We start from the raw sequence: 57,671 nt of genomic DNA on the forward strand, positions 1-57,671 counted from the left end.
TCTTTCCAGTGCTGTAGAATTTTATGACTTTTCTAATTTTACTCATGTCTGTTATTTTATTTGCCATAGTCCGCTTTTTTTAACGAATGTATGACGCTAACATCATGAAAAAATCAAGTCGTTTTTATCTCAAATTTAACCCAGATAAGAGGTGGTCATTTTGAACCGGAAAGTGGTGGTCACTTTGCTCCGAAATCAGTGGTCAATTTACTCCGAAATTAGGTGGTCAATTTGACCGTCTTTTCCAATCTTAGAACAATTCATGTAATTTATGATGATGGAGATATTTGTCAATTACAAATTGTCATGTACGATAAAAAAGCCATTCATATTAATATTATACAGCATATGATTGCAGATTTAAAAGCTGACACAGAAAATAATTCAATCGTATAAAAAATAATCTTGAACACTTTTTATTTCACGGTATAAAAAACAAAACCGCTCCAAATCGGAAGCGGTTAATTTTAAAAAACTATTGATGAAATCTCAAATAATAAATAAAATATTAATTATTCTTATTATAAAAGATCATCGTTTTTTGAGATTTAGCTTATCGGGTTTAAGGTTCCGTAGCTTCGCGCAATAGCGGCAATCTACCGCTTAGTTGTAAAGATATGTAAATTTCCTTTTGAGTAATTTCCGGCTAAAGAAAAATAAAACCAGCTATTGCGCGAAACCCTTGTTGTATCTGCAGGCTCTTTTATTTTGTTATTTCATCAATAAAACTATGTAATTTTTTCAATTCAACGCGTCCTCTATTTTTTTCTCCAAGAAGACAAGTTGCAACAATTACCATTTTTAAATCAGGCACAATACAAATAATTTGTCCACCATAACCAACAGCAACAATAGCTTGATGTCCATTTGTTTTTCTTCTCCACCAATAATATCCATATCCGTTTGCATTTTGCAAAACGTCCCAAGAATCTAGTTTTACTTGTTCTGCAGTAGATTCCTCAATCCATTTTTCTGAAACAATTTGTTTATTTCCTATTTTTCCTTTGTTTAAGATTAGAGTTCCAAATTTTAGCATATCATGTGGTTTCATAAAAAGTTCAGAACCTGCTAAATTTGTATTCAAAACATCAGTATCCCATCTGTCAATTTTTAAAGATAATGGTTCAAATAGATTTTTATCAGCAAAGTCCTTTAAGCTAGATTTTACTATTCGAGAAAGTGATGCTCCAAAAACATAAGTTTCTCCAGAACTATAATTAAATGTATCTCCAGGATACTCTTCAAATGGTAATTCCAACATAAATTTTACGGGGTCAGAAGAAAACCCCATTGCAGTAGAGATTTGGCTATTTTCCGTATAATTAAAACCTCCCTGCATTGTCATTAAATGCCTTAATGTAACAGTTTTTCTGATGGAGTCATTTTGCATTTTTCCTTCAATATTAGAAATATTTTTGAATTTACTTCTTGGAATATCATATTCAGGAAGTATTTTCAAAACAGGTGTTTTTAAATCAGGAAGCATTCCCTTGTCTCTTGCAATTCCTGCTAAAACAGAAGTTACACTTTTGGTAACAGACTTTACATTAAAAATAGTTTCTTTATTCGCTCCGTGAAAATATTGCTCATAAATAACATTCCCATTTTTTGAAACGATAAAAGAACCAATACTTGGAATAGAATCATTTATTTTTTTAGTAAATTCTTGAAAAAAAGATTTTGATAATTCTTTACTTTGAGTTGTTTGAGATTTCAGATTTGCAGAAAATAAAGTCATAGAAGTTATGACAGAAATTTTATAAAATAACTTGATATTCATTGTATTTATACACGATTTTTAATGAGCTTGCAGATAACGTTTGGCCTGTAACCGTCAGTCGCGGATCAAAGCAAACTGAGTTCTCTCTGCTAAGATAGAATTTCTTCGTGAAAACAAAACGTCAATTTACCGAAAACTCCGCGATTGCGGTTACAGGCGGTTATGTGTAGTGCTATTGTTTTTTAATTCTATTTCCAGATTCAATAAAAAGGTTAAAGCAATCGTGAATTAGAATATTGAACCAACTACAAACTTCTTCACAAATTAATATTTCGTCATCAGAGATAATCATGTCTTTTTCGTTTTTAGGATGTGTTATCCTATTTCTTACATTTTTAGCGATTATTAACTTTTCCCAATTTGTACTGCCAACACCGAAGTCTAAATTTCCGTTGAAAAGTTTGTTTATTGTCTTAAACGTAAATTTGATGTTGTCCAAGATATTAATTGCCTTTGAGCCAGTTTTTATATCGCCATTTCCTTTTAATTCATATGATTCCTCTGTAAGAATTGAATACTCGGAAATATTTATTTTTCTTTGTATTCCGTCTATTGATTTTGCTTTGAGACAAACTTGTTTCATGACCCAAATACTTCCTTCAACATAAGCAAATAGACTTCTTATGTAAACACGACGATAAAATTGAGAATTTCTATTTTTGGATAATAATTCTTCACTTTCAAATGCGTCATCCAATAAAGGTTCAAGTCCTTTTTTAATATCTCCAACTTTCATATTTTTTGTTTAGTTGATCTCAAAGTTTCCGGGATGCTTAAGCATTACACATAACTTGTATACACACGCTATATTATAGCGTATATCTATCCAAATTCGACTGGATATGCGGTAAAATACATGCTTTTATCTTTTTTCAGTTTATATAAAGTAACCAAAGATAATTATTATAATCTGTTAACAATTGTGGGTTACCATAAATTAAAAAATAAATTACAAATTCCATTTCTTGTGTTAACTGAAGGTAATTTCTTTTTGAATAAGATGATTCTATTTCTTAATTCCCATATTCTTTATTTCTTCATCCGTATGATTATCAAGAATCTTGGCATATCGGTAAAATGTAGCCCTTGTCAGTCCAAATGGCTTATAAATATCTTCTGGACGTCTTGTTATATCCTTATATATATTACGTAGCAGTAAAAGTTTAGAAATTGTTTCTTTAGTATAACCTTTAGGCCTTCCTCCCAATCTACCTCTTGCTCTTGCAGATTGTAAACCTGCATTTGTTCTTTCTCTTATTAATTCTCTTTCATATTCAGCTAAGGAAGCCATGAGATTTAAAAATAGACGACCATTAATAGTTGAAGTATCAACACCATCTACAAGTCCTTTTATTATAATTCCTTTGTCACTTAAACTTAAAACAAGATCAATAATATTTTTTAAGCTTCTCCCTAACCGATCTAATCTCCAAACATAAAGTTCATCACCTTCTCTGAACTGTTCAATCATTTTATCAAGTTCGGGGCGATTCTTTGTTGCACCCGAAATTTTCTCCTGATAAATTTTCTCACAACCGGCTTTTTCTAAAGCTTCAATTTGCAAATCCAAATTTTGATCTTTGGTTGAAACACGGGCATATCCTATTTTTATATTTTGTTACATTAAACTCATACTTCGTAAATTTATGAAACTTTGTTTAATGATATGAGATTTTGAGAAAGTTTATTGAAAAAATAAGATTTCAAAACTTAAATTTTTTAAAATCTCAAAATACAACCTTTTTTGTAAGAAATTATTAGCGAATCCACTATTTATTTTTTACGTATAAAATTTTCTATAAACCAATTTTAACACGTCAAGTGTTGTCGCATGTTGCAATTAGCTTTGCATAATGAGATGACAACACTCATATTAAATCTTTTAATGTGAATATAAAGTATGTTAAAAATTGTTAAATTTGTGAAATTAAAATTAATAACCAAATCATGAGACAAATCTTCATGAGTGCACTACTTATGTGCACTTCGGGCACATTTTCGGCCCAAGAGGTGGTATGGCAGAAAGACATCAAATCCTCTACTCAGGATTTTCTTTCTCAGGTTACCACCACAATCGATCAGCAGTATTTGATCACGGGAAGCTCAATACAAACAAAAAAGCTTACTACAGAAAACAAACAGAATAACGGGTACGATTTTCATTTAGTGAAACTGAATCAGCAGGGTGAGGAAGTCTGGGAAAAATATTTTTCAGGTCAGAACCATGACTTTTTATCGGCAACAGTGGCTACCCAGGAAGGTGGGTTTTTGTTGGCGGGAACAACCTATTCCGGAAAAGGTTTAGATAAAAAAGACGATTCCAAAGGAGGGTCAGATATCTGGCTGATCAGGCTCAATGAATTCGGAGATGAATTATGGCAGAAAACACTGGGAACTGCTCAGGATGAGGAAGCGAAGTCCGTGATCCAGACTACAGACTTAGGATTTTTTGTGGCCGGTAATATCCAGAATGCAACTAAGGGTTATGGTTCTAAAGATATTATAATTTCAAAACTTGATAAAAACGGAAAAGAAGTTTCACAATTGATTGTAGGCGGAAAAGGTTTGGATGAAGTGGAGAAAATGATTCCTACAATTGATGGTGGTGCATTGCTAGGGATCTACTCACGAAGCAATATGGGCGGCTCCAAGAAGACGGAAAACTTCGGTGATGGTGACTACTGGATCATTAAGCTGAATAAAGAAGGAAAAGTGGAATGGGAAAAGAACTACGGAGGTAACGGTGATGATCACATAAGAACATTGGCGGTGACTTCAAACGGCTATATTGTTGGCGGAGAATCAAGATCTGAGAAATCGGGTAATAAAACTACAGGACTTGATGAGGGCAGTGATATCTGGCTGATTTCTTTGAATGAAAGAGGAGAAGAAATTTGGCAGAAATCTTACAATTTCAAGAACCGGGATATTCTGATGGGAATGAACGTGGTAAGCGGAAAGCCATCAACTGACAACCGACAACCATCAACCAAAGGCTATTTAATCGGAGGATATACTCAGGCGGAAGGAAGAATTGAAGCAGATGATGAAACTTTCTGGATGCTGTATCTGAATCAGGATGGAAATGAGCAGTGGAGAAAGCATGTGAAAGGAGAATCGAGAAAAAAAGAGGAAAGGTTATCTGATATCAAATTAAACAGGGACGGATCGATCATTCTGGCAGGAACGAGTGCCGAGGAATTGGGTAAAGAGAACTGGAAAATTGTGAAGCTTGGAGATAAGCAGTTGGATCAGTTGATCGAGAAACGGGACATCAAGATCTATCCGAATCCGGTGTCTGATTACTGTTATGTAGAAATCGGAATGGAATTTAAAGAAGCAGACATCACAATTTATGACATGGGCGGAAGGCAACTGCAAAGCCTGAAAACCAAAAACAAAGTAACCAAAATCAATACACAGAATCTGATTCAGGGGGCGTATCTGGTGACTGTGAAAACTGATACTAATAAAACTGCGAATGCTAAAATTATAAAAAGATGACATTAACAAGAATTATAAAAACTGTATTAATATTATTTTCAATAATAATAACACAGATGGTCTCTTCTCAAGATAGACCGATGGAGGATTACACAATAGCAAAGAGAGTAAATGTTTCTAATAATTATAACACAGGGCAACCTAACATCAACATTCCTTTATATAAAGTTGAATCTGGTAGTTTAACTGTTTCATCCTTATTAAAGTACACCAATAATTTACTGCTTGGAGAACCCTCTATGGTTGGAACTAATTGGGATATTAATTTATTTGGGAAAATTATTATGAAAGAGTCCCAGACCTATTTAAATGGTATTGCAGGTCTGCAAAATAATGGTTTTTATACTAAAAATTCAAACACATGTTTTGTTAAAGAGAATAATACTACTATCACAAAAAAACAGATGCTGACTAATCCCACTGCTCTTATTGATTATTATTATCCAAACGAATTTTACTTTGAATTTTTAGGTTATCATGGGACTTTTTTATCAGATAATGTAGGTAATATTTTAGTACAATCAGAAAGTGGAGAGTTTAAAGTTACTTTTAACGGACAAAAATGTTATAATATATATGCACCAATAAATAATGCACTTCCAGAAATTATTATGGAAGATACAAACGGTAATAAATTTTATTTTGGGGGAGATTATAATTCGGTTGACATTAATTACGTTTCAAATAAGTATCAATATGAAAATATGAATAATAATGGTGGTGGGACATCATATACTGCATATAGAAATATTAATTATGTAAATGGTTTTTACCTAAAAAGGGTTGAATTAAATAATGGAAGAACAATCGATGCTTTTTACAGAAATGGTAATAGAGCTATTTTAGATCCCTTTACTAATGGAGGATATTATTTTGGTAACAATTATTCTTTTGTATTCCCATCCAAAACGGCATTAGCAGATAATAATTTATTTCTCGGAAAGGATATAATAAATAATAAAAATTTCAATAGCAATTGGAGTACGTCTACTAGTTTCGGTTTTAGTACTAACAAGACTGACACCTATTATAAAATTGCACTTTTAGATTCATTGAAAATTTCAGACTTTGGAACCGTTAATTTTCTATATCAGGATATTAATAATTCACTGACAAAACCTTTTCTTAAAAAAATCCAAGTCAAGGCTAGTAATAGGTTAATTGATAATATTGATTTAAATTATAAGATAAAGGATGGACGAGTTTTTTTAGAAAATACGAAAGTTAATCAGAAGAATTACTTTTTTGATTATTATAATTATACGAGTGGACAAAATAAAATTACTAGTCAGGGAGGTTTGATACGTACAGTAACACATCCGACCTCTGGTTTTGATTTTTTTGTATATGAGCAAAATACTGCTTCAAAAATCCATGGATTTAATGGTAACAATGATTATTTCTTAAATGACATTCAAAATACTGCAATTCCTGGTCAAAGGTTGAAAGAAATCACTACATCTGATACAAATGGTTCTAACTCTATTAAAAAAAAGTATTCATATAAATATGAAAGCGGATTATCTTCAGGCATTACATCTGCAAAACGAATATCCTCTAGTGGAGATGCTTCAGATCCTCTAGCACTATTTTCAAGTGATGGTGATGGTGGCTACTATGAATCTCTTTACAATGCTGATGTTAGCTATAGTAAAGTAACAGAAGAGATAACAAATAAAGAAAAGAGCGAATTTTTCTTTACAGATTTAGTTTCTAACCCAGATTCATTAGATGTAAATACATATGCTTCTTATAGTCCTGCCAGTTATCTAGGTGTTTACAAACAATATATTACTAAAAGTATTGAAAGAGGTAAACTTTATAAAACCAATAAATATGATTTTAATAACAACTTGGTTTTTCAGGAAAATATTAGCTATAAAAACTTTTTAAATAATGCATATCTTAAAAAAGAAATTAGTAATAATTGTTTAGATTGTAAGATAACAGATTACAAATATTACATTAGAGCTAGTAAAAATACAAATCCGCTGAATCCACAACAATATGCTGGGTTTTATTCTGTTCAACCAGTACTTCCATATCTTCCTGCTAAAATAACAACAAAAGAACTCGCTTCCGGCTCAACTTTTTTAGAAAGTATAAAAAAGATTGAATACAACGATAATTATTTATATTGGCATCAGAATCCTATTAAAATAACATCCAATAATATTGGAAGAACAAATGTCAAAAATATTTTCTACCCAGGGGACTTACTAAAAGCATCAAACTGTTACAGTCCAAATTGTAATCTAATAAATATTGACAATCCGGGTAAAAAGCTTCTTACCTACAAGCAAATGATTGATAATAATATTATCTTGCCCGTTTTAGTAATTGATAAGAATCATTCCAATAAATATTCTCTTACTGAAAGTATCTATAATAAATTAGGAAATACTAACAAATATAGAATTGCATCACAAAGAGTTAATAATTTAAGTTCTTTTTTTAGCGAATCTAATTTTGAAAATGCCGAAGTTTTTGAAATCGAAAAATTTGATTTATATGATAGTAAAGGAAATTTGATCCAATTGACACAAAATTCTGGCATACCTATTACTACTATCTGGGGTTATCATCAAACCAAACCTATAGCTAAAATTGTAGGTGCATCTTACTCACAGCTTATGCAGTTTTTCAATCTAAATCCTAATGATTCTGAATCTTATCTACAATTAGAGATCGTGAAAAAATCTAATTTAGATATTAATGATTTAACTGAGAATGCATTAATATCTGAACTTAATATTTTTCAAAGAAAATCAGAGTTGAAAGATTTTCAAATTACATCGTATGTTTACGATCCATTAATAGGGATGAAAACTATTATTCCCCCATACGGAATTGATGAAAAATATAGATATGATTCTCAAAACAGATTAGAAAGAATCTTAGATAACAATGGAAAAATAGTACAAGAATATAAATATAATTACGTTCCTTTATCTACTCCTCCTACTACATTTTATAATGCAGTAGCAAACAGTCGCCCACTTAAGAAAAACTGTAGTCCAGGTTATGATAGCGAAACATATATTTACACTGTTCCCGCAGAAGTTTATTCATCCACTATAAGTCAAATGGATGCTGACCAAAAAGCAATAGATGATGTAAATTCTAATGGTCAATATCAAGCAAATCAAAATTTAGTATGCAAGGCTTCTGAATGTTCATTTACTCCCATTGGAGGATTATCATTATCATCCTTTCAACCGGTGATTTATAATGAAGGTGTTTATGTACATTTTAATGTGCGTATTCAAAGTCAGGGTTTAAATCCTTCATCTTTTAGTTCGGGACGTTCACTTGGAATTATAGGTGGAAACTGCCATCCCATTAATACGGCCACAACATTTACATTTAACGAGCCTCCAGGGGGAGCGTTTGGAGATACTCCAGCCAATCGGACATGGGAGATAAGGGTTGATACATTTGGAAATGTATCTGCAAAATTATTGTCTGGATCAATAGTTAGTTCTTATTACAATTATCTAAACTTCTCGTTCCATTTTTTAAATTTACACTAAATGATAAAAAGAATAGTAACACTACTCAATATTACACTTTTTGTATTTACTACTGCACAGGTAACGAATATAGAAAACTATGTACAGACAAGAGTGTATCTCGAACCAGTAGCAACCACAAGTTCTACAGCAAAACAAATAGAAACCGTACAGTATTTTGACGGTTTAGGAAGACCCAAGCAGGTTGTCAATGTAAAAGCCTCTCCGTTAGGAAGGGATGTTGTGACTCACATTGAGTATGATGGCTTTGGCAGACAGGTAAAAGATTATCTGCCTGTTCCGCAAACCTTCACCGCCAACGGCAGTATTTTTACAGCACCGTTGGATTATGCTTCCAATCCTTCGATTTACGGAACTGAAAAAATCTATTCGGAGAAGATATTAGAAAATTCACCTTTAGACAGGATTCAGCAGCAGATACATGTTGGTACGGCGTGGAGTAACAAGCCTGTCAAGTTTGAATATGATGCAAATAGCGTTGCAGATGCTGTTAAAAAATATACCACAACTACTACATGGGTAAGTGAAGCTACAAATTCTGCTCTCAGCCAGACTGCCAATTACGGAGCCAATCAATTGTATAAAAATACCGTTACCGACGAAGACGGAAACAAAACCATCGAATTTAAAAACGGAGAAGGTCAGACCTTATTGGTAAGAAAAGTATTGACTGCTACAGAAAATGCCGATACCTATTATGTTTACAATGAATACAATCAATTATCCTATGTGATCCCGCCTTTAGCTTCAGCTCCTACAATAGTCCCTGCAACTGTTGAAAATCTTTATTACCAGTATAGATATGACGGCAGAAACAGATTGGTAGAAAAGAAGCTTCCGGGAAAAGGCTGGGAATATATGGTGTATGATAAAGCAGATCGGCTGATAGCCACACAAGATGCTAATTTAAGACAAAGCTCGAAATGGTTCGTTACCAAATATGACAAGTTTGGAAGAGTAATTTATACCGGATTAATGCCTCTTCCCAATCAAACCCGGGAAGGCTTACAGGTCATAACCAATCAATATGTGATCATTGAATCCAGAAACAGTACAGGTTTTACCAGAAATGGGATGCAGATTTATTATACCAATGGTCTGTACAGCCAGATAGAAACTATATTGACGGTCAACTACTATGACACTTATCCTCCAAATACTCCATCATTTAATCCTACAGTCACTAATTTACCTTTGTTGACAGATAATGCAAGTTTAAATATCAGTACCAAAAGTTTACCCGTTGCTTCCTATGTAAAAAACATCGAAGATGACAACTGGACCAAAAACTACAGCTGGTATGATGAAAGAGGCCGACCGATTGGCTCCCACTCTATCAATCACCTCGGAGGCTACACCAAAACGGAATCAGAGATTGATTTTTCGGGAATGGCAAAGATGGTTGTTACAAAACATAAAAGACTGGATAGTGATACAGAAAGAGTGATTACGGAAAATTTCACTTATGATCACCAGAATAGATTATTAACCCATACCCATAAGGTTGATAATAATCCCATGGAATATCTTACGCAGAACAAGTATAATGAACTGTCTCAGCTGAAAACTAAAAAAGTAGGCGGAACAAATTCAGCAACACCTCTTCAGGTTGTAGATTATGCATACAACATCAGGGGATGGATGACCAAAATCAACGATCCAGCGAATCTTGGGATTAGCGACTTGTTTGGTTATAAAATAAAATACAACGAGAGAGAAGGTTTGGAAACCCCCGATGCCTTAGACACCACATTAAAAGTACTTCCTAAATTCAATGGAAATATCGCTGAAGTTGACTGGAGAACTGCCACAAATCCAAATGACAATCTAAGACGGTATGGATATGTTTATGATGCATTAAACAGACTAAAGGCAGGATTCTATCAAAATGAAGTAAATCCTGCAGCTAAGGAATATTTTGAAAAAATAACATATGATCTGAACGGAAATATTACCAACCTGAAAAGATCGGAAGGTATATTACCAGGAAGTACTACAGCCATGAATGTTGACGATCTTAATTATGTTTACACAGGTAACAGATTAAATAGTGTGACAGATCTTTCAGGTCAGTACAGCGGTTATCCTGATACTTCAGGAATCACGATACCGTATGATCTTAACGGAAATATGACTGCTCACCAAGATAAAGGTATTCTAGAGATCGATTACAACTTCTTGAATCTGCCGAATTATTTTAAATTCAATGACTTTATCGACAGGAAGGGACTAAGAAGCTATGTCAATACATCATATAAATACCGGGCAGACGGAACGAAGATAAAAAAAGTACATACGCGCAGAGACTGGATCATTCCAAATACCTTAGCAAGCGTGATAACAGAATATTTGGACGGTTTTCAGTATGATACAACTTTTGATTCTTCATTACAATTTGTACCCACCTCTGAAGGTTATTATGATTTTGTAAAAAATAAGTATATTTACAATTATACAGATCATTTAGGAAATGTAAGATTAAGCTACCTCCATAATGGAAGCAGCATAGAGGTTCTTGAAGAAAACAATTATTATCCTTTTGGATTGAAGCATGAAGGATACAATGGTACTTTAACAACAAATCCTTCTTATCAATATAAGTACAACGGAAAGGAGCTTCAAGAGACCGGAATGTATGATTACGGTGCGAGAATGTATATGCCCGATATTGGAAGATGGGGCGTGGTAGATCCGCTGGCGGAACAGATGCGTAGGTATTCACCATATAATTATGCTTTCAACAATCCTATACGTTTTATTGATCCGGATGGAAGGCAAGGAACGGATTGGTATGAAAATAATTTGACAAAAAATATTGAATGGCATGATGGTAATGCGGAAAGAGCTGGGCAAACTAACCTTACTCAAAAAGCGAATGGTGTTTCTATTTCCATAAGTGGAGGGGGCAATAATAATATTTTAAACAGTGACGGAAGTATTACTAAAAACGGAGAAACCATAACAAATGGTTATTCTACAATTACTTCTCTTGGAAGAACAATAACTTCTCGAAATCCTTTTGAATCAATAGTAAATGCTTCTGGTAATGCTAGTTTAATAAATTGGGACAGTGATACTGTAAGAGGATTTACTGGAGATTTTGTTAATGTTGGTGGTGGATTTTCTGGGATTTCTGGAGCTGGAGGAGGAACAAGTTTTGAAGCAAATTGGGTATTACACGGACCTGAAGCTAGTTTTTTACCTGCTATCACAACAACTCCCTCAGTTGGTGCAGGCTATAATTTGGATCTGACTGTTAATGTCGGAAATGCCAATTACACAGGAAATGCATCTGATATTACGAGAAGTATGTTGGTTACTAATACTGGGAATGGTGATGTTCCTACAGGATGGGTTGCTGGTTCATTAACTGCTGGAGGAGAAATTGGAGTAACAGGAACGGCGACAAAAGTAAATGGAGGCTTTATATTTGGTACACAGTTAAATGGTGGTGTAGGGCTTCCATTAGGACCTGTTCCGGTTAACGCTTCTGCTGGAGTATCAAATACTTATTTAATTAAAGATTTTTATAAAAAATAATGAACAAGAAAGTTTTTTTTTTCATACCAATATTTATAATAGTAATGTTATATTTTTATTATGCCAGTAATTCAATGGACAACCGAGATCAACATAATTATAAGTATTTTATTAAGAGTGATTTAAGAGGTACAGTTATAGAAGCAAGAGAATATGCTAGAGGAGTAAAATTGCAGTTAGAAAATAAAACAGTTGTTTTTTATCCGACGACCAGTAATTTGAATGACAATAATATTTTCCTTTTTACAGTACAAAATGGTGATAGTATTATTAAAAAGCCATTTCAAGATACTCTAATTTTAAAAAAGAAGAATGGAACCTTTTTTAAATACACTTTTTTTAAATTTAAATGAAATATTCTCTGCAAGTGTTGGAGGAAGTGTTTTCGTTGCTTACAATACTTCTAAAGAGAAACTTGATCCCCCGCTAGGCGAGCGTCTCGCTCGTACCTTTGAGTAAAAAAACCCTCGCAAAATGCGAGGGTTTTTTGTTTTATAAAACTACCGTTATCTGGCTCTAATAAAATTTCTTCAATAAAACAAAATCCCAACAGAAGTTGGGATTTTATTCATTTATCAGTTTAAAAAAGTGTCAAGAATAATTTTCTATACTATTATGCGTCAAAATCAAAAAAGTCTTTTAGAGAAATCCCAATGAGATTAGAAAATTTTGCTATTGTATAAATAGTCAATCCTCTTTTATTGTTTTTACTTTCCCAACGATTTAATATTTGCCTATCGATTTCAAATTTTTTAGCAAATTCAGATTGTGACAAACCAGTATTGGCTCTAAGAAATTTGATTCTATCAGCAATTTTATTTTTTAGTATTATATCTTCTTCGTTGAGTGCAGCCATATCGCAATTTTGCAAAAAACCACAACTTTATTGTAATCCACTTGGATTACAATAAAGAATCTTTTATATTTGCAAGTAATACAAGCAATTATTCCAATAAAATTAAAATATTGAAGCTATTGCTTAGATTCTCGACTGGAAAACTAGCACTTTTCAAAAAGCAACGAGTTGATAAGTATTGTGCCCACGACTTCGGTGTGGGCTCACTTATCGTTGCCCGGTATGCTAGTGCCTCCAGTCGGTAAGTTGAGTTCCACGCCTTTTCTTTTGGGCAAAATGAAGTGAGATAGTGTTTTAAATGGTGCAGAGAATTCATACGAAAATCTAAGCAGTTCCTTCCGCAATAATTTTGCTAAAAAAAACACTGATTATGAAAAGAAATGCCGCTCTCCAACGGAAGCTAACCGATCTTCAGCTCTACCAACTGCTGAAAAAAGGTGACCCAAACTCCCTTAAACATATTCATTTACGCTACAAAAGACTTCTTTTCTGGCTCGGGAAACAAATGCTTGAGGATGATTTTGTCGTGGACACTCTTGTGCAGGATGTCTTTCTCAAACTATGGCTAAACCGCAACGCCATTGAAACCCCGAATCATATTCTTGGTTTTTTACGGTTTGTTCTGAAAAGAGACTGTTTATCGTATTTCACTGCTCCGAAAAACAAATTTACCCGCTTAATGGCTTCCCTTGAAAGTTTTGAGAATTATCAGGATTATCTTGGAGGGTACGATCCCCTTCATGATCAGGAGCATCTCCTCAGTCAGGAATCCAATCAGAAAGATTTTGATGAAGTTCAAAAGATTCTAAACGTACTGGATCCCAAAAGAAAACACCTGATCGAACTTTGCCTGAAATATGGCTTCCAGTACAAACCGATTGCAGAAGCCATGGGAAGCAGTGTGACAGCCATCAGCAATGAAGTGAGCAGAGCCATAGCTGATCTTCGGAAAATTCTTAAAGTAAATTCTTTTGATCATTCACAGCAAAAAGCTGTCGATAAAGAAGAGCAGTCAGAACAGCTCAGCAGTCAACAACTCGAGATTATGAAAATAAGGGTTGAACAGAAATCTTCTTTTGCCATTATTGCGAAGGAACTCAAATTACCTGAGAAAGAGGTGCACCGTGAATTTCTGTATGCCTATCACTATCTACAAAATCAAAACACCTCTGAAATCACTCTTTGAAATGGAAAAACCTACGATGACCCTGACCCGAAAAATTCAGTTGCTGGTCGATGTACCTGCGAATGAAAAAAACGGGATGTGGGAAAAACTCTACCGCTATCAGAACCGTTGCTTCAGGGCGGCTAATTTCATCGTTTCCCATCTGTATGTTCAGGAAATGATCAAGGATTTCTTTTACCTCACCGAAGAAATCCAATACAAACTAGCTGACGTAAACAAAGATGAAATGGGAATATTCACCCGTTCGAAAACAAACACGACGGCACGCCTGGTCTTCGACCGTTTCAAAGGAGAGATCCCCACCGATATTCTGGGAAGTCTGAACAATACGATTCAATCCACCTTTTCTAAAAACAAAGCCGACTATTGGCAGGGAACAAAATCACTAAGGAACTTTAAAAAAGACATTCCCATTCCGCTTCCCGTTAAATGCATCAGCAAAATGAGATATGATTCTGAAAAGAAAGCGTTTTGCTTCAACATGTTCGCGATTCCGGTTAAAACGTATTTGGGTAAAGACTTTTCTGATAAGCGGCTGATCATGGAACGCCTTTTAAAAGAAGAGATCAAACTTTGCACCTCGCAGATCCAGCTGAAAGACGGGAAAATCTTCTGGCTTGCCGTATTTGAATTTGAAAAAGAAGAACACCTTTTAAAACCTGAAATCATCGCAGAAGCTTCCCTGTCTCTGGAACATCCCATCGTAGCAAAAGCCAACCATGTGCTAATCACTATCGGTTCTAAAGAAGAATTTTTATACCGCAGGCTTGCAATTCAGGCAAGTCAGAAAAGGATTCAGGCGGGCATCGCCTATGCACGTTCAGGAAACGGAGTCAAACGGAAACAAAAGGCACTTTTTAAAACAGAAAATATGGAAAGTCGTTATGTCAGTCATCGGCTTCACTTGTACAGCCGGAAACTTATCGATTTCTGCATCCAACAGCAAGCGGGAACTCTTATTCTTAAAAATCAGGAAGATAAAATAGGCATTGCCAAAGAACAGGAATTTGTGCTTCGCAACTGGAGTTATTATGAACTGCAGACCAAAATAAAATACAAAGCAGAAAAAGCAGGTATCGAATTAATTATCGGATAGCTTAAAAAAAACGAGGGTGCTTGTACACCCGTAGGGTGAGGTCTTGAACACTCACTAAATACTTAAGTGTATATACAACGGCGTGGGCTCTTTTTTTTAACTTAAAAGATGAATGCCAAGATCAAATAAATTACTAATGCTGAAAAGAAGAAAAGAAATAAATGGATAACCATTTTTCAGAATTCCGTTGGATGAAAGATGATGGATTGGTAAGAGTTATCATTTCAATACTATAATACTCTTATCTATCTGCTTTCATAACCATCTTTAAACCTTAAAAACTTTTCTGCATCTTTTGGATTCTTTTTCATCCACCTGTTCATTAGTTCAGTATTATAGTAAAGCTGATTATAGTCAACCACTCGATAAAGGGATTGACCGTTATTTTTAATTTCGTCCAGAATATCCTGCCTGATTTCAGTTTTACTGCGAAGGCTCTCGGTGTACCACTGCTTTGCAAAAAAAACATTTCCAATTGTTGTTAAAACCGAAAGTAGCAGAGCTCCAATTATTCCGTAAGTAGCAGTCTTGAAGAGTGGTGATTTTTTTTCCACCTGCTCCAGCTGCCCGACTGCTTTTTCTGAAAGGTGCGCCTCGATAGTCTTGGGGATTGCCAGTAGAAAGTCTTGTCTTTTTTGTTCTTCTACTTCCAGCATTCTAGATGATTTGTCAAGAGTGGCATTCAGATTAATCAAAGATTGCTCTATTTTCTGATCCATGTGTATAATATCTTCACGAGAATTCATGAGCATAATATAATGTTCAATAGTGGCTTCATTGGTTTCAATTACCTTCTTGAGTAGTGCTACGCCATCAGGCTGCTTGTTTTCGTTATCCATTTTTATCTAAATTTTCGTTTTTTCTTTTTTAGCAAATCATCATCTTGTGCTGCAGTGAAAGTTGGCTTCAGTAATGCCTTTGCCATATTTTCAAGCTGATTGCTAACCGAGGATGAATTTTTCTGTTCGTTTAAATACGTATTTATATTAACATTTTCACTTACACCAACTTGAATATTCTTTGAACCGAAATCCCCTGCTCTTTCTTGATTTTCCTGTAATTTTTGCTTGATGTCTGTAACCCTTAACGTACTGGTGATTTCAGAGAGCTTATAACCCGGCTTATAATCGCGCTCGGTCTGATGATTGATGTCTTCAAATCTTACGATTCGCATCCCAGAGATTCCTACTTTTTCATTTTGATAGAGTGTTATACGGTAACCTGACTTTTTCATAAAATCAATAAGCTCGGCAAAGTTTCTGGAAATTTTAAGAGAAGCCATCAACGCTTCAAGCATTATTTTTTTCTTTTCCTTGCCAATCTCAATATCTGTCTTCAGATTCAATTCCTTACAAACTTCACGAACTGCCTTGCCGAAGTTCTCACCGATTTTGTGAGCTTTTATTGTATTAACACCATGAATGTCAACCCTATTTACAATGAAGTGAATGTGCTTTTGCTTCGTTGATGCATGAATATCCAAAATCATCTGGTTGTTATCGGTAACCCCGATCTTTTTTAAAGCTTTCAGTGCGAGCTGTGCGAGTTCGTCGTTGGACAGTTTATCTCCAATGGATTTTTCAGGAGATATATATCCGGTGAGTGCCCATTTTTTAACATTTTTGTTTCTGTCGGCAACGGTTTTCATTTCTTTAAATTGGTGTTCCGGATCTTCGCTTAACAGGTTATTTTGATAAATCCTCAAAGCAGTTCCTTGATCATTTCCATTATATTCGACGGCAATCTTCGAGATGTTTCTGGTCGTTGCGCTGTTATTCATTTTTAGATTTCAGTTAAGTGGGTTTCTGTCTGTTTTGTTTCTCATACAGATAATGATAGATTAGGTTGGTTACGATTTCAATTTCGTGAAGGATCTGCTTCTTATTTTCAAATTCAGAGAATTCGCGATGCCTCAATAAATTTTTGATTCTGATGAAATGATTTCCATATTGTAACAGCACTTCATCAGTTTTAAATTCATTTATTTTAAGTTCTTTTTCCATGTAAACCATTCTCGCATAAGTGGATAATTTGAGATTAAGTTTTTGAGCAGTTTTTTGGTTTTCATCATACTCAGAATCCGTCACCCGAAAAGAAATTATTTTGCTTAAATGGTTATTGTTTTTCTTTTTCAAACCACCTTTTCTGCCGAGCTCCTGAAAGTGCTTTTTTTTCTTTTCGCCATCAAGTTTCTTTTCATTTTCCTCGACGGCTTTTGTGATAAACTCCTGTAAGAAATCTTTTTCCATTGTCTTTATATTAGTGTGTTTCAAAGCATTTCTGACGATAGGAAGAAATCAAAAATCCCAATTTTGCAATCAGCGGTTACGCTTATTGTAAACTTTGGGTACTTTTTGCACTAACTGTCTACCGTATTTTTTTACAATATCATTTTAATGTGACCTACTACTATCTTACTAAGGTTCATAGCTACTGTTATTTTACGTAGCTTTTCAGATGACCTTGTATTATTTTATGCAGATACATTCTTATCTCTTTAATCGATACGCTACTTTTATACCCGTATTTTTATTGATTAGCCATTCATTCAAATCTTTAAAATCTGAATATAAAACCCGACAGTCTTCTGCGTTTTTACTTTCATTTTTAATCATTTCTACAGCACGGTTTCCTGACACATCATTATCAAAATAGAGCTCGATATTTTCATAATGATCTAGTGATTTTTTAATATTGGAAATCATCGACACGGAATTTAAAATGATGTAATCTGAAGGTTTTTTTTCTAAAGATTTTTCTACATTTTTAAAGGAAAGAAAATCAAAAAAGCCTTCGAAAATTCTTAGTGATTTTGAATCATTTTTGATCGTAGAAATATCTTTTTTACCCAAACAAATTTTTGAATATTTACTTCGAATTTCGTAACCTCCGGAATCGTTTTTAAAGCCAATTCCGAAATAATTCTTATCGTTCATTTTGTAGTGAATCTCTTTTAAGAGCTCATTTTGATTTTCTACTTTCCGACTCTTTAAGTATTCCAAAAGTGCAGAATGAACGATCTCTTTTTCATCAAGTATCTTGTAATTTTTTGTTTTATTTTCAAAATTCTGGTTGGAAATATTTTGCTTTTGAAAAGAAGAAAAATTCTGATCTTCTGCCCAGGCTAAAATTTCGCTTGTACTCTTATTCAGATATTTTTTCAACAAGCTTACGTTGTTTCCTCCAATACCTTCTGAAAAAAGATACCAGCAGTTTAAACTTTTATTGATTTTAAAAGAGGGTTGGGATTCGATGGCAAAAGGGTTGAGATACCAAGCTTCTTTTTCATTTTGTTTCGTAGGAAGGTGTCCGAGAGAAAGGAGGACTTCTTCCAACGATATGCTGTTGAATTGTTTGCAGTTCATTTTATAATTTTTATTGTTTTTAGTAATAAATAAGAGATTTGTGGGTAGTTCAAACGGGCGGGTTTAGTTTATACTAATTTTTGATGAATTGATGAGGAAACTATATAATTAATTGAATGATAATATTTTAAACCCTCATCAATGTCTCATCATCTCATCAAAGTAGAAATATTCTTCTCATCAGTTTCTCATCAAAAAATCAAGGATTTAAAATTTGATGAGGCTTTTGATGAGCTGTAACTAATTGATTTTATTTTCATTATCTACTAACTCATCATTTTATCAAATTTTTGAATAATAAAATTCCTTTCTACTGTAAAATACCGCCCTGTTTTATTCTGTGGGTAAAAGCTTCCGCTATAATCTAGATCGTATTTGATGTAAGCCAATGAATTGTTTTGAGGTTCGAGTTTCCAGTTTTCTTTCAGTATTTTCCGGACATCATTGACTGTCCAGTATTGTTTGCTGAACATCTTACCAAGCATATTGAAAATATCCTGAGGAATACAATGGATCTTGCTTTCTTCGGTACTTTCGAAAAACTCATATAAAAGTTCGATAATCTTAGATTCCAGTTTATTGTTGTTTTTCCAAACCAATTTCTGAAGGGCTTTTGTTCTAATTTGGGAATCAGTAAACCACATTCTTGTCTCCTTACGGCTGTGAAAAGGTCTTTGGATTAGGTAACGGAGGAAATAGGGAATCTCCTTGTTTAGATTGTGTAGAAATTCAGTGTTCTCGCTTTTGATTGATCTCACTTTAATAATCCAGAATCGGATCTCATTTTCATCAATCTGAATGAAGTTATCTTCATTATTGGAACAGAGAATAAATTTTCCAAAGAATTCCACCTCTTCACGGTCTTTTCCTTTTGCCTCCTTCTTATCTTTATCAGTCGTTGAAAGATATTTTAACCGTTCCGTGATCTCTTTTTTGTCAAAGAATACTTCGTCAATAGCAACTACAAGCATCGAAGTCCAATCTGAATTAAATTGACTGCTGAATGAGTCACCTTTGATATAGGTCATATTTAATCCAAAGATGGATTTTAGCCATTTGATGAAAGTGGATTTTCCGGTAGATCTTTCCTTACTTACCAAACAAAGGATCGGAAGTATCTGTGTTGGATATTCAAGCAATATCTTTATGTAATCTAAACCTAGTTCTAATTGTTCTCCGAAAACATGTTCCATAAATTTAAGTGAGAATGGAATTTTGTTTAGTAAATCTTCAGAACTAATATTTTCTTCGATTGGTTGATAAGGAATCTCATTATAAATATTGTAGAATCCGTCAACGATCTGCTCATAATTCAGATGAGAAGGAATACAGCAGAAGCCATCATACTTTGAAACTTTTGAAACGTAGTTTTTTCCGTGGTCGCTAATAATAGTTTCACGATTCCATCGTACCAAAATTGAGATCTTGTCTCCGGAGATTAATGGTTTTTCAATCGTTTTATAGTACGTTGTTCCTACTCGTAGATAAGGAATTTTTTCGCTCATTTTAAAAAGGATTTGGTTCCGTACTGAAATACGGATAGGTTAAACAAAAGGAAGAATGCAACTTTTAATGAGAATAAGTCACACTTATTTTCTTCGGTTTCTTCCGTATTCTAAGAGTTCTTTTTTGGAATAGTAATAGCGACCGCTAAAATTGTAGTAGGGTAGACTTTTGTTTTTTCTCCAATCAATAATGGTTGGAATAGAAACGTGCAGGAATTTCGCAGCTTCAATCTGTGGGATAAGGTCTTCCGGTTGTTGCTCTGCTTTTGCGGGTAATGTGAATTCGGTTGCTTTCCTAAGAATGATTTCAACCGCTTTTTCCAAATCTCCTTTGGAATGGGAATAGAGTTGTAATGACATTTGATTGTATTTTAAATTAGTTATTGTACTTTAAATTAGTTTAAATTTAAATGCAATAATATCAATTTAACCGCTGTTAATCAAATGGTTATATGTCGTCCGGATTAATCTAATGTAATTCAGACTAGCCTAAATTTTATTTTTTTTAATCCAGATCAATGTAAATCATTCCAAATTAGACTTTTGAATAAAGTTAATTTTTTAACTAAATTTAACTAAAAAATGCTTATTTTAATATAGTTTAACAACTCTTTTGTATAATTCAGAAATAAAAATCATTGTAGATTATTTAATATAAATAAAGTCATAGCGAAAATCATCCCCACGCTTTGTCCATTTGTTCGTCTGTGAATGCTTCTGTTACTTTCATATACTTATCCAAAACAGCATCTTTCTTTATATTGGCAATTTTTTTTATTGCTTTTGGCTCCATTCCCAACAATAAAGAATTTGTAATGAATGTTTTTCTTGCTGTATGGCTTGTTATGAATTTACATTTGGGTTGTGTGAGTGATTTTTTCTTATTACCCACAAACCAATGAGTTGTGAATGGTTGTTTGATTTCTGCTAATTCACAACAATCTTTGATGTATTCATTGAATTTTTGAGAAGAGATAACGGGTAGGGGTTCATAGATAGTTCCTTTGTATTTTTCTAAAATAGCTTTTGCGTATTTGTTCAGCCTGATGGCGTGATTCTGTGTTTTAGTTTTCTGAATAGAAAGAACTATATGGTCTTCAGAAATATTTGCTAAATGTAGTTTTGAAAGATCAGAAAACCGTAAGCCTGTGAAACATCCCATACAATAGAAATCCCGAACGTGAGACAGTCGATCGCTGTCAAAATCTTTTTCGTATAATTTCATCAACTCTTCAAATGTTAAATACACAATATCAATGTCGTGTTCAACAGCTCTAAATTTCTCGAACTCCCTGTTTGCATTATATCCTTTTTCTGTTGCCCAGTTTAAAAATGACTTTAAAACCTTGATTACTTTAGCGAAATAATTTTGCTTCATCTTTTTTATTTCGTAAGAGTAATCTCTTAATGATTCAAAAAAATCTTCATCAACCTTATCAAAAGAAAGTGAAATTCCATTTTCCTTACAAAAGAATTCCAGATAGTTTTTTACAGTAGTTTGACCCGTGATGGTGTTCGGAGTTTTTATCAATTTTCCTTTGTCAATGTATTGTGTAAAGCATTTGAAAAAGTCGAATTCACTGGTTGTTTCAACTTTTTCATTTGAATCAAACTTTTCAATAAACAAATCCTTTGTTGGTTCAAGCTTATTTGCTCTGAAATAAAGCGAAATGTCTTGAATTTTGGTTTCTATCTGTTGGAGTTTTTCATTTATTTCGTCATAGCCATAATAAGTATCTTTTTTTGAATTAGCTTTCACTCGATTGTTCTGCCAATCGTTTAATTTACAATTCAATCCAGTATTTCTTTTTATTATAGAGCTGTCAATTCTGAATAATATCCTAATTGGCATTAAACCGTCTTGACTTACTTTGTCCTTTCTTAATTCAAAATTGTACTTTATCATAAGTTGAAATAGATTTAAATAAGTGTAAGGGGGAACAAAAGGGGGAATTAATTTGCATTTAAAATTATTAAATATGAAAAAACAAATTAATTAGAAACCTATTGTTTATCAAAGTTATTGAATATAAACGAATTAAAAACAAGAAAAATTAAGAAAGGTTTCATAATACCTCCGTCTGGGGTACTTAAAAAGACTGTTAATCATTGATTAGCAGTCTTTTTTATTTTATGATGTAGCATAACGTCATTTATTATCATTTTAATTTTATTCTTCTTTCGAAATTTCTCAAGCCTAAGGTGCTTTTTTGTTATTATTTTACTCCTTTCGGCAATTATAAGGTGCTATTTTCGGCCAAATTTCAAAAACAGTGATTTTCCCCTTTTGTATATTTAAAGAGTTAACTACTTTTGTTACATAACCTTATAAAACAAATATCCATGAAAACTCCTTTTTTATTTACGAATGTACGTTCGCTTTTAGGAATGCTTGCGCTGTCTATGGTTGTGTGTACTTTGATACGCTGCACGCCACCGCCGCCTGAGAATCCTGTAGATGACAGTTATAAAAAGAAACTCATTACGCATGAAGATGCGCAGGTCCTGTTTGACGAATATACGAAGACCAATCACCAAATTCTTACAGACTCCCGAAAGGGAAACCCGGATTCTAGATGGTATTCTTTTACTATTGAAGAAATGGAAGGATATATTCGGTACGTAAAAGAGCAGGCGAAAGAGCAGAATATTCAAAATGTAGGAATTAAAATTTATATGGGGAAATATCCTGTAAATCATCCTGCAGACAAAATGGCCAAGCCGGAATTTGCAGGCTATCAGACTATTTTTTTAATGCCTACTATGAAACGAGAAGAATCTTCAGATGCTACGATGAAAAGACGCGGAACTACTGAGGAGGATGTGAAAATTGAGTCTATACAGCCAATGAATATGACCAATCTTGCACCTCCTCCAAAAGCAGTTATTGAAACAATCAATTAAATATTGAAAGATGGTTTGGAATGTGGAAATAAGCAAGCAGATATCAATGATTATTTTGCTGATTGTATTAATTCTTATTTGTTTTAAATACAAAAAAATAGAAAGAGTTAATTTGATTTTCTTTGCAGGGTTCGTTGCAATATCTATCATTGATTTTTTTTGCTATTTCTATTTTGAGATGACCAAAATATCAACTGACAAGTTTTATGTCATTGGGATGTTCTTCATGTTTCTTCTTTACTTAATTTACTACTACAAATTGCTGTATCTTGCTGCTTTAAGAAAGATTCAATCTGTTCTCATATTACTTTTTGTTGTTAATGGGTTGATGATGTTTGGTATTGAGAGCAATCTTTTTGAAAATTTTTCGTTCAATACATTTTATGTTAATATTTTATTGTTGACGTTTTCAATCATCTTATTTCTTTATCAAACATTCAATTCGGATAAGATCTTTGAGATTAAAAATTATCTTCCTTTTTGGATTTCTGTTGGTTCGCTGCTTTTTTATATAGGTATTATTCCCATATTGTATTTCAGAAATAAAGTTTCTTATGATATTTATTTCTTTTTCTTATTTTTATTAAATCTGGTTAACAACGGAGTAATCATTTTCGGATTGCTTTTGAATAAACCTGATGCAACAAAACCGGAGACTTATGGATGATCATTTGAATAATTTGGTAATTATTGTGACGGTTACTTTGTTGCTCATTGTATTAACGATGATCTTTGTTTATATAATTTTCATTCGGAAGAAAACCAAATTATTGATTGATCAGAAGGAAAAAGATCTGCGTTTTGAAAAAGAATTGGCCACCTCGCAGGTAGAAATGAAAGAGCAAACGCTGAATTATATCGGGCAGGAACTTCATGACGATTTGGGGCAAAAACTTTCAGTTGTAAGATTAAGACAAAATCAATTGATTCCAAAGCTTACAAATGCTGAAAAAGAAGAATTAAGCGAATTGAATGAATTATTAGGCGAATGCATTCAGGATGTCAGAAACTTATCTAAAACGTTGATTACCGAACAGATTATGCATTTCGGCCTCGTAGAATCCATTGAAAGAGAAATTGATAAGATAAAAAAACTTCGGCTTCTGAAAATCAATTTAATGACGCAGAAGCATGATATTGATATTACGCCGAAGCATGGATTAATTTTATTCAGAATCATTCAGGAAAGCATCAATAACATTTTAAAACATTCAAGAGCTAAAAATGTAACCATACTATTAGAAGACTGCCACGAGACAGTACAGATTACCATTACTGACAACGGAAAAGGTTTCAATACCGATCTGATGAACGACGGCTCCGGATTGAAAAACATGGAATTGAGAGCGAAGTTGATACATGCTGAATTCTCTATCCAGTCAAAGCTTGAGGAAGGAACCAAAACAACGATAACTTACCACAAAAACTTATCATGAAAACAATCCCTATTGCCATCGTTGATGATCATACTTTAATGTCGAAAGCATTAGAAAATATGATTGCTGAAAACCCCAGATACCATGTAGTGATGAATCATCCAAATGGAGAAGATTTTATCTCGGGTTTAGAAACAGTTCCCGAACTGCCCGCAGTTGTTTTGATGGACATTAATATGCCCTACAAAAACGGAATAGAAACTACAGAATGGCTCACAGAACACCATCCGGAAATTAAAGTGATTGCCTTAACGATGGAAGATGATGAAAAAGTGCTGATCAGGATGCTGAAGGCCGGTGCAAAGGGTTATTTGCTGAAAGATATGCAGCCTGCTATTCTTTTTCAGGCAATAGATACCGTTTTTGAAAAAGGAAGCTTTTATACTGATTTTGTCGCCCAAAAACTCTTAAAAGTCCAGACAGAAGACGCGAAAAATGCCTCGCTTCTTTCAGATTTAAAGGATCGTGAAAAAGAATTCATCAAACTAGCATGCAGCGAACTGACCTACAAGGAAATAGCCGACAAAATGTGCCTCAGTCCGAAAACCATTGATGGTTACAGAGATTCTGTGTTTGTCAAATTAGAAATAAAAAATAGAGTGGGCCTTGTACTTTTTGCATTAAAGCATAATTTGTGTTGATTTAATTTAAATACAAATGAATCGCATGGATTTTTGTTCCCGCGGCGCAATATTTATACTTCTTTAGGAACGACACTTATTTTCAACAATCAATCCTCATCAATTTTAGGTGAGGATTTTTTATGTTCCAAATCTTTTGTAAAATTTAAATTCTCACTTAAGGTGCTTTTCCTGTGGTGATTAGGGGTTTCTCCTCTGTTTTTGTGCTCATGAAAATTGGAATTTTGTCATGTAAAATTAAAGTTACAGGCAGAACCTGAAAAGCCAAAACAGAGTAAGGGAAATTTAAAAAACTAATACAATGAAAAAAGCACTTATCGTAGGAATCAATGACTACGCGCCCATTGGATCAGGCGGTCCCGATTTAAACGGCTGCATCAACGATGCACGTGATATGGCAAACACGTTAGTGATCTGTGGTTTTGCGCCTTCGCAAATCAGAATTTTGACCAATCAAAATGCAACGAGAGCCAATATTTTAAATTATCTGAAATCTTTGGTGAGCACCAGTGTTAAAGGTGATTCGTTGGTATTTTATTACTCGGGACACGGAACGAGAGTCGCTAACATCGGTCCCGATTTAGAAATTGACGGTCTGGATGAAGCGATTTGTCCGCACGATTATGTAAGCGCCGGAGTTATTCGTGATGATGATTTTAAAGCTGTTCTTAGCAAACTGAAAGCGGGTGTAAACCTTGAAGTTGTTTTCGACTGCTGTCACTCCGGAACCGGAACAAGAAAAATGGATTTAGGAATCAGTGTAGATTTTTCTTACGAAGCAGCCCGTTTCATTCCACCAATGCTGGAAGACGAGTTTTACTTAAACTATGCCAACGAAATCCCATTATCTAAAACACCTAAAAAAGAAACATTTACCACAAAGGCTTTAGTTCCCATTACCGGAATGAATCATACATTGTGGGCCGCCTCCAAAGACAATCAGGTTTCCATGGAAGGAAATATGAATGGACAGATAAGAGGTTATTTTACCTATCATTTCTGCAAAATCCTGCGTGCTACTAATGGTAATATTATCAGAAAAACGCTTGACAACCAAATTGCAATGGCATTAACAGCAATGGGGGCGGCGCAAATCAATCAGACTGAAAGCATCAGAACAGAATTTTCGCAAAAAATATTTTCTTAGAAATATACCGGCGGAATCCGAAAAGCCGTACAAAGAGTAGGAAAAAACTGATTAAAACACCAAATAATCATGTCTAATATTGAAAACAAAAACCCAATGACTGCTGAAGAAGTTTTAAAGCTTAAAAACATCAAGGCAAAATCAGCTGAAAAGTCAGCCAATTTAAAATTATCCGACAAAGAGCCCGAAATGGAAACCATCGATGGGAGAGCCTATCCAAAAGGGATGAAGTCTGTCGCCATCACAATGAATGAAAAATCAGCTGTCGATGAAAATCTTGAAACTGATTTCTTCTATCCAACTCACGCTGACTTTGAGTACCAACCGAAATTGGAACCTAAAAAAGACCGTAAACCCAAATTTATAGAAAGAGAAAATTTCTTTAATGCGGAAGGGGCAAGAACCATTTTCGGACCTGATCAGAGAAAGGTATTCAATTCTACAGCTTACCCTTGGCGTTGTGTTGGTAGGGTAGAAAGTCCCTTAGGAATTGCAAGTGGCGTAATGATTGGCCCTAGACATTTGTTGACGTGCGCACACATTGTCGATTGGCAACCCAATAACCAAACGGGTTGGTTAAAGTTTACACCCATGTATTATAATGGAAGCGCTCCTTACGGAAGTGCCTGGGGGATAAAAACGTATTACAAACATAAAGTGGCAGGGCCCACGATTGATGGTACAGAAGTGCAGTTCGACTACGTGGTAGTCGTTCTTGACAGACCCATAGGAAATAGTACAGGATGGTTAGGCTCTAAATCTTATTCAGATTCTTGGGACGGACAGGCTTCTTTCACCCACTCAGGTTATCCTGCTGATTTGACGGGAACCCAAAGGCCAACTTATCAGACGGGTATAGCACTTGATGGCGATTTTTGGAGTCCAGATGATAATCAAAGTATTCAGCATAAAGCTGATATCTGGCCGGGACAAAGTGGAGGCCCGTTTTGGGGATATTGGAATGGTTCACCATATGCAGTTGCCGCTCAAAGCGCGCACAATCCAAGCATTAATTTTGCAAGTGGAGGTTCAGATTTAGTAGGTCTTGTCACAAGAGCAAGAAATGAATATCCATAAAACAGGATATTGTTTTTATAAATTAAGAGTCTGGTTTTTAAAATCAGACTCTTTTTTAATTTTTATAAGCTGAAGTCTGTTTATTTTTAGTATTTCAGAAATAGTAAAATGACTTTGTTTAGTTTAATATCAATAATGACTTTTTAATATTCTTTGTATATCCTTGCGTTTTTAATCCCAAACCAAGACAAAGCTTTCTTTCCAATAAAACTGTTTTATTTAAGATATAAAAAGGTATTTCATGTAACAAGGAAATACAATTAGTAAAGGTTTGGAGTATTTGAAAATGCAACCCTTTTTTATTATTAAAATCAAAAAACAGCACTTTTTTGAAAGTGCTGTTGATATTTATATTATTTTCTAAACATTTCCGTGTGCGGAATATTGTCTTCGAGATATTTCTTTCCTGTATCTTCAAAACCAAACCATGAGTAAAATCTCAAAAGGTAATCCTGTGCAGAAATTCTTACTTCGCTTGTATGAAAACGATTTTCAATAGTTTCAACAGCATACTGGATTAATTGCTTACCTAAACTTTTTCCTCTGGCTTTTTTCGTTGTTAAAACTCTTCCAATAGAAGTTTCGGGATATTTTATTCCTTTGTTGAAAATCCTGCAATAGGCTAAAATATTTTTATTTTCTTCAGCCCAAATATGTACTGCGTGCTGATCATATCCATCCAAATCATGATACGGGCAATTTTGTTCTACCACGAAAACATCAACTCTCGCTTTAATAATTTCGTAAAGTTCGGAAGTGGTAATTTCTTCAAAACTTTTTATTTTCCAAATAATATTACTCATTAAATGTCACGCTGTTATTGGCCAAAAACTCATTGGTTTTTTGAATGAAACTTAAAATCTCATCAGTTCCGGTCTTCTTTTCTCCAGATGTTACATAAATTTCCGGAAGATCTTCCCAAGTTTTATGAAGTTCAGCTTTGTAATCTTCAACGTTTTTGATGAGAACATTGGGTTTCAGTTTATCCGCTTTTGTAAACACAATAGAAAAAGGAACTCCGCTTTCTCCACACCACTGGATAAATTCCAAATCAATATTTTGTGGACTGTGACGGGAATCAACTAAAACAAAAAGATTCACAAGATTGTTTCTGTTTAAAATATAGTTGTTAATTAATTTCTCAAAATCTCGTCTCATCACCTTTGAAACCTTGGCATATCCGTAGCCCGGCAGATCGGTCAGGTACCAGCTTTCATTGATAATAAAATGATTAATCAACTGAGTTTTCCCCGGAGTTCCTGAAGTTTTTGCCAAATCTTTCCTGTTGAGCATACCATTGATCAATGAAGATTTTCCTACGTTTGAGCGCCCGATAAAAGCATATTCCGGGATGGTTCCTTCAGGGCATTCCTGCCATTTCCCGCTGCTTTTTACAAACTCTGCTGTCTTTATAACCATTTTGTCTTGATTTTATTTAGAAAAATAAACCATTAAGAAGGTCTTAATGGTTTAGTCTTAATTTATATTTTATCTTTTACCCAGTTGTATAGAATCTCGTTGAATTCATCGGGTTTTTCCATCATCGCAGCATGTCCGCATTTATCGATCCAGAAAAGATCTGAATTCGGGATAAATTTATGCATGTCAATCGCAACTTCAGGAGGTGTTACGTTGTCTTGTTTCCCCCAAATCAGACACGTTGGACGTACAATTTTTGGAAGATCATTCAGCATATTGTGTTTGATGGCGCTTCTAGCTAACATCACGGTTTTGATGCCTTTCATTCTGTCGTTCACCACGCTGAAAACTTCATCCACCAAATCTTCAGTTGCTACAGCGGGATCATAGAAAACCTCTTCAGCTTTCTTTCTTATATATGAACGGTCATTCTTTCTTGGAAAACTGTCACCAAAAGCTCTTTCGTACAAACCAGAGCTTCCTGTAAGCACTAAATTTTGAACCAAATCAGGTCTGGCTAAGGTTAAAATAAGTCCTACATGACCACCCATTGAATTTCCTACGATGGTTACCGGTTTGCCAATTTCGCTTTCAATAAATTTAATGACGTATTTGGCAATTGTGGTAAGGTTGGTATTGAGTACTGGCAAATCATAGATAGGCAATTGAGGCACATAGACCTTAAAACCTTTTTCTGAAAAAAAATTCACCATCTTGTCAAAATTGCTCAACCCACCCATTAAACCGTGCAAAAGCACCAATGGATGTCCTTCCCCAGCTTCAATGAAGGTATATTTCTTATCTTTTTTTGTACTAAATATCATAAAATCGCTTTAATAAAGCATTGCAAAAATACAAATTATACACCAAAAAATTTTTGATATCTCTAATTTAAAATAAAAATAATATAAACCACCTTTTCTGCCTCGCTTTTTTGAAAATCTTTTTATTATTCGAGGAATAACAAGGGGTGTAAGTGTTTTCGTATCAAAGAATTAAACCGGTTTTGTGAAGCTTGTAGTAAAACTTATTAACATTAAGTCAAAAAGTGGGAAAAAGTGGGAGGTTTTGGAAATTTTTGTATAATTTTGTCCCAAATGAGGAATTTCATTGGAACATATGAGTGTAAAATAGACGACAAAGGTCGCCTGAAGGTGCCTTCATCGCTGATTAAGCAGATGGAGAACTTTGAGGATAAAACCTTTGTGGTCAAGCGTTCTGTGTTTCAACCGTGTCTCGAAGTTTATCCTATGAAAGCATGGGATAAGCTTATGGAAAAGATTAATAAACTAAACAGATTCATTAAAAAGAATGCTGATTTCATCAGGATGTTTACTGCAGGTGTAAAAACTGTAGAATTAGACAGCGCCGGAAGACTCCAAATTTCAAAAGATCTTACGCATTTTGCTGATCTTGCGAAAGATATTGTAGTGACAAGTGCAGGTGAGCTTTTCGAAATTTGGGATAAAGATGCCTATGAAAAGGTAATTGCAACCAATGAAGAAGATTTTGCAAGTCTGGCAGAAGATGTAATGGGTGCTTTTGATGAAGAATAAATAAAATATACACAAATGAGCACGTATCACAACCCCGTTTTATTGAAGCAAAGTGTGGATGATTTGGTGACGAATCAGGACGGAATATATGTGGACTGCACATTTGGTGGTGGAGGTCACTCTCAGGAAATTTTAGACAGGCTTTCTGTAAATGGAAAGCTGTATGCATTTGATCAGGATTTGGATGCGCTCAATAATACGATTGATGATGAGAGGTTTACGCTGATCAATCAGAATTTCAGATTTTTAGAAAATTCACTTTTAATGTATGGGGTTGTCGCTGTTGATGGTGTTTTAGCTGATCTTGGTGTTTCTTCTCATCAGTTTGATGAAGCAGCGAGAGGTTTTTCAACTAGAAATAATGCGCCTCTGGATATGAGAATGAATGTGATGCAGAGTCTTGATGCCAAAAAAGTGATCAATGAATATGAAGAAGAGGCTTTAGCAGATATTTTCTATTATTACGGGGAATTGAGAGAGGCGAGAAAGCTTGCGAGAGATATCGTTCATCACAGGAAAATAAAAAGCATCAATACAACGGAAGATTTGAAAAAGCTTTTTAGTTTTCTTCCGCCTCATAAGGTGAACAAATTTTACGCACAGCTGTTTCAGGCTATAAGAATTGAGGTGAATCAGGAACTTGATGTTTTGAAAGAAATGCTGGTACAGTCTTACAATGTTTTAAAACCGGGTGGAAGATTGGTGGTGATTTCTTATCATTCTTTGGAAGACCGTTTGGTGAAGAGATTCCTGAAAAACGGAATGTTTGAAGGAGAGCCACAACGTGATATCTACGGTAATTATGCAAAGGCATTCGAGCTGGTGAAAAGCAAAGCAATTATTCCTGATGATAAAGAAATTGAAGAAAACTCAAGGGCGAGAAGTGCTAAAATGAGAACAGGAATAAAATTATAAATGATGAGCAATGGGTAGTAAGCAGTTTATGAATATTACACATTACTAATTACCTATTACTAATAAATATAGTGGCAAAAAAAACAACATATCGTCCTCAAAAAAGACTCACTTTTATAGATATTATAAAAGGGAATTTTCTGAACCGCGATGAGTTAAAAGATCATTATAAGTTTTTCTTATTGATTTTTGTTTTGATGATGGGGATGATTTATTCAAACCATTTGGTGAATAAAAAAATAAAAATTGTAAACGCTTTAAAAGAAGAAACGGAAGAATATAAATCTAGGAACGCTTATGCGCAAAGTAAGCTGATTAAAGTAAAAATGGAATCTGAATTGGGGAAGCAAGTCGCAGCAGATTCGCTAATGACGTTAGAAAGTCATCCTCATAAACTTTTAATAAAATTAGACAGTACAGATGCAAAAGCCAAGTGAATACGAGAATAAACGTAAAAAAACTTTACGCTGGGGCTACCTTTTTGCAGTGGGAGCTTTGTGCGTGTTTGTGCTTTTCATCGCCAGAATTGTCATTCTTCAGAACACCAATGTTCAGGAAATTAAAGACGATTACATTAATAACAATTACCGAACTGCCACTTTAAAAGCGGCGAGAGGAAATCTTTATGCTTCAGACGGATCTATTTTGGCAACAACGGTAATGCGGTATGATGTTTATCTTGATTTTAAAACAATAAAAGATACAGTTTATACGAACAATATTGGGCCTCTTACCGATTCTTTGAGTAAAATGTTTGGAAAATCGAGAGCTGATTTCAGAAAACGATTTGACGAGCAGAGAAAAAAGAAAAACCAGTACTATTCTTTAGTAAAAGGTTTGGATTTCGACGAATATGACAGAATCAGAAAATTCCCAATTTTTAAAAGAGGAAAAAATAAAGGAGGTTTCATCATTGACAGAAATTATAAACGAGAACTGGCAACTTCAGAAATTGGAGCCGGAACAATCGGGATTGATAATGGGGTTGCAAAAGCAGGTCTTGAAGGTGCTTTTTCAAAATTTTTAACAGGAACAGATGGTCAAAGACTTGAGCAAAGAGTCAATTCATCACAATGGAAGCCGATTGATTTCTGGAAAGTTAAAGAACCTACCGATGGTCAGGATGTTTACACAACGCTAGATCTTAGAATTCAGGATATTGCGCATTCCGCTTTAGAAAAACAACTGATCAATTTCGAAGCAAAACACGGAACGGTCATCGTCATGGAAGTGGCTACAGGAAAAGTGCGCGCTCTAGTTAATTTAAAAGAAACCGAGACTGGAGTTTATGAAGATACTTACAATTATGCTTTAAAAGATAACATCGAACCTGGGTCTACATTCAAAACGATTTCGCTTTTGGCGGCAATGGATGATGGATTTATTGACGAAAATACAACAGTCAACGTCGGTGGTGGAGTTTGGACTTATGCTAAACAAAGAATCTCCGATGGCCACGGTGGCGGAACTTATGACATCAGTGATGTTTTGGCAAAATCGAGTAACGTAGGAACGGCAAAACTAATTACGAAATATTACGCGGACAAACCGGAAATTTTTCTTGATCATTTAAGAAGATGGAAATTATTCGACAAAATGGATATTGAACTTCCCGGCATTACAAAACCGAGAATTTTAACTCCAAAAAGCAAATCATGGAATGCAGCAACGCTAGCCTCAATTGGTTATGGGTATGCAACGAATATAAACCTTTTGCAATTAGCAACATTCTATAACGGTGTAGCTAATAAAGGAAAAATGCTGAAACCGATTTTCATTGATAAAATAATGAAAGACGGAAAAACTATTTTCGAAGCCAAAGAAGAAGTAATGGTTAAAAAAATGGCTTCAGATAAAGCGATTCAGATGATGACAAGTGCATTGACGAAAGCTGTTGAAAAGGGGACGGGAAGAAGCATTTTCACACCGAACTTAAAAATGGCAGGAAAAACTGGAACCGCGAGATTTGAATATTGGCTGCCTGGTCCGATGAAATACAGAGCGTCATTTGCGGGTTTTTATCCGGCAGACAATCCGAAATACACTTGCTATGTAATGATTAGCGAACCCAATGTGTCAAAAGGATTTTACGGAGGAACGGTTTCGGCGCCAGTTTTTAAAGAAATTGCCGGAAAAACATTCCTGAAAACACCGCAAAATATTGAAAAAGAAATGCTTGTAGACAGAAAGGTCAATCTTAGCAAAATGGTTGAACCTAATGTGAAAATAGCAGTCAATAATAAACAAATGCCAAGTGTGGTAGGATTGATTGGCAAAAATGCAATTCCACAATTGGAAAATTTAGGATACCGTGTAGACTTTAAAGGAGTCGGACGAATCAAGGAACAGTTTCCCTTGGAAGGAACAACAATAAGTAAAAATCAGAGAATTTATTTGACTCTGCAGAATTAAAAGATAAAGCATCAAAGAAATGCAATTAGTTGAATTATTAAACAGAATTCCAGTACTAGAAATTCACGGTGAGAATACCCGTGAAGTTTCTGAATTGGTTTTTGACAGCAGAAAGGTTTCTGAAAACTCTCTTTATATTGCATTGAGAGGGACAGTTGCAGACGGACATTCATTTATTGCATCTTCAATTGAAAAGGGAGCAAAAACTATTGTTTGTGAAGAGTTTCCAGGAAATTTAGAAGAAAACATTACCTATGTTAAAGTAAAAGATGCATCAAAAACATTAGGTCATCTTGCTTCCAACTTGTATGGAAATCCTTCAGAAAAGCTAAAGCTGATCGGAGTTACCGGAACCAACGGAAAAACTTCTGTTTCCACTTTGCTTTTTGATGTATTTAAAAATTTAGGCTATGACTCTGCTTTATTATCAACGGTAGAAATCAGAATTGGTGAAAAAGTAATTCCGGCGACACACACGACTCCGGATGTGATTACTATCAATAAAATTTTGGCTCAGGCCGTTGAGGAAGGTTGTGAATTTGCCTTCATGGAAGTAAGTTCACACGGAATTGCCCAAAACAGAATTGAAGGTCTGACTTTCAAAATTGCAGGCTTTACCAATTTGACACACGACCATCTAGATTATCATAAAACGTTTGATGAATATTTAAAAATAAAGAAAAGATTTTTTGATGAATTAAACGAAAATGCAATCGCCATTACGAACGTTGACGATAAAAACGGAAACGTTATGCTTCAGAATACAAAGGCTGCAAAAAGGTCTTATGCTTTGAAAACGATGGCAGATTATCATGGTAGAACATTGGAAGTTGATTTCAACGGAATGCTGTTAAATTTCAATGGGAAAGAATTCTGGACGACCTTAACAGGGAAATTTAATGTTTACAATTTGCTTTTGGTTTTTGGAATTGCATCTGAGCTTGGTTTTGAGCAGGATGAAATTCTTCAGGCAATCAGCATTTTAAAAAGAGTTTCCGGAAGATTTGAAACCCTCAAATCCGATGGCGGAATTTTCTTTATCGTAGATTATGCGCACACTCCGGATGCACTGGAAAATGTTTTAGACAGCATCAACGACATCAGAACAAAAAACGAAAGACTGATCACAGTTTTCGGTTGTGGTGGCGACAGAGATCATTCCAAGAGACCTGAAATGGGAAATATTGCCTCAAAGAAATCGACTTTGGCAATTATCACTTCAGACAATCCGAGAACAGAAGACCCGAATCAGATTATAAAAGAAATTGAAGCAGGCGTTGAACCTCAAAACTTCAGCAAATACACTTCAATTCCAGACCGAAGAGAAGCAATCAAAATGGCGATAAAGTTTGCCGAACCAAAAGATATTATTCTCGTAGCCGGAAAGGGGCACGAAAATTATCAGGAAATCAATGGTGTGAAACATCATTTTGATGATAAAGAGGTGATTGATGAGCTTTGGAAATTGATGTCGAAGTAATTAAAAGACTTAAATTATGAGAACATCTAAAATGGTATTAATAATCTCACTAATTTTTGGTTTAGGAATATTGATAGTTTTTCTTTTAAAAGATAATTCAAAAAAGGAAATTAAGATTTTAGATTGTAAAGTATCTTACACAGTAGAAGAATTACAGCCTGGGTTTATAGATTTTGCGGAGTCAAATGCTAAAAAGGAAGTAGGTATCTGTTTGTGTGAAAAATATTTAAGTAATAGAGAGCAAAAATATAAAGTAGAGATTTTAAAGCTATATAATAACGTTGGAATTATATATCCAAGTTTTGAAAAAGGAAACAAAATAGATTCAGTTTGCAATAATAGAACATATGTCTTTTTCAAACAGTTTAATCTTTAAAACTAAAATTAATAAAAAATGTTATACTATTTATACGAATATTTAACGAGCCAAGGCATTCACATTCCGGGAATGGGAATGATGAGATACATCTCTTTCCGTGCGGGGATGGCGGTTTTGTTGTCGTTGACAATAGCGCTTATCTACGGAAAAAGTATCATCAATTACCTTCGTGGAAAACAGATGGGTGAACTGGTTCGTGATCTTGGATTAGACGGACAAAAACAAAAAGAAGGCACGCCTACAATGGGAGGTTTCATCATCATCATTGCGACGTTAATTCCTGTCTTGCTGTTTACGAGAATTACCAATGTCTATATCGTTCTTTTGATTGTGACTGTCGTTTGGATGGGAGCGATTGGTTTTATAGATGATTATTTAAAGAAAATCAAAAAAAATAAAGACGGATTAAGCGGGAAATTTAAAATTGTAGGGCAGGTCGGATTAGGGCTAATTATCGGAGTTACAATGTATTTCCATCCTGATATTACGGTTAAAAGGAAATATGCAGATACGAAAGTGGTCAACAGAAACAATGTAGAGCAAAACTTTATGCCTGCTGAGAAAATCACTGTTTCTACGGTTCCATTTGCTAAAAATAATGAGTTTGATTACAGCGGAGTTTTATTTTGGATGAGTGATGAAGATGCTCACGAATGGGCATGGATTGTTTTTATCCCAATTGTCATTTTCATCGTAACTGCAGTTTCAAACGGAGCCAATATAACCGACGGAATTGATGGTCTTGCTGCTGGAACAAGTACGGTAATTTTATTGACGCTGGCGTTTTTTACCTATGTATCCGGGAATATCATTTTTGCAGATTATCTTAACATTATGTTCCTACCGAATATGGGTGAAACAACAATTTTTGTCGTTGCCATGGTTGGAGCCGTCATCGGATTCTTTTGGTACAATACTTATCCTGCTCAGGTTTTCATGGGAGATACCGGAAGTTTGATGTTGGGGGGTGTGATTGCTGTTTTGGCGGTTATTTTAAGAAAAGAATTAATGATTCCTGTACTTTGCGGAATTTTCTTGATAGAAAATGTTTCAGTGATGCTGCAGGTAGTTGTTTTTAAGTACAGAAAAAGAAAATTTGGGTTAGAATATGCCCAAAATAATAGATTGTTTAAAATGTCCCCATTACATCATCATTACCAAAAAGATGGCTTTCACGAAAGTAAGATCGTCAACAGAATGATTATTATTGGAGTTATGTTAGCAATTGTATGTCTTATTACATTGAAAATGAGATAAGATTAATTTAAAAATTGAAAGATTCAAATCATTTAGTTATTAAATTTTTCAATCATTAAATCAAGCAAGATTATGAAAATAGTTGTTTTAGGAGGTGGAGAAAGCGGTTGTGGTGCTGCTTATTTGGCTAAAAAGAAAGGTTTGGAAGTGTTTCTTTCAGATAAAGGAGCCATTAAGGATAACTACAAACAGTTTCTGGCAGAAAATGAAATTGAATTTGAGGAAGGAAACCACGACGAAGAAAGAATCTTAAGCGCAGAATGGATCGTAAAAAGCCCGGGAATCCCGAAAAAGGCAGAAATGATTCAGAAAATTCATGAGAAGGGAATCAGAATTTCTTCGGAAATAGAATTCGCTTCAGAGTTTACCAATGCCAAGATTATCGCAATCACAGGAAGCAACGGAAAAACAACGACAACCTCATTAATCTATTACATTCTAAAAAGTGACGGAATGAATGTAGGTTTAGGCGGAAACATCGGATACAGCTTTGCCAAACAGGTTGCCGATGAAAATCATGAATATTATGTTTTGGAGGTAAGCTCTTTCCAGTTGGATGATATTCAGAATTTCAGACCTTATATTTCGCTGTTGTTGAATCTGTCTAAAGACCATTTGGATCAGTACAATTACAACTACGAAGAATATGCCTTGGCAAAATTCAGAATTGCTGAAAATCAGGAGAATGATAATTTTTTCATCTACAATAAAGATGACGAAATGAGTAAAAATATTCTTGAAAAGTTTGAAATAAAAGCGAAAATGATTCCTTTCTCAACCAAAGAGAAACTGAATGAGGGAGGTTTTATTGATGATGAGGAATTGATTGTTAAATTAAAAGATAAGTTCTCGATGAAAATTGAAGAACTGTCTTTAATGGGAAATCATAATGTAGCCAACAGTTTAGCTGCTTCTATTGCGGGTAAAATATTGGAAATCAATAATGAAAGTATCAGGAATTCACTAATGACGTTTCAGGCAGTTGAGCACAGACTTGAGTTAGTAACTGAAATTGATGGTGTAAAATTTATCAACGACAGTAAGGCTACCAACGTCAACGCAACTTATTACGCTTTAGAAAGTATGAAAACACCAACGGTTTGGATCGTTGGCGGACAGGATAAAGGAAATGATTACTCAGAAATTGAGAATTTAGTCAAAAGAAAAGTTAAAGCAATTGTTTGCTTAGGGATTGATAATCAAAAAATTATAAACTACTTTAAAGATAAAAAAGAGTTTATTTACGATACTTCCAGCATGGAGGAAGCGGTGAAAATCTCAAGCTCATTGGCCAAAAGCGGCGATACAGTTTTATTGTCACCATGTTGCGCAAGCTTCGATTTATTTAAGAATTATGAAGACCGTGGCAATCAGTTTAAAGAACAGGTTTTAAAAGCAACAGCTAATAGCAACAGCTAAAAGCAAAGAATATGAACGATCAGTACACAGAAAACAAATTTGAATATCTAAAGGGCGATAAAGTACTTTGGATGGTCATTATTGTGATCTCCATTTTCTCCATTTTCCCGGTGTATTCTGCAAGTTCGAATTTGGAATACATTGTCAACAACGGAACCACAACAGGTCACGTTATGAAGCATATGTTTTTTGTGGTTTTGGGATTGGTTATCATGAGATTCGTTGGTGTAGTTAAATACGAGTACATCGGTAAGCTCAGTAGTATTTTGTTGGGTTTAATGATTCTCTTATTAGTAGTAACGATGTTTACCGGGCAAACAATCGATGGGGCAAGTGCCTCTAGATGGTTGAAAATTCCGGGAACACCTATTTCATTTCAGCCATCTTCATTTGCTTTCCTAATGCTGATTATCTATCTCTGCAGATATTTAACCAAGAAAATAACAAGGGAGAGAACGGTTTGGGAAAACATTGGCTTTATTTTCGGACCGATTTTATTGGTTTTTGTTCTTGTGGCAAAAGATAACGGTTCTACGGCATTAATGATTTTAATGGTTTCGGTTATCGTATTGGTTATCGGACAGTTACATTGGAAGTATATCGCAGGATTTATTTCGTCGGCATTTATAGCAATTGTTCTGTTTCTATTGATTGCCTTAAATACGAATATGATTGGTGGAAACCGTGTGCATACGTGGATGAGCCGTATTGAAACATTTACTTCAAGCAAAGCCAAAACAGCTGATGTAGATGATGAGAGCGTAAAGGCAAAGAACTATCAGGTCATGCAGGCAAAAGCGGCCATCGTTCATGGTGGAATTACAGGAATGGGACCAGGGAAAAGTGCATTAAAACAAATGCTTCCACAGTCTGCATCCGATTTTATTTTCGCAGTAATTGTTGAGGAATACGGTGCGATAGGAGCAGCTTTCCTGATCAGTATGTATCTTATTATGATTATCAGAATTGTGATGATAGCGAGTAAGATGCCAGCGTTTTTCGGTTCGTTGCTCGTCCTCAGTTTAGGGGTGATGATTTTTATACAGTTAGCGGTAAATATTGCCGTTGCCGTGAATCTGATTCCTGTGACAGGACAGCCATTGCCGTTAATCAGTTACGGAGGAACATCCATGTTGGTGACCTACATGCAGTTAGGAATTATATTAAATGTAAGCTCAAGAATCCAGATATATGATGAAGAGGGAATGGGCAAAAAACAAAGCATCGTCGAAATCAACGATATTGCTTAAACAGTCCCGAAAGGGATGAATAAGTAAGATGGTAAGTTTAATACTATCAAAAGAAAAGAATCAATTAATTGATAATAAAATGAACAATCAATCAGCAATCAGCAATCAGCCAAAAGCCATTCGTGTACTATTATCCGGTGGTGGAACAGGAGGACATATCTTCCCGGCAATTGCAATTGCAGACGAAATCAAAAAAAGATTTCCTGATGCAGAATTTTTGTTCATTGGTGCCAACGGAAAAATGGAAATGGAAAAAGTTCCGCAGGCAGGTTACAAAATCGAAGGAATTGACATTGCCGGAATTGATAGAGGAAACATATTATCCAATTTAGGTTTGCCTTGCAAAATATTGAAAAGTTTATCTAAATCTAAAAGAATAATTAGAAGTTTCGCTCCTGATTTTGCAGTAGGAACAGGCGGTTTCGCAAGTGGTCCGGCTTTGTATGAGGCGAGCAAAATTGGAATTCCGATTTTTATTCAGGAACAGAACGCACATGCAGGAGTGACGAATAAAATTTTAAGTAAAAAAGCAAAAGCCGTTTTTACAGCTTATCCAAAAGTGGAAGGTTTTCCGGTTGAAAAAATAAAGTTCTTGGGAAATCCGATTCGTGAAAATATTGTTTCAGGAATGCAGGAAACTTCTCAGGCAAAAGAAAAGATGGGTTTAGATAAAAATAAACTCACGATTCTGTCGGTTGGTGGTTCTTTAGGTTCGAGAACATTAAATAACGGATGGAAAGACCATTTAGATCAATTAAAAGAAAAAGGGTATCAGTTAATCTGGCAAACAGGAAAATTGGATTACAGTGAATTGAGTAATGATTCTCAAATCTCAAATCTCGAATCTCAAATCCAATTGAAGGAATTCATCAAAGATATGGAAACTGCGTATTCAGCAGCCGATGTCATTGTTTCAAGAGCGGGTGCAATTGCCATTTCAGAGTTGGCAGTAGCACAGAAACCGGTTTTATTGGTTCCGTTTCCATTTGCTGCGGAGGATCATCAAACCAAAAATGCAATGAATCTGGTTGAAAAAAACGCTGCTAAAATGGTAAAAGACTCTGAAATGCAGGAAAAGTTTTGGAGCACATTATCAGAAATCTGCGAAAACGAAAATGTAAGAAAAGAAATGTCAGACAATTTGAAATATTTTGCTAAACCCAATGCGGCGAAAGAGATTGTGGATGAGATATTTAAGATAATAGGTTAAGAAAAGGCTTCGACAGGCTCAGCCTGACAGAAAAAATAAAAGCAGTCAGTATTAGAGATGTCACCCTGAGCTTGTCGAAGGGTTATTGAAACAAAAACGATTGTATGTAATGATACTCAAATAGTGTTTTACATAATATTAATAAGATTGTTTTAGAAGAAAATAGGATAATTAAAATGAACAATTTAGAAACATATCAAAATTTTTACTTCGTCGGAATCGGAGGTATCGGGATGAGTGCTTTGGCGCGTTATTTCCATGCTTCGGGCAAGAAAGTTTTGGGCTACGATAAAACCAATACCAAATTGACGACAGCTTTGATAAGCGAGGGAATTGATATTGTTTTTGAAGATGTGATTGGTGATAAAATCACATCACTTCAGAAAGAAAATACATTGGTTATCTATACTCCAGCAATTAAAAAGTTGGGGATTTTAGATTATTTTAATGAAAATAGCTTTGAAGTTTTAAAACGCGCAAAAGTTTTAGGTTTAATTACCGAAAGTACAGATTGTATCGCAGTTGCAGGAACTCATGGAAAAACTACTACGTCTACTTTAGTTTCACATCTGTGTAAGGAAGCAGATTTGCCTTTCTCATGTTTCTTAGGTGGGATTTCTGAGAATTTTAAATCGAACTTCCTGTTCAACGGAACAGAATTTTCTGTGGTAGAGGCTGATGAATACGACAGAAGTTTCCTAAACCTTTCTCCAAACTGGGCCGTGATTACTTCGACAGATGCGGATCATTTGGATATTTATGGCGATAAAAATACGATTGAAGAAGGTTTCAGACAGTTTGCAGCTTTAGTTCCTGAAGATCAACAGCTTTTTGTAAGAAAAGGAATTGAAATCGGAAGAGCGCATAAAACCTACGCAGTGAATGAAGTTGCAGATTATTATTCAGATAATCTTCGCATGGATTATGATAAAATCTACTTCGATTTTCATACTCCGACCGAAACGGTTAAAGATTTTGTCTGGGATATTCCTGGAATTCACAATGTAGAAAATGCGACGGTTGCGTTGGCAATTTTAAGCAATCTTGGAGTTGATTTTGAAACGTTGAAAAAAGCCATTGCCAATTTTAAAGGCATTAAAAGAAGATATACAAAACATATTTATCCAAGCGGTAAAATTTATATTGACGACTACGCGCACCATCCGACGGAGATCAATGCAGTCGTAGGTTCAATCAAAACTTTTTATCCTGATAAAAAGTTATTGGTGGTTTTCCAGCCGCATTTATTCAGCAGAACAAGAGATTTTGTTGATGGATTTGCTGAAAGTCTAAGCAATTCTGAAGAGTTGATTTTGCTTGATATTTATCCTGCAAGAGAACTTCAGGAAAATTTTGAAGGTATCTCTTCAGATTGGTTGCTGGAAAAAGTGACTTTAGATAAAAAAGAAATTTCGAGTTTGTCTGAAGCTTTTGATAAAATTAAAGAGAAAGAATTCGACATTTTGCTAACGGTCGGTGCAGGAAATATTGATACACTGTACGACTCGATTTGTGAGTGGTTAGGAAACAATTAAAAATAAATAAAATTTTAAAACAATTTTAAATGTCTGAAATCTGACGTCTAAAATCTGTCACCTTAAAACAATGAAAAACAAATACAGAATTTTAAAAATTGCCATCACAGTGATCATTCTTGGTTTCCTGCTGAGTTTCTCTTTGAAGAAATTCAGTGGTCAGAAGATTACAGATGAGAAAATTTCTGTAAAAATGAATGAGAAAACACCGGTTTATTTTATTGATGAAAAAGATATCAAGCAAATCGTCATCAAAGAAAACCCGTCAGGGAAAGTGGGAGATTTGAATATTCCGGAATTAGAGAAGAAAATCAATGCACTTCCTGCCGTAGACAGCGCCAATGTGTATTTAAATTTAAATGGAAAGCTAAACTTAGACATTAAACAGAGAGTTCCGGTTTTCAGATTAAATTATAGTGGAAAAGACTTCTATGTAGACGAAAAAGGAACGGAATTTCCTATTTCAAAAACCTATTCTCATCCTTGTATGTTGGTAACAGGCGATGTGAAGAAAGATGAATATTCAAAACTGGCTGAACTGGTTGATAAAATTGATAAAGATGATTTCAGTAAAAAATATTTCATCGGAATTTCAAAATATAAAGACAGCTACAATCTTCTTACAAGCGAAGGAAATTATAAGGTTGAGATTGGCGATTTAGATAATATTGAATTAAAAGTAAAGGGTTTTAAAACGTTTGTTGAGAAATATCTTGTTTTTCAGGATCCGCAAAAGTACAGCATGGTTTCTGTGAAATATCAGAATCAAATTGTTACGACATTGAATCCTTATTTTAAAGAAAACGACAGTATTCTGGAAGCAGGACATAAAGATCTGGCTAAAACACCGGTTGCTACGGCAGCAGTAATAAAGTCTGCAGTTAATATTAAACCTACAGTGAAAAAGGCGAGGGCAACACCATTAAAACCTAAGTTGAATTCAAAGCCAAAGGCAGTTGTGAAACCGATAGAGAAGAAAAAAGCGCCAGAAAAGAAACCGGTCACAAAACCAAAGACCAAAGCAAAAGTCAGAATAGAATAAGCAAAGTCCCTAAGGGACACTTAATAAAAGATAGGATAAAATCCTGCCAGATCAAAAAAATGGGCTTGCCTATTAAATTAAATAAGTAATTAAATCAAATCGATATAAAACAATGGAAAATCAAGAGTATTCAGTAGGTCTTGACATCGGGACAACCAAGATTGTCGCCATTGTCGGAAGGAGGAATGCACACGGGAAAATAGAAATTCTCGGTGTTGGTAAGGCCAAAAGTCTTGGAGTTCATAAAGGGATTGTGAATAATATTTCACAAACCATCAACTCCATCAAAGCAGCTGTGGCAGAAGCACAGTCGAGTGCAGGTGTACCTATACACAAGGTCACGGTAGGTATTGCGGGGAAACACATCCGTTCACTGCAGCATTCAGATTACATTATGCGTGAGAATCCGGACAGATTCATCACTGATGATGACATCGAAGCGTTAAAAGACCAGGTAAAAAAACTGGTGATGTTACCAGGTGAAGAGATTATTCATGTACTTCCACAGGAATATAAGGTTGATTCTGAAGGAGAAATTCAGGAACCTGTCGGAATGCACGGAAAACGTCTTGAAGCCAATTTCCATGTTGTCGTAGGACAAATGGGGAGCATCAGAAACATCGCAAGATGCGTAAGAGAAGCCGGTTTAGAGATGGAGGCACTCACTTTGGAGCCTTTGGCATCTTCTGAAGCTGTTCTTACGAAAGAAGAGAAAGAAGCAGGAGTAGCAATTGTAGATATCGGTGGTGGTACTACAGATATTGCTATTTTTAAAGATAACATCATCCGTCATACTTGCGTCATCCCTTACGGAGGCGGAATTATCACGGAAGATATCAAAGAAGGTTGTTCAATTATTGAAAAGCACGCTGAGCAATTAAAGGTGAAGTTCGGTTCTGCAGTTCCTGAGTTGGAAAAAGACAGCACATTTGTTACCATTCCGGGACTTCACGGAAGACCGGATAAAGAAATTTCTCTTAAAACTTTAGCACAGATCATTAATGCGAGAGTTGAAGAAATTTTGGAAATGGTCAACACCGAATTAAAGGCTTACGGAGCATTTGAGCAGAAGAAAAAGCTGATTGCAGGAATTGTTTTGACGGGTGGTGGATCAAACCTGAAGCATCTTCGTCAGCTGGCCAATTATACCACAGGTTTCGATAGTAGAATTGGTTTTGCAAATGAATATATTGCCAATGATAAAAACCAGTATCTGAAAGGACCAGAATTTGCAACATCTATCGGTTTACTGATGGAAAGTTTAAAAATCAGAGATAAAAAAACGGTTGCCGTAGAGGAAATTGTTGAAACTAAAGTTGAGACTAAAATCGAGCAGACTCAAAGCACTGAATCTGCAAACACAGAAGTTCAGTCGACGGTAGTTCAGCAGACTGTTCAGGAAGCACAGGTTCCGGCACAGACTGCAAGACCTTCGAAACCGACATTCGGACAGTCTCTGATGGAAAAGGTAAAAAAATTCTTTGAAGAAGTAGAATAAACAAATATAAATGATGAATGATAAGCGATGAAAGATATGCTCATCAGCTATCATAGTCGGTTATCAATTATAAAAAAATATAAGTATGGAAAATATAGGCACACAGGGATTTTCATTTGATCTGCCAAAAGGAAATTCTTCGATCATTAAAGTTATTGGTGTTGGTGGCGGTGGAAACAATGCCCTGAAGCACATGTACGAAAAAGGTATTCACGGGGTAGATTTCGTGATTTGTAATACTGATGCGCAGACTTTAGATAACAACCCGGTTTCCAATAAAGTTCAGTTGGGGGTAACCATTACTGAAGGCCTTGGAGCGGGAGCTGATCCTGAAGTAGGTGAAAAAGCAGCGATCGAAAGTATTGAAGAGATCAAAGCAGCAATGGGACAAAATACCAAAATGGTTTTCATTACTGCAGGAATGGGTGGTGGTACCGGAACCGGTGCGGCTCCTGTTATTGCTAAAGTGGCTAAAGATATGGGTATTCTTACGGTTGGTATTGTTACCGTTCCTTTCAGCTTTGAAGGAAAAAGAAGACTCGATCAGGCAGAATTAGGATTAGATAAATTAAGAAATAATGTTGATTCATTAATCGTAATCAACAACGATAAATTAAGACAGCAATTCGGAAATCTTGGTTTCAAACAAGGGTTCTCAAAAGCCGATGAAGTTTTAACCAACGCCGCAAAAGGGATGGCAGAGGTTATTACCGGTTACTTTGATGTCAACATTGACTTTAGAGATGCTAAATCTGTGCTTCAGAATTCTGGTACGGCATTAATGTCTACAGGTACGGCTTCAGGTGAAAACAAAGCTGAAGAAGCGGTAAGAAAAGCATTAGACTCGCCATTGTTGAACGACAACAAAATTACAGGTGCAAGAAACGTGTTGTTGTTGATCAGAAGTGGTGTGGAAGAAGCTACCATGGACGAAATCGGTATCATCATGGATTACATTCAAAAAGAAGCTGGTCACACAGCAGATATTATTTTTGGAGTTGGAGCTGACGAAGAATTAGGTGATGCAGTAAGTGTATTGGTGATTGCTACAGGTTTTTCTAATGATAACCAAAAGTTTTCAGGGCCAACTGAGAAAATCAGAATTGGTTTAAATGACGCTTTGGAAACTCCTAAAGCTTCTCCTTTCAAAACAAGAGATGAGAGAGAGGTTTCTCCAGAGCAAGGTTATGATTTTGGTGGGAAAAATCTTTTCAGACTTGATGATGAAGAGCAGGACACGCCACAGTTTAAGATGTCGTCTTCTGAAAAAAAAATGATTATCGAGGATGAGGATGTGAAAACGGAAATAAAATTCTCTGATAGAGAGGAAGATACATTAGAAAGCCCGATTCAGAGCTGGAGAAACGAAGAGTCAATCGCTGAAGACGATGTTAACCTGTTTTCTTTCGACGACGATCCCAATGATTTGGAAATTGAGTCATTCTCTTTCGATTTTGAAAATAAAAAAGAAGAGTCAACAGACAATTCTTTCAGCAATAGTTTTTCAAACGAAAAGCCAATTGAGTTTAATTTTACAGTCAATGAGCCGATCGTTGAACCTAAATATGATTTCGGTCAGCCCAAAAACGAGGTTGAAACTTCTGCGGTAATTGAAAGAGTAGAAGAAACGACTCATAAAGTGGAAACATTCTATCAGACCCAAGAGCAGCCAAAAGCGGAAGATAAACCTGTTGTAGAAAAAAGAGTAGAGATAGAAACTACGAGACATACAGAATCTGAATTCACTTTTGTAAACAAACCTGCAGATCAGGAAAGAGTGGTTGAAAGAAGAAACAAACTGAAAGAATTCAATTCTCGTTACCAGAATTTTGATCACGTGAATGAGTTTGAATCTGTACCGGCTTTCAAAAGAAAAAATATTTCAATTGACGGTTCCAATGCATCAGACCAGAATATCAACACGTATTTGTCTGACAATAACGGAAACGTGCAGATCAGAGAAAACAGATTTTTAAATAAAGATGTAGATTAAATTAATTTGAAAATGGGGCAATTTGAGAATTTAAAAATTTTTTAGCGACAATGAATTTTAGATAGAAGTTATTGGATTTCTGATAATCGTACTAAAAAAATCATAGTTGAATTAATCATTTTCAAATTAACCCATTTTCAAATTTTCAAATTAATTAATATGAGTTTAGAACTTACCATAAGCGAAGCAATAAAAACGGCGATGAGAGCCAAAGACAGAGTGGCTTTAGATTCTCTCCGTGCAGTAAAATCTCAGATATTATTGCTGAAAACTGAGGCTCTGGGAGCGGAAGTTTCTTCTGAGCAGGAAATTGCAATTTTGCAACGTATGATTAAGCAGCGTAAAGATTCTTACGAGCAGTTTACCGCTCAGGGAAGAAACGATTTGGCAGAAGTGGAAGAAGCTCAGATGAAAGTCATTGAGAAGTTTTTACCAGCCCAATTGTCTTCTGAAGAACTGGAAGCTGAAATCAAGCAGATCATTTCAGAAACTGGCGCTGAATCTATTAAAGATTTAGGAAAAGTAATGGGATTGGCTTCAAAAAACTTAGCCGGAAAATCTGACGGAAAAAGTATTTCCGAGATGGCTAAAAAACTACTATCGTAGTTGGGTGTTGAAAGTTTTGGTTGGTAGATTTTAATACGATGCACTAACAACTAAAGCCCAACAAGTCTTACACACGGATATTCAACCTTTGCATATCGATTTGATTAACGAAGCCCGGAACTTTATGTTCTGGGCTTCATTTATTAAAATCTTTTTAAAATTACCGCTTAAATTATTCTAAAAACTGATGTATGGGCAATAATTAAAAAGATGGGGAACTACATTTCATAACCTATTAAAATTTGATAGGTCTCGGAAATTTTATGTATAATTTTTTTTTCATGGAAGTTCGTTTTTAGAATCATTTCAAAGTTAATGAAAAATTATCAGATATTAACTAAATTGTTTTAATGATAATTAATATTTAATAAAATATTCACATGTTGTTCCTTTATTTAATTTTGTTTTACGAATTCTTCTATAGTTTTTATTAATTGAGATAAATTTAGAAATGTTGTAAATTTGTATACAATTTAAAATTACAAGAAATGTATCCATCAGATTTAGTAATGCCGATGAAGGCTGAACTTACAGATAAAGGTTTTCAGGATTTAGAAACTCCTGCACAGGTAGAAGATGCTTTGAAGCAGTCTGGAACCACTCTTTTAGTTATCAACTCAGTGTGCGGATGTGCAGCGGGTGCTGCAAGACCGGGAGTTGTGTATTCTTTGACTGGCGAGAAAAAGCCAGATCATTTAACGACAGTATTTGCAGGTTTTGATAAAGACGCCGTAGATGCTGCTAGAAAGCATTTAGCACCATTCCCGCCAAGCTCACCATGTGTAGCTCTTTTCAAAGACGGAGAGTTGGTTCACATGTTAGAAAGACATCATATTGAAGGAAATCCTGCAGGAGCAATCGCTGCCAATCTTCAGGCTGCTTACGACGAATATTGCTAATAAGGAGTAATTAAAGCTCAATACAGAAACCGTTACAAAATTTGTGACGGTTTTTTATTTAAATCATTCCGAGGAAATTCAAATATGATTATATTTGTTGAAATGGCAACGAAAGCACTTTTCAATACGGTAGTCAATTGGTTTATCCGCCAAAGGATAGATCAGATACAGAATTTTATGGATCATCCTATCGAAACGCAGAACGGAATTCTGTTTTCTCAGCTGTTTCATGCAGAGGATACGGAGTACGGCAAGAGATATGGCTTTAATACCATCTCAAGCTATCAGGATTTTAAAAATAAAGTTCCGGTAGTTACCTACGAAGATTTTGAACCGTATATCGAAAGGGCAAGGCAAGGTCATAAAGACGTAAGTTGGCCGGGTTACATTAAGCATTTTGCTAAATCTTCCGGAACGACCAATGCTAAGAGCAAATTCATTCCTATTTCCGCAGAAAGCCTTGAATATTGCCACATGAAAGCCGGCAAAGACATGGTTTCTATTTATGCAAATAATCATCCGGAAAATCAACTTTTCACCAATAAAAATTTACGTCTGGGCGGTAGCTCTGAGCTGTATGCCGATTTTAACACCAAATTTGGAGATCTTTCAGCGATCTTAATTGACAATCTTCCATTTTGGGTAGAAATTACCACCACGCCGAGCAAAAAAGTTTCTTTAATGGGTGAATGGGAAAGTAAATTAAAAGCCATTACTTCTGAAGTAAAGAATGAGGATGTAGGAAGTATTTTGGGGGTGCCAAGTTGGATGATGGTGCTTTTGCAGAGGGTTTTAAAAGAAACTGAGGTTAAAAGTATTTCTGAACTGTGGCCAAACCTTGAAGTCTTTTTTCACGGTGGAATCAGTTTTAAACCTTACAAAGATCAGTTTAAACAACTGATCGGAAAAAATATCAATTACTACGAAATTTACAACGCTTCCGAAGGTTTCTTTGGAATTCAGGATAGACCAAACAGTGACGAAATGTTGCTGATGCTGGATTACGGTATTTTCTATGAATTTATTCCGATGGATCAGTTTCATTGTTCAAACAGGAAAGTGGTTAGCTTAGAAGAAGTGGAAATTGGAAAGAATTATGCAATGGTCATCACGACCAACGGCGGTTTATGGAGATATTTGATAGGTGATACAGTTGTTTTCACCTCTGTCAGCCCATTCAGAATAAAAATTACGGGAAGAACGAAACATTACATCAATGCATTTGGTGAAGAATTGATGATCACCAACGTAGAATCTGCTTTAGCGAAAGCCTGCGAAGTCACAAAGTCAGCTGTTACGGATTTTACTGGGGCTCCTATTTTTATGAAAGAAAATGAAAGCGGTGCCCATGAATGGATTTTCGAGTTCAGCGAAAAACCTCATAGTTTAGAAGAATTTACCGATGTTTTTGATCAGCATCTTAAAGCTATCAATTCTGATTATGAAGCTAAACGATACAACAATATCACGCTGAAAAAGCCGGTGATACATATTGCACGTCCTAATCTCTTCTACTGTTGGCTTGAGTCCAAAGGAAAATTGGGAGGACAGAATAAAGTGCCGCGTTTGAGCAACGACAGAGAATATATCGATCCTTTGCTGGAGATGAATCAGTCATAAAAAAATCCGCAGAAGATTCTGCGGATTTTTGTTTATTTCTTTAGATCCTCTTTCAATTTCTTTGCAGCATCTTCCACTTTTTGAGCTCCCTGTGCAGCAGTGTTCTTAATATCCTTGCTTACTTCTTGCGCTCCGGTTTTGATGTCTTTTCCTACCTCAGATGCTTCGGACTTAATGTCTTTCCCGGCCTCATTGATCTTTTCTCCGGTCTTACTGACTGTAATTTTAACATCAGATTTAGCTTTGTCAATTTTAGCAGTATCTACGAAACCTGTTCGACTTTCAGTGGTTGTTGTTGTTACGGTTCCGTCTGGATTTTCTATTTTTTCAGTTTTTGTTGTAGATTGTGTACAGCTTACGACCAGTGCCGAAACAGCAAAAGCTACAATAATTTGTTTTTTCATTGTTTATATTTTAAATTTAATTATTCTGGTGAAGGTGTAGAAACTGTCGCATTTTCCTTTGCTTTTTCTTTCTTTTCCTCTTCCTGTTTTTTCTTGGTTTCTTTTTCTAATTCTGCTTCGATTCGTTTTTCTTCCTGCTCAAGTTTCATCGCTTCTTTTAAAGAATCCTGATATTTTTGTGATGACATTCTTATTTGACGGACGATATCCACTGTAGTTGCACCTGCAGAAAATGAATCAATTGCTGTAGTGTCATAATGAGGTTGTAAAGCCTGAGTTTGATCGGTATTGGCAGCTTCCTGCTTTGAACATGCGATCAAAAAAACAAAACTTACAGCTCCTGCTGCCCATACTTTTTTCATGGAACTAATTTAGCAGAAATTCTGCAATTACAGGATAATGATCTGATAATTTTACAGAATAGTCGACCTTATAATTTAATGGTTTAATACTTTTTGAAGTAAAAATATAATCTATTCTTAAAGGAAATTTATAGTCGTGAAAACTTGTTGAGCTTCCGTTGCCTACTTTCATAAACGCATCATCAAGATCTTTCCCGAGGTTGTAATATTCCCAGGAGTTGGGAACAGAATTGAAATCTCCAGCTAAAATGACAGGGTAGGGCGATTTGTCGACCGCTTTTCTGATTTTTTTCACCTGATTTTCATGGGTTTTAAAGGTAGGGATGAGTCTAGAAAAAAGAGCCGCCATTTTGTTCTTCTCTTGTTTTTTAGAATTTTCATCATCTATTCCAAGCATATTTTTATTTAGCTTAAATGGTTCCAGGTAAACATTGATTACTCTGATGATTCTTCCGCTAATTTCAATATCTGCATAAAAAGAGTTTCCTTTAGAATCATCATTTAATAAATTACCCTGACGCAGAATTTTATGTTTTGTTTTTAAAATCACAGAAGGATATTTTACTAAATCTTTCCTCAACGCAGTACTGGTGTCTTTTTCTTGTACTAGAATAATATCTGCATTTTGATCATTTATATATTTTTTTACTGTTGGCCAACCGAAGCTTCCGTATTTTACATTATAGGTTAGCACTTTAATGTTTTTCTGACCAAATTGAACGATTTGCTGCGGCCGGAAATTCACCCATCTTCTTACAGGATTATAAAAAAATAAGGTAACCATCAAAAAAACGACTGCCATCTTCCTTTGTTTGAAAAACCAAATAACTGTAAATAAAAGATGAAGTATAAATAAATAAGGAAAAGCCAGGGAGAGTAAATTGAGCTTACTGAAATAGTGTGGAGGGATCCAGGCATTTGCAAAGGTGCTTAGTAAGACGACAATCAATAAGATATGAATAATTAAAAATACATGTACCTGCTTCATGAAAAACTCTGATATTCAGATACCACAACAAAAACAGCGCCACGATCATTCTTGAAATCATAAATTATTAGATGTCTAATCCAATTTGAATGTGGCAATTACAGGAAAATGATCAGAAAGTTTTACCGAGCGGTCTACATGGTACGTTATCGGTGTTATAGAAGGGGATGTGAAAATATAATCTATACGTAAAGGATATTTATAATCATGAAAACTGGTGCCGCTTCCTTTTCCAACTTCAAAAAAAACATCATTTAAACCTTTTCCCAAGTGGTAATATTCGTAAGAATTGGGAACAGAATTTAAATCTCCTGCTAAAATTACAGGATATGGTGATTCGTCGATGCTTTTTCGGATCATCTCCACTTGCACTTGATGCGTTTTAAAAGTAGGAATAAGTCGTTTAACAATATTTTTTACTTTTTCTTCGTCATCTTTGCTCTCACCATTCAATTTCACCATGCTTTTAACAAATCCGAAAGATCCTAAGTGTGCATTGATAACACGGTAAGTTTTGCTTTTAATCTCCAAGTCAATTACTTCGCACTGGGCTGTAATGTCTTCATTATTAAGGTTTTCAAAAATATTTTTACGGCTCAGAATTTTATATTTTGAATAAAAAGCTAAAACAGGAAGAGTATTGTTTCCTCTTAGATTTTTAAATTGCAATTCTTGATATGAGTTCTCCTGAAGGAGGACCATATCAGGATTTTGCTGATCGATGTATTCTTGTATCTTATCATAACCTAATTTTCCACCCATCATGTTGTAGGTGATAATCTTAAGATTGGGCGTGTCTTTTTTATCCGCAGAATAATTAACCCACCTTTTAACTGGATTCAGGAAAAACAATCCCAAAAACATAAAGACAAAAGCTCTTTTTTTCCAGGAAAAAATCCAGAAAAATGTGAGAAGAACATATCCGATCATTAATAAAGGAAATCCTAAAGACAAAAGATTAAACCAAGGAAAAACTTTTGGCGGAATATACGCATTCAGTAAAACACCAAGCAACATTCCTAATATGGCCAAGTGAATAAGTAAAATAATGAGGCGGAAAATTTTCACAGATGTATTTTAATTAAATCGATATAAATGTTTTCTCCAAATTCTAGCTAAAATAAATCCTACAATTGCACCTCCAACATGAGCGAGATGCGCAATATTTCCGCCCTCTCCGAAAACCCCCAAGTATATCGAACCTACGACAATAATTGGCAACACATATTTTACCTTTACGGGAATAGGGATAAACATAATGCCAATTTTGGCATCTGGATACAAGGTTGCGAATGCTGCGATAACTCCGAAGATAGCTCCCGATGCTCCAACCATAGGAGTTCTGAGAGCGATATATAATTTTTGCGAAAGTTCCTGACCTTCTACAGTTGTTGCGTTGATTTTTAAATCTCCAACATAATTAATATCTGCTTTTCTGAAGATTTCTGAAGGATTGAGACCTAAAGTTTGCATGTCACTTATGATTTTTTGAACTTCCACAAAATTCCATAAATTAAAAAGAAAAAAAGCACCTAAGCCACTTAAAAAGTAGAGAATTAAATATTTCTTATCTCCTAAAGATTGCTCCAAAATTGGTCCGAAACTGAATAAAGTAAACATATTAAAAAGAATATGCATAATGCTTCCATGCATAAACATATGAGTAATAATCTGCCACGATTTAAAGTTGGGAGAAAAAGGATAATAAGCTGCAAATATATCGTTAAGTTGTGGTAATAGGAATGAAGCTATAAAAACAACAACATTAATTATAATTAAATTTCGTGTAATCGGCGGTATATTATTAAACATCTGCTTTAAAATTTATTTTTTAAATCATTAAACGGAACTTCATAAAAACATCGTTTTCCGGTGGGTAAAAATTCCGGGAAGCCTAATGCGGTGAAGTCTTTGATTACCTGCTCAGCATCTGCTTTATAAATAAAATCAAACCTCGATTTCGACTGCATTTTGGCCCATTGATTATGATAAAACTGCATAAATTCTTCTTCAGTTTTGTATTCCAAAATATCAAAAAGATTCTCGAGAAACTTCATCACCTGAGTTTCTTTTAATCCTTCAGGAACAGTGTCGATTCTGAGCACATTCTCATGTGCAATTTTCATGTCAAACCCGAGTTCCGGCAGAAATTTTTTAATGGATTTGTATTTATTTTTCTCAATTTCGTTCATGTGATACTCCAGAGAGAACAATAAAGCATGACTTACATTGCCTTTTTTTACCTTTTTGTTGTTTTCAGCAACCAATAGTCGGTGCATTCTGCCCAAATCGAGCATCAGAGTTCTGTCGCCTTTGTTGAACAGCCAATAACCGTTCGGAAGCCGCATCAAATCTTCATCAAAATCTTCATCTTCAAAAAGATTAATCTTAGAAGGCTCTGCAGAAATGTTCTGGTGATACATCTCCGTAAGATTATGGATTTCGGTTTTAGAAGTTTCTCTTTCCTCTAAAAAAGGATTGTAATCACGGTCTACAATAATCTCGGGCATTTTTAAGCTTCCTCCTGAATGATTGCTTTTGCTTGGAAAACTTTTCTGCATCATCTCGTCAAGCTGTGGATCTCTTTCAAAATCTAAGCTTGGTGCAATATTGTAAATACCTAGTGACCTTTTAATGGTAGAACGAATCAAAGCAAAAATCAGATGTTCATCTTCAAATTTCACCTCTGTTTTTTGCGGATGAATATTGACATCAATTTTCTCAGGATCTAATTCCAGAAATAGAAAAAACGTTGGAATGTATCCCGGTAAAAGGAGTCCCTCAAAAGCTTCCTGAACCGCCTTGTTGAAATACGGACTTTTGAAAAATCTTCCGTTGACGAAAAGAAACTGCTCGCCACGGGTTTTCTTTGCTCCTTCAGGTTTGGCAACAAATCCGTGGAGTTTACACCAAAGGATATCTTCTTTAATAGGAATCAGTTGCGGATGTAGTTTTCTTCCGAAAACATCTACAATTCTCTGCATCTGTGTTCCCTTTCTCAACCTGAAAACAGGATCGTCATCATGAAACATAGAGAACTCTAAATTTTCATGAGCTAGAGCCACACGCTGAAATTCATCAATAACGTGTCTGAATTCTATATTGTTGTTTTTCAGGAATTTTCTTCTTGCGGGAACGTTGTAGAAAAGATTTTTGACCAAAAAGTTAGAGCCTTCTGCAGTCTGTACGGGCTCCTGAAACTGAAAAGTTCCACCTTCAATATAAATATTGGTTCCTAATGGTGATTCTGCTTGTTTTGTTTTCAGCTCCACTTGTGACACCGCAGCAATAGAAGCCAAAGCTTCGCCACGAAAACCTTTTGTAGAGATTTTAAATATGTCGTCGGTCGCTCTGATCTTTGATGTCGCGTGTCTTTCGAATGCCATTCTTGCATCGGTTTCAGACATCCCTTTACCGTCGTCAACCACCTGGATAAGATTTTTTCCGGCATCTCTTATGATCAGTTCAATTTTTGTAGCTCCAGCATCAATGGCGTTTTCCAAAAGTTCTTTCACGATGGATGCAGGCCGCTGCACCACTTCACCTGCTGCAATTTGGTTGGCTACATGATCGGGTAAAAGCTGAATGATATCTGACATAAAAAGGTAAATGAACTTACAAAAATAGTCAAAGGAAATAAGAATTAAAATAAATAAGAGATGAATTAAAAATTAAGTCAACCGCAAAATGCGATTTCGAAAACTTAAAAAAATATTTAATCCAAATAAAAAGCCCCCATTTGCGATACAAACAGAGGCTACAAAAACTAAGTATATAAGATTTGCGCTATCAATGATGATGTTTTAGGTCTCTTCTAAGACAAGCTTAGATTTTTCTTTTTTACTTGTGTTGATAACTACTTCGCCACTACCATGGATTTTATCATACATGAATGCCATAAAATTTGGCTTATTGTAAATCTTCGCATAACGGTAATTGGTTCTGAAGTGTCTGATGTTAATTTTGTAGAAATCATAACCGATTACGACCAATAAACATAAACTTATAATATAAAAAACGCTGAATTCTAACGAGTAATAAACCAGTCCTGAGAAAATGGCTCCTAAAACGTAGGCAAACATAATGCTCGATAACAGTTTTGCTCTAGCGATCAGTTCAGGGTTTTTTCTATATTTTTTATGGGTAAACATAGACATCAGAATTCCTAAGTCGGTGGTCGTACCCGTAAGGTGGGTTGTTTTTACCAAAAAGTTTGATATACTTGCCGTCAGACCATTCTGCAAACCTGTTGCGAAAAGCATTAAGGCCACCAAAAATTCAGCTTCTTCCAGAGTTTTTCGGTAATAAAACTGTCCGTAAAAACCTACTCCCACAAGACATAGAATCTCTAAAATAAGTGGCATTGCGTGCGCAAAGTATTTGCTTTTCTTATTAAAATTGATCACAAAGAAATTGGCTGTGAAACTTCCGAAAAAGAAAAGGAAAATCCATGCGCCAACAACCGCAACCTGCGACCAGTTTCCTTTGCTGATCTCAGCGGCGAATACTGCGTAGTGTCCCGTTACATTTGAAGTAAAGGAAAGAAATATCAATAGAGATGCAATATTTATAGTTCCTGCCGTAAAGGCAGTCAGCGTCCCCAGTCTTATGTTGTCTCCCAATGTCCTGCTGTTACTATAATTCCTTAACATTTTTTAAATTTTAAATAGTTATTATTTAATTTAAACTTCAACAAAAACTTCTGCAAGTCTTCCTCTTTCAGGCATAAATTCCGGAGCCTCAAGCGTTATTTCTTTCACCTGAATATCTTTCGCCTTTTTGATGTAAGGAGCCACGTCAAATTTTCCTTTGGTATTCTTATCTTTTAGATTCGCTGAATAATATGCTTCTTCGATATTTTCAGCTTTCAGATAATTGTTGAAAGCTCTCTGGAAACTTCCGGTGAAAATGTCGCAAACAATTTTGTTTACCAAGTGTGGATATTTGTTTTTGATGATGCTGTATGCATCGCAGAATTCTTTTGATCTGATTTTGTTGAATACCGTTGCTTTGGTGTTGAATAGAAGATCTCTGATAGAGTCTCCCGTGTCATAACCAGAAACAAGTAGAATGTTGTATTGCGTGTTTTCTTCCGTAACATTTTTCTCTTTTAAAACTTTCTTTAATATGTTTAAAGATTCAAGAGAATAGTCTGTTGCAATTAAGATGGTCTTGATCATATCTTTTAGATTTAGTGATTACCGATTTTGATAATACAAAACTATATCTGTAAGATTAGAAGACCTTTGGAACGAAATTAAAATGTAATTAAAGAGATTAAAATGAGATTAGAATTTCATCTTGAAAAATGCTTCTTTTTGAAGCTAAGATTGTTTTTCTTCCTGCTGAGCTGCATAAATAGTAGGAAAACGCATTTGTACTGTCGTTCCCTGATTCTCGTGTGAACTCACAATCAATTCACCATTATGCATTCTAACAATATTTCTTGCAAGTGGAAGTCCGATACCGTAACCTTCATAATTTTTGGTGTTGGAGGCTCGGAAGAAAGGATCATAAATTTTATCCATTTCAGATTCAGGAATACCAATTCCTGTGTCTTTGATGATGATGTACACATCTGTGTCTGTAGCACCCAACGAAACTTTAACCTGCTGGAAGTTAGAATATTTACAACCATTGTTGACAATATTGGCAACCGCAAGATGAAGAAGCTGCTCGTTCCCCTGAACTTTTAGTTTCTTAGGGTTGTCTGGCAACATGCTGATATCGAGGTAGATATTGTTTCTTGAATCAATTTTTCTGATGGTTTCTATCACATCCCAGAGCAACTGATCAATTCTGACTTTATCAATCTTCTGAATTTTTCCGTCAAAACCGGTTTGAGCAATGATCAATA

General features: G+C 35.0%; 52 protein-coding genes (2 of these 52 cut by a window edge). 28 read left to right on the forward strand and 24 right to left on the reverse strand.

Features of this window, described 5'->3' with window-relative positions; genetic code table 11:
* The 4 genes from AR685_RS18020 to AR685_RS09335 all read right to left on the reverse strand — a co-directional run.
* On the reverse strand, positions 1-67 hold the beginning of the coding sequence (locus AR685_RS18020; RefSeq protein WP_131777608.1) for a hypothetical protein. It extends 263 nt beyond the left edge of the window; 67 of the gene's 330 nt are visible here — the first part of the coding sequence; the start codon lies at positions 65-67; the stop codon falls past the left edge of the window.
* A 636-nt stretch (positions 68-703) separates the two neighbouring features.
* Positions 704-1,780, reverse strand: coding sequence for a serine hydrolase domain-containing protein (locus AR685_RS09325; RefSeq protein WP_059124379.1), 1,077 nt, complete (start codon positions 1,778-1,780; stop codon positions 704-706).
* A 172-nt stretch (positions 1,781-1,952) separates the two neighbouring features.
* Positions 1,953-2,516, reverse strand: a complete 564-nt coding sequence (locus AR685_RS09330; protein ID WP_059124380.1) for a hypothetical protein — start codon at positions 2,514-2,516, stop codon at positions 1,953-1,955.
* 270 nt (positions 2,517-2,786) lie between these two features.
* Positions 2,787-3,392: a recombinase family protein gene (locus tag AR685_RS09335; protein ID WP_059124381.1), complete on the reverse strand. Its 606-nt coding sequence runs from the start codon at positions 3,390-3,392 to the stop codon at positions 2,787-2,789.
* A gap of 350 nt (positions 3,393-3,742) precedes the next feature.
* On the opposite strand from AR685_RS09335, the gene AR685_RS09340 reads away from it, so the two are divergent.
* Genes AR685_RS09340 through AR685_RS09355 form a run of 4 tightly spaced genes read left to right on the forward strand, consistent with a single transcriptional unit; the run spans position 3,743 to position 12,710 of the window.
* A complete protein-coding gene (locus AR685_RS09340) occupies positions 3,743-5,284 on the forward strand; it encodes a T9SS type A sorting domain-containing protein (protein ID WP_228376420.1) in 1,542 nt (513 codons plus the stop codon).
* Positions 5,281-8,817 (forward strand): DUF5977 domain-containing protein, encoded by a 3,537-nt coding sequence (locus AR685_RS09345; protein WP_131777609.1) that lies wholly within the window; start codon positions 5,281-5,283, stop codon positions 8,815-8,817. The genes AR685_RS09340 and AR685_RS09345 overlap by 4 nt, the downstream gene beginning before the upstream one ends.
* The gene (locus AR685_RS09350; RefSeq protein ID WP_059124384.1) at positions 8,818-12,357 is read left to right on the forward strand and encodes a DUF6443 domain-containing protein; all 3,540 of its coding nucleotides are present in this window, start codon (positions 8,818-8,820) and stop codon (positions 12,355-12,357) included.
* A complete protein-coding gene (locus tag AR685_RS09355) occupies positions 12,357-12,710 on the forward strand; it encodes a hypothetical protein (RefSeq protein ID WP_059124385.1) in 354 nt (117 codons plus the stop codon). The genes AR685_RS09350 and AR685_RS09355 overlap by 1 nt, the downstream gene beginning before the upstream one ends.
* A 260-nt stretch (positions 12,711-12,970) precedes the next feature.
* On the opposite strand, the gene AR685_RS09360 is transcribed toward AR685_RS09355, so the two are convergent.
* Positions 12,971-13,213 carry a helix-turn-helix domain-containing protein gene (locus AR685_RS09360; RefSeq protein WP_059124386.1) on the reverse strand — a complete coding sequence of 81 codons (243 nt, stop codon included), beginning with the start codon at positions 13,211-13,213 and terminating at the stop codon, positions 12,971-12,973.
* A gap of 370 nt (positions 13,214-13,583) precedes the next feature.
* Here AR685_RS09360 and AR685_RS09365 point away from each other — a divergent pair, with 370 nt between their 5' ends.
* Both AR685_RS09365 and AR685_RS09370 read left to right on the forward strand, forming a co-directional pair.
* On the forward strand, positions 13,584-14,399 hold the full coding sequence (locus tag AR685_RS09365) for an RNA polymerase sigma factor (RefSeq protein ID WP_059124387.1): 816 nt from the start codon (positions 13,584-13,586) through the stop codon (positions 14,397-14,399).
* Position 14,400: 1 nt separating this feature from the next.
* Complete coding sequence (locus AR685_RS09370; protein ID WP_059124388.1) at positions 14,401-15,495, forward strand: hypothetical protein; 1,095 nt, start codon at positions 14,401-14,403, stop codon at positions 15,493-15,495.
* 245 nt (positions 15,496-15,740) lie between these two features.
* On the opposite strand, the gene AR685_RS09375 is transcribed toward AR685_RS09370, so the two are convergent.
* The 7 genes from AR685_RS09375 to AR685_RS09405 all read right to left on the reverse strand — a co-directional run bounded on the left by AR685_RS09375 (position 15,741) and on the right by AR685_RS09405 (position 22,271).
* Positions 15,741-16,334: a hypothetical protein gene (locus AR685_RS09375; RefSeq protein ID WP_059124389.1), complete on the reverse strand. Its 594-nt coding sequence runs from the start codon at positions 16,332-16,334 to the stop codon at positions 15,741-15,743.
* 2 nt (positions 16,335-16,336) lie between these two features.
* Positions 16,337-17,275: a relaxase/mobilization nuclease domain-containing protein gene (locus AR685_RS09380; RefSeq protein WP_059124390.1), complete on the reverse strand. Its 939-nt coding sequence runs from the start codon at positions 17,273-17,275 to the stop codon at positions 16,337-16,339.
* 13 nt (positions 17,276-17,288) lie between these two features.
* The gene (locus AR685_RS09385) at positions 17,289-17,744 is read right to left on the reverse strand and encodes a plasmid mobilization protein (protein ID WP_059124391.1); all 456 of its coding nucleotides are present in this window, start codon (positions 17,742-17,744) and stop codon (positions 17,289-17,291) included.
* Between the two features lie 240 nt (positions 17,745-17,984).
* Positions 17,985-18,860, reverse strand: a complete 876-nt coding sequence (locus AR685_RS09390) for a toprim domain-containing protein (RefSeq protein ID WP_059124392.1) — start codon at positions 18,858-18,860, stop codon at positions 17,985-17,987.
* 266 nt (positions 18,861-19,126) lie between these two features.
* Positions 19,127-20,365 (reverse strand): primase-helicase family protein, encoded by a 1,239-nt coding sequence (locus AR685_RS09395; RefSeq protein ID WP_059124393.1) that lies wholly within the window; start codon positions 20,363-20,365, stop codon positions 19,127-19,129.
* An 84-nt stretch (positions 20,366-20,449) separates the two neighbouring features.
* On the reverse strand, positions 20,450-20,725 hold the full coding sequence (locus AR685_RS09400; RefSeq protein WP_059124394.1) for a helix-turn-helix domain-containing protein: 276 nt from the start codon (positions 20,723-20,725) through the stop codon (positions 20,450-20,452).
* A 316-nt stretch (positions 20,726-21,041) separates the two neighbouring features.
* Positions 21,042-22,271, reverse strand: coding sequence for a site-specific integrase (locus AR685_RS09405; RefSeq protein ID WP_059124395.1), 1,230 nt, complete (start codon positions 22,269-22,271; stop codon positions 21,042-21,044).
* Positions 22,272-22,708: 437 nt separating this feature from the next.
* Here AR685_RS09405 and AR685_RS09410 point away from each other — a divergent pair, with 437 nt between their 5' ends.
* The 5 genes from AR685_RS09410 to AR685_RS09435 all read left to right on the forward strand — a co-directional run bounded on the left by AR685_RS09410 (position 22,709) and on the right by AR685_RS09435 (position 27,570).
* Positions 22,709-23,269: a hypothetical protein gene (locus AR685_RS09410; RefSeq protein WP_059124396.1), complete on the forward strand. Its 561-nt coding sequence runs from the start codon at positions 22,709-22,711 to the stop codon at positions 23,267-23,269.
* Positions 23,270-23,928: 659 nt separating this feature from the next.
* Positions 23,929-24,705, forward strand: coding sequence for a sensor histidine kinase (locus AR685_RS09420; RefSeq protein WP_059124398.1), 777 nt, complete (start codon positions 23,929-23,931; stop codon positions 24,703-24,705).
* A complete protein-coding gene (locus AR685_RS09425; RefSeq protein ID WP_059124399.1) occupies positions 24,702-25,346 on the forward strand; it encodes a response regulator transcription factor in 645 nt (214 codons plus the stop codon). The genes AR685_RS09420 and AR685_RS09425 overlap by 4 nt, the downstream gene beginning before the upstream one ends.
* 301 nt (positions 25,347-25,647) lie before the next feature.
* A complete protein-coding gene (locus tag AR685_RS09430; protein WP_059124400.1) occupies positions 25,648-26,493 on the forward strand; it encodes a caspase domain-containing protein in 846 nt (281 codons plus the stop codon).
* A 69-nt stretch (positions 26,494-26,562) separates the two neighbouring features.
* On the forward strand, positions 26,563-27,570 hold the full coding sequence (locus AR685_RS09435) for a trypsin-like serine peptidase (protein ID WP_059124401.1): 1,008 nt from the start codon (positions 26,563-26,565) through the stop codon (positions 27,568-27,570).
* Positions 27,571-27,923: 353 nt separating this feature from the next.
* Here AR685_RS09435 and AR685_RS09440 read toward each other — a convergent pair whose 3' ends face one another.
* The 3 genes from AR685_RS09440 to AR685_RS09450 all read right to left on the reverse strand — a co-directional run bounded on the left by AR685_RS09440 (position 27,924) and on the right by AR685_RS09450 (position 29,813).
* Positions 27,924-28,373 (reverse strand): GNAT family N-acetyltransferase, encoded by a 450-nt coding sequence (locus AR685_RS09440; RefSeq protein WP_059124402.1) that lies wholly within the window; start codon positions 28,371-28,373, stop codon positions 27,924-27,926.
* Positions 28,366-28,989: a ribosome biogenesis GTP-binding protein YihA/YsxC gene (yihA, locus tag AR685_RS09445; protein ID WP_047443409.1), complete on the reverse strand. Its 624-nt coding sequence runs from the start codon at positions 28,987-28,989 to the stop codon at positions 28,366-28,368. The genes AR685_RS09440 and yihA overlap by 8 nt, the downstream gene beginning before the upstream one ends.
* Positions 28,990-29,051: 62 nt before the next feature.
* A complete protein-coding gene (locus AR685_RS09450; protein ID WP_047443410.1) occupies positions 29,052-29,813 on the reverse strand; it encodes an alpha/beta fold hydrolase in 762 nt (253 codons plus the stop codon).
* Between the two features lie 273 nt (positions 29,814-30,086).
* Between AR685_RS09450 and mraZ the strand changes: the two genes are divergently transcribed.
* The 17 genes from mraZ to AR685_RS09535 all read left to right on the forward strand — a co-directional run bounded on the left by mraZ (position 30,087) and on the right by AR685_RS09535 (position 50,060).
* On the forward strand, positions 30,087-30,545 hold the full coding sequence (gene mraZ, locus AR685_RS09455; RefSeq protein WP_059124403.1) for a division/cell wall cluster transcriptional repressor MraZ: 459 nt from the start codon (positions 30,087-30,089) through the stop codon (positions 30,543-30,545).
* Positions 30,546-30,560: 15 nt separating this feature from the next.
* A complete protein-coding gene (rsmH, locus tag AR685_RS09460) occupies positions 30,561-31,460 on the forward strand; it encodes a 16S rRNA (cytosine(1402)-N(4))-methyltransferase RsmH (protein WP_047443412.1) in 900 nt (299 codons plus the stop codon).
* 71 nt (positions 31,461-31,531) lie between these two features.
* Positions 31,532-31,897 (forward strand): FtsL-like putative cell division protein, encoded by a 366-nt coding sequence (locus tag AR685_RS09465; protein WP_047443413.1) that lies wholly within the window; start codon positions 31,532-31,534, stop codon positions 31,895-31,897.
* A complete protein-coding gene (locus tag AR685_RS09470; RefSeq protein ID WP_059124404.1) occupies positions 31,881-33,872 on the forward strand; it encodes a penicillin-binding transpeptidase domain-containing protein in 1,992 nt (663 codons plus the stop codon). Before AR685_RS09465 ends, AR685_RS09470 begins: the two co-directional genes overlap by 17 nt.
* 19 nt (positions 33,873-33,891) lie before the next feature.
* On the forward strand, positions 33,892-35,352 hold the full coding sequence (locus AR685_RS09475; RefSeq protein WP_059124405.1) for a UDP-N-acetylmuramoyl-L-alanyl-D-glutamate--2,6-diaminopimelate ligase: 1,461 nt from the start codon (positions 33,892-33,894) through the stop codon (positions 35,350-35,352).
* Positions 35,353-35,368: 16 nt separating this feature from the next.
* Positions 35,369-35,728 carry a hypothetical protein gene (locus AR685_RS09480; protein WP_059124406.1) on the forward strand — a complete coding sequence of 120 codons (360 nt, stop codon included), beginning with the start codon at positions 35,369-35,371 and terminating at the stop codon, positions 35,726-35,728.
* 18 nt (positions 35,729-35,746) lie between these two features.
* Positions 35,747-36,988 carry a phospho-N-acetylmuramoyl-pentapeptide-transferase gene (gene mraY, locus AR685_RS09485; RefSeq protein ID WP_047443417.1) on the forward strand — a complete coding sequence of 414 codons (1,242 nt, stop codon included), beginning with the start codon at positions 35,747-35,749 and terminating at the stop codon, positions 36,986-36,988.
* A 72-nt stretch (positions 36,989-37,060) separates the two neighbouring features.
* Positions 37,061-38,407, forward strand: coding sequence for a UDP-N-acetylmuramoyl-L-alanine--D-glutamate ligase (gene murD, locus AR685_RS09490; protein WP_059124407.1), 1,347 nt, complete (start codon positions 37,061-37,063; stop codon positions 38,405-38,407).
* A gap of 11 nt (positions 38,408-38,418) precedes the next feature.
* Positions 38,419-39,657: an FtsW/RodA/SpoVE family cell cycle protein gene (locus AR685_RS09495; RefSeq protein ID WP_047443419.1), complete on the forward strand. Its 1,239-nt coding sequence runs from the start codon at positions 38,419-38,421 to the stop codon at positions 39,655-39,657.
* A gap of 79 nt (positions 39,658-39,736) precedes the next feature.
* Entirely contained in the window at positions 39,737-40,867 is a 1,131-nt protein-coding gene (gene murG / locus AR685_RS09500; RefSeq protein ID WP_059124559.1) for an undecaprenyldiphospho-muramoylpentapeptide beta-N-acetylglucosaminyltransferase, read from the forward strand.
* A gap of 176 nt (positions 40,868-41,043) precedes the next feature.
* Complete coding sequence (murC, locus tag AR685_RS09505; RefSeq protein ID WP_047443420.1) at positions 41,044-42,402, forward strand: UDP-N-acetylmuramate--L-alanine ligase; 1,359 nt, start codon at positions 41,044-41,046, stop codon at positions 42,400-42,402.
* A gap of 70 nt (positions 42,403-42,472) precedes the next feature.
* Positions 42,473-43,444, forward strand: coding sequence for a cell division protein FtsQ/DivIB (locus AR685_RS09510; RefSeq protein ID WP_047443421.1), 972 nt, complete (start codon positions 42,473-42,475; stop codon positions 43,442-43,444).
* 112 nt (positions 43,445-43,556) lie between these two features.
* Positions 43,557-44,942, forward strand: a complete 1,386-nt coding sequence (gene ftsA / locus AR685_RS09515; RefSeq protein ID WP_047443422.1) for a cell division protein FtsA — start codon at positions 43,557-43,559, stop codon at positions 44,940-44,942.
* An 85-nt stretch (positions 44,943-45,027) separates the two neighbouring features.
* Entirely contained in the window at positions 45,028-46,935 is a 1,908-nt protein-coding gene (ftsZ, locus tag AR685_RS09520; protein WP_047443423.1) for a cell division protein FtsZ, read from the forward strand.
* Between the two features lie 159 nt (positions 46,936-47,094).
* Positions 47,095-47,541, forward strand: a complete 447-nt coding sequence (locus AR685_RS09525; protein ID WP_047443424.1) for a GatB/YqeY domain-containing protein — start codon at positions 47,095-47,097, stop codon at positions 47,539-47,541.
* A 488-nt stretch (positions 47,542-48,029) separates the two neighbouring features.
* On the forward strand, positions 48,030-48,440 hold the full coding sequence (locus AR685_RS09530) for a BrxA/BrxB family bacilliredoxin (protein ID WP_047443425.1): 411 nt from the start codon (positions 48,030-48,032) through the stop codon (positions 48,438-48,440).
* A 102-nt stretch (positions 48,441-48,542) separates the two neighbouring features.
* The gene (locus AR685_RS09535) at positions 48,543-50,060 is read left to right on the forward strand and encodes a GH3 auxin-responsive promoter family protein (RefSeq protein WP_059124560.1); all 1,518 of its coding nucleotides are present in this window, start codon (positions 48,543-48,545) and stop codon (positions 50,058-50,060) included.
* A gap of 32 nt (positions 50,061-50,092) precedes the next feature.
* Here the strand turns inward: AR685_RS09535 and AR685_RS09540 are convergent, their stop codons facing one another.
* The 9 genes from AR685_RS09540 to AR685_RS09580 all read right to left on the reverse strand — a co-directional run.
* Positions 50,093-50,464, reverse strand: coding sequence for a hypothetical protein (locus AR685_RS09540; protein WP_059124408.1), 372 nt, complete (start codon positions 50,462-50,464; stop codon positions 50,093-50,095).
* A gap of 20 nt (positions 50,465-50,484) precedes the next feature.
* Positions 50,485-50,826, reverse strand: a complete 342-nt coding sequence (locus AR685_RS09545) for a hypothetical protein (RefSeq protein ID WP_047443427.1) — start codon at positions 50,824-50,826, stop codon at positions 50,485-50,487.
* Positions 50,827-50,830: 4 nt separating this feature from the next.
* Positions 50,831-51,628, reverse strand: coding sequence for an endonuclease/exonuclease/phosphatase family protein (locus AR685_RS09550; protein WP_228376421.1), 798 nt, complete (start codon positions 51,626-51,628; stop codon positions 50,831-50,833).
* Positions 51,629-51,889: 261 nt separating this feature from the next.
* A complete protein-coding gene (locus AR685_RS09555) occupies positions 51,890-52,882 on the reverse strand; it encodes an endonuclease/exonuclease/phosphatase family protein (RefSeq protein WP_059124409.1) in 993 nt (330 codons plus the stop codon).
* Positions 52,883-52,891: 9 nt separating this feature from the next.
* Positions 52,892-53,626 carry a rhomboid family intramembrane serine protease gene (locus AR685_RS09560; protein WP_059124410.1) on the reverse strand — a complete coding sequence of 245 codons (735 nt, stop codon included), beginning with the start codon at positions 53,624-53,626 and terminating at the stop codon, positions 52,892-52,894.
* A gap of 5 nt (positions 53,627-53,631) precedes the next feature.
* A complete protein-coding gene (mutL, locus tag AR685_RS09565; RefSeq protein WP_047443430.1) occupies positions 53,632-55,413 on the reverse strand; it encodes a DNA mismatch repair endonuclease MutL in 1,782 nt (593 codons plus the stop codon).
* A gap of 204 nt (positions 55,414-55,617) precedes the next feature.
* Entirely contained in the window at positions 55,618-56,466 is an 849-nt protein-coding gene (locus tag AR685_RS09570; RefSeq protein WP_059124411.1) for a YoaK family protein, read from the reverse strand.
* Between the two features lie 30 nt (positions 56,467-56,496).
* Entirely contained in the window at positions 56,497-56,994 is a 498-nt protein-coding gene (locus tag AR685_RS09575; RefSeq protein WP_047443432.1) for a hypothetical protein, read from the reverse strand.
* A 144-nt stretch (positions 56,995-57,138) separates the two neighbouring features.
* Positions 57,139-57,671, reverse strand: the 3' portion of a protein-coding gene (locus tag AR685_RS09580; RefSeq protein WP_228376422.1) for a sensor histidine kinase. Its footprint extends 865 nt past the window's final position; 533 of the gene's 1,398 nt are visible here — the last part of the coding sequence; its start codon lies off the right edge, out of view — the gene reads right to left on this strand; it ends in the stop codon at positions 57,139-57,141.

It is taken from the genome of Chryseobacterium sp. JAH (assembly GCF_001507335.1).
Classification (GTDB): domain Bacteria; phylum Bacteroidota; class Bacteroidia; order Flavobacteriales; family Weeksellaceae; genus Chryseobacterium.

Coding starts and splice junctions, on each gene's coding strand:
- AR685_RS09430 (WP_059124400.1), top strand. CDS start 25,648: ATGAAAAAAGCACTTATCGTAGGAATCAATGACTACGCGCCCATTGGA.
- AR685_RS09570 (WP_059124411.1), bottom strand. CDS start 56,466: ATGTTAAGGAATTATAGTAACAGCAGGACATTGGGAGACAACATAAGA.
- AR685_RS09480 (WP_059124406.1), top strand. CDS start 35,369: ATGAGAACATCTAAAATGGTATTAATAATCTCACTAATTTTTGGTTTA.
- AR685_RS09435 (WP_059124401.1), top strand. CDS start 26,563: ATGTCTAATATTGAAAACAAAAACCCAATGACTGCTGAAGAAGTTTTA.
- AR685_RS09325 (WP_059124379.1), bottom strand. CDS start 1,780: ATGAATATCAAGTTATTTTATAAAATTTCTGTCATAACTTCTATGACT.
- AR685_RS09575 (WP_047443432.1), bottom strand. CDS start 56,994: ATGATCAAGACCATCTTAATTGCAACAGACTATTCTCTTGAATCTTTA.
- AR685_RS09405 (WP_059124395.1), bottom strand. CDS start 22,271: ATGATAAAGTACAATTTTGAATTAAGAAAGGACAAAGTAAGTCAAGAC.
- AR685_RS09545 (WP_047443427.1), bottom strand. CDS start 50,826: ATGAAAAAAGTATGGGCAGCAGGAGCTGTAAGTTTTGTTTTTTTGATC.
- AR685_RS09400 (WP_059124394.1), bottom strand. CDS start 20,725: ATGTCATTACAACTCTATTCCCATTCCAAAGGAGATTTGGAAAAAGCG.
- AR685_RS09560 (WP_059124410.1), bottom strand. CDS start 53,626: ATGTTTAATAATATACCGCCGATTACACGAAATTTAATTATAATTAAT.
- murC (WP_047443420.1), top strand. CDS start 41,044: ATGAACAATTTAGAAACATATCAAAATTTTTACTTCGTCGGAATCGGA.
- yihA (WP_047443409.1), bottom strand. CDS start 28,989: ATGGTTATAAAGACAGCAGAGTTTGTAAAAAGCAGCGGGAAATGGCAG.
- mutL (WP_047443430.1), bottom strand. CDS start 55,413: ATGTCAGATATCATTCAGCTTTTACCCGATCATGTAGCCAACCAAATT.
- AR685_RS09540 (WP_059124408.1), bottom strand. CDS start 50,464: ATGAAAAAACAAATTATTGTAGCTTTTGCTGTTTCGGCACTGGTCGTA.
- AR685_RS09375 (WP_059124389.1), bottom strand. CDS start 16,334: ATGGATAACGAAAACAAGCAGCCTGATGGCGTAGCACTACTCAAGAAG.
- AR685_RS09350 (WP_059124384.1), top strand. CDS start 8,818: ATGATAAAAAGAATAGTAACACTACTCAATATTACACTTTTTGTATTT.
- ftsA (WP_047443422.1), top strand. CDS start 43,557: ATGGAAAATCAAGAGTATTCAGTAGGTCTTGACATCGGGACAACCAAG.
- AR685_RS09470 (WP_059124404.1), top strand. CDS start 31,881: ATGCAAAAGCCAAGTGAATACGAGAATAAACGTAAAAAAACTTTACGC.
- AR685_RS09360 (WP_059124386.1), bottom strand. CDS start 13,213: ATGGCTGCACTCAACGAAGAAGATATAATACTAAAAAATAAAATTGCT.
- AR685_RS09535 (WP_059124560.1), top strand. CDS start 48,543: ATGGCAACGAAAGCACTTTTCAATACGGTAGTCAATTGGTTTATCCGC.
- AR685_RS09330 (WP_059124380.1), bottom strand. CDS start 2,516: ATGAAAGTTGGAGATATTAAAAAAGGACTTGAACCTTTATTGGATGAC.
- AR685_RS09365 (WP_059124387.1), top strand. CDS start 13,584: ATGAAAAGAAATGCCGCTCTCCAACGGAAGCTAACCGATCTTCAGCTC.
- AR685_RS09355 (WP_059124385.1), top strand. CDS start 12,357: ATGAACAAGAAAGTTTTTTTTTTCATACCAATATTTATAATAGTAATG.
- AR685_RS09450 (WP_047443410.1), bottom strand. CDS start 29,813: ATGATATTTAGTACAAAAAAAGATAAGAAATATACCTTCATTGAAGCT.
- AR685_RS09390 (WP_059124392.1), bottom strand. CDS start 18,860: ATGAACTGCAAACAATTCAACAGCATATCGTTGGAAGAAGTCCTCCTT.
- murG (WP_059124559.1), top strand. CDS start 39,737: ATGAACAATCAATCAGCAATCAGCAATCAGCCAAAAGCCATTCGTGTA.
- AR685_RS09340 (WP_228376420.1), top strand. CDS start 3,743: ATGAGTGCACTACTTATGTGCACTTCGGGCACATTTTCGGCCCAAGAG.
- AR685_RS09475 (WP_059124405.1), top strand. CDS start 33,892: ATGCAATTAGTTGAATTATTAAACAGAATTCCAGTACTAGAAATTCAC.
- AR685_RS09550 (WP_228376421.1), bottom strand. CDS start 51,628: ATGGCAGTCGTTTTTTTGATGGTTACCTTATTTTTTTATAATCCTGTA.
- AR685_RS09495 (WP_047443419.1), top strand. CDS start 38,419: ATGAACGATCAGTACACAGAAAACAAATTTGAATATCTAAAGGGCGAT.
- AR685_RS09510 (WP_047443421.1), top strand. CDS start 42,473: ATGAAAAACAAATACAGAATTTTAAAAATTGCCATCACAGTGATCATT.
- AR685_RS09370 (WP_059124388.1), top strand. CDS start 14,401: ATGGAAAAACCTACGATGACCCTGACCCGAAAAATTCAGTTGCTGGTC.
- rsmH (WP_047443412.1), top strand. CDS start 30,561: ATGAGCACGTATCACAACCCCGTTTTATTGAAGCAAAGTGTGGATGAT.
- AR685_RS09440 (WP_059124402.1), bottom strand. CDS start 28,373: ATGAGTAATATTATTTGGAAAATAAAAAGTTTTGAAGAAATTACCACT.
- AR685_RS09420 (WP_059124398.1), top strand. CDS start 23,929: ATGGATGATCATTTGAATAATTTGGTAATTATTGTGACGGTTACTTTG.
- AR685_RS09525 (WP_047443424.1), top strand. CDS start 47,095: ATGAGTTTAGAACTTACCATAAGCGAAGCAATAAAAACGGCGATGAGA.
- AR685_RS09385 (WP_059124391.1), bottom strand. CDS start 17,744: ATGGAAAAAGATTTCTTACAGGAGTTTATCACAAAAGCCGTCGAGGAA.
- ftsZ (WP_047443423.1), top strand. CDS start 45,028: ATGGAAAATATAGGCACACAGGGATTTTCATTTGATCTGCCAAAAGGA.
- mraY (WP_047443417.1), top strand. CDS start 35,747: ATGTTATACTATTTATACGAATATTTAACGAGCCAAGGCATTCACATT.
- AR685_RS09425 (WP_059124399.1), top strand. CDS start 24,702: ATGAAAACAATCCCTATTGCCATCGTTGATGATCATACTTTAATGTCG.
- AR685_RS09345 (WP_131777609.1), top strand. CDS start 5,281: ATGACATTAACAAGAATTATAAAAACTGTATTAATATTATTTTCAATA.
- AR685_RS09380 (WP_059124390.1), bottom strand. CDS start 17,275: ATGAATAACAGCGCAACGACCAGAAACATCTCGAAGATTGCCGTCGAA.
- AR685_RS09410 (WP_059124396.1), top strand. CDS start 22,709: ATGAAAACTCCTTTTTTATTTACGAATGTACGTTCGCTTTTAGGAATG.
- mraZ (WP_059124403.1), top strand. CDS start 30,087: ATGAGGAATTTCATTGGAACATATGAGTGTAAAATAGACGACAAAGGT.
- AR685_RS09530 (WP_047443425.1), top strand. CDS start 48,030: ATGTATCCATCAGATTTAGTAATGCCGATGAAGGCTGAACTTACAGAT.
- murD (WP_059124407.1), top strand. CDS start 37,061: ATGAAAATAGTTGTTTTAGGAGGTGGAGAAAGCGGTTGTGGTGCTGCT.
- AR685_RS09395 (WP_059124393.1), bottom strand. CDS start 20,365: ATGAGCGAAAAAATTCCTTATCTACGAGTAGGAACAACGTACTATAAA.